The organism is Micromonospora sp. NPDC048170, assembly GCF_040652795.1.
Taxonomy (GTDB): Bacteria; Actinomycetota; Actinomycetes; order Mycobacteriales; family Micromonosporaceae; genus Micromonospora.
Map to the genome: position 1 here is coordinate 204,509 of NZ_JBEZMR010000004.1, position 57,671 is coordinate 262,179.

The window sequence follows — 57,671 nt, forward strand, 5'->3', positions numbered from 1 at the left end:
CGGAACGCCGCACTGGTGACCCGCTTCGCCCGTTGCCATCCGCCGCCCATCGCGGCTTCCTTCCCCGCACCGGCCCGCCTCACTCATTAGGATCGCCGGGCATGACCGTTCTCCGCACGGGACGCCTGGTGGTGCGGGACTGGACCGCCGACCCGTCCGACCTGGCCCGGATCTTCGACATCTACTCCCGGCCGGAGATCACCCGTTGGCTGGGCGCACCCGGCCTGCCGCTGACCGACCCGGCGCAGGCCACCGAACGGCTCGCGATGTGGCGGGACCGGCACGCGGGGCACGGCGGCCGGTACGGCACCTGGGCGATCGAGGTCCGCGACACCGGTGTGGTGGCCGGCACGGTGCTGCTCAAGCCGCTGCCCGGCCGGGACGAGGGCGTGCTGACCGGGGACATCGAGGTGGGCTGGCACCTGCACCCCGACTCCTGGGGCCACGGGTACGCCACCGAGGCGGCCCGGGCGGTGGCGGCGCGGGAACTGGCCGCCGGCACCCGGGAGGTCCTCGCGGTGGTGGGACCGGGCAACGCCGCGTCGATGGCGGTGGCCCGGCGGCTCGGCATGACCCACGTGGGCCGGCGTACGGACTGGTACGGCGGCGAGTCCCTGGAGACCTTCGTGCTGACCGGCCCCGTCGACGGGGTTGGGCGTACGACTGCCCGCTGAGCCCGTCCCTCCCACCTCGTTCGTCGTCCGGCGGGTCCCGCTGGTGTACGGGCCGGTCAGCGAGGTCGGCGGGCCTGGACAGATGACTGCCCAGGCCCGTCGCGCGCGGCGCAGGGGTCAGCCGAAGGACTTGACGCCGTTCCAGTTGTCCCCCAGGACGACCTTCACCGGCCCTCCCGTATTGGTCTTGGAGGGGTGGTAGATCCGCATCATTCCGTCCGCCCCGAAGCGCGCCCAGAGATCGGGCACCCCGTCCCCGCTCACGTCCGGGATGCTGACGACGGCGCTGATGTTCGCCTCCGTCCAACTGTTGCCGTAGGCGACATCCCCGTCACGGGAGTTGGCGGCCTGCTTGAGCGAATCCAGGTTCACACTGCCCGGGGTCGCGCCCGGCTTCCCGTGCCGGACGTACATGTTGCCGTTGTCCAGGTTGCGCCAGAGCAGGTCCGGCGTGCCGTCCAGGTCCACGTCCGTCGCGTTGAGGACCTCCCGGCGGGCCCACGCGGTGCCCTCCATCAGGGTGGCCTGCTGGAAACTCGCCCCCGTGTAGCCGCTCAGGGTCCAGAAGGCGGGCCCGGCCCTGAGGACCAGGTCGGGGAGCTTGTCGCCGGTGATGTCGCCGACCGCCTTGATCTGCGTCCAGGTCGAGGGGGCGGGCACGTTCGCCGGCAGCAGGACCCGCAGCCGCTGGTCCACGTTGAAGCTGCCGTACCCGTCGCCGGGGTAGAGCCAGAAGCCGCCGTCCGGCGTGCGGGCGAACAGGTCGGTCGTGCCGTCACCCGGGTACGCGTCGGAGTGCTTGGTGATCAGGGCGGCCTTGCCGGTGGCCGGGTCGTACCAGTGGCCCGTCGGGTTCAGCTGCTGGTTACCGCTGTACGAGGCGGAGAGCCAGCCGTACAACTCGCCGCCCACGTCGCCGGCGTAGTTGCGCAGGTTGCCGGAGGAGTCCACGAGGAGCAGGTCGGGGATTCCGTCGCCGCCGGTGTCACCAGGCCCGTCGGCTGCCTCCCTGGGGGGCACGTAGAAGGAGTAGTCGGTGCGGAGGCTCTGGTTGCCGACGGCGTCGTAGGCGTACACGTGCAGGGTCGTGGGGCCGGAGTGCCGTGGCCTCAGGTCGGGCACGGTGGCGGTGCCGGCAACGGCCGGCACGGTCACCGTGCCGACGCTCTCGAAGGAGTAGGTGAATCTGACCGCGTCGGCCGAGGTGAACGTGATGGGCCCGGTCTCGCCGAACCGTACGGTCGACCAGGTCGCACCGTCGGAGGTGGCCCGTTTGAACACGTTGCTGGTGACCTGCGGGGCGTCGGGCCGCGAGGCGTCGATCGTGATCCGGCAGGGCTCGGTGCCGGGCGGGAAGTACGACGACGAGGCGCCCGCCGAATCCTCGGCCCGTACGTCCCACGAGTAGACGGCCTGGTCCTCCAGGGTGGTCGACGGGATCGTCAGGCTGCCCCTGCCGCTGCTCAGGCTGGTGACCAGGGTGCCTGCGGGAGCGGTCGTGCCGTTCTTCCAGAAACGGAACCGCAGACCCGACAGGTTGCCGTCGGGATCGGTCGCGGTCGCCGCGAGGACGATGTTTCTCTTGGCGACCGTCGCGCCACCACCGGGGCCGGGCACGCAGGCGCCGCCGGGGTCCGTGGTGCCGTTCGTCGGCTCGTTCGGCGTCCTGTTGTAGTTCACGGTCAACTCCGCGGAGGAGACCTTGAACTTGCGCCAGGTCAGCGTGTCCGACTCGCTGGTGGCGCGCATGCCGAGCGTGATGCTCGACCAACCGCCGTTGGCGCCCTGCTGGGCCGCGTTCTTGACGTCGAAGCTCACGTAGTCGTCGCTGCAACTGCTGCCGTAGCCGTGGGCGAAGGACCGCTTCTGTTGCAGGGTCGTCCAGCTCGGCTGCTTGTTCCAGGTGGTGCCGGAGGAGATGGCGCCGGTGAGCCAGAGCTGCATTTCACGGGCCGTGCAGTTCCACGAGTGGTTGTTCAGCACCTTGAAGCTGGCCGAGCTGACGGTGGCGCCCTTGATGCTGCTGCTGTAGCCCATCCGCCAGAAGGAGCGGGTCCGCAGCGGCGTGTCCTGCTCGTAGCCCACCCGGGCGTCCGTGGTGCCGGAGTTGAAGTTGGTGCCGTTCCAGGTGTTGGTGTTGGGGTGCTGCGAGTAGACGGTCGCCCAGGCCTGCTTGCCGGTGATGAGGGTCGGGTCGAGGAAGACGGGGAAGCGCACGCCCTCGCCGGTGAGCAGGCCGGTGGCGGCGGCGTCCAGGCGCAGGCGGGCGTCGCCCGTGCCGTCGCCGTCCAGCCGGGTGGGGATCCGGGCCTGCCGGGCGCCCGGCTCGCTGCCGCTGAGCCCCGAGAGCGACAGCACGTCGGCGCTGGTGGCGACAGCGGTGCGGGTGGCGGTGTCCGGCGCCTCGGGGTCCCGGCCGGCGGAGTCCCAGGCAAACGGGGTGGGGATCGAGCTGATCTCCTCCCCGCTGACCCGGTCGAGGGCCTGGACACCGCCGGTGGTCGCGTCGTGGCGGAAGACCAGCGTCTCGGAGCGCAGGCCGTAGGTCACGGCGCTGACTGCCCTGATCGTCTCGGCCGACCGGTTCTTGACGATCAGCAGCTGGCCGAAGCCGCCCTCCTGACGGGCGACGACGAGCAGGTCCGCCCCGGGAAGAACGTCGGGGTAGAGGGCGCGCGGACCGTCGAGCACCGGCTTCGGCAGCGGACCCGGCCAGGTGTACGCGATGGTGTGGCCGTCGACATCCACCTCGGCCAGGACGGTCCCGGTGCCGTCGGCGTGCCCGCTTGCCGCTCCGCCGGAGAACCGCACGGGGTAGGGGGTGTGCACCGGGCGTACGTCGAGGTCACCGGCCGTCTCTCCGGCGCTGGTCAGCGTGTTGTCGAACCCGACCCACCGGCCCGTGGCGTCCTTTGCCCGCTGGGGTGTCGCGTGGATCGTGGTGCGCAGCTGTCCAGTGGGGAGTGCCCAGGTGAGCGAGGTGGCACTCGTGGCCGTCTCCACGAGCACGTCGTTGCCCGTGCGGCGGGCGTCGGCCACGGCAGTCACCTCGTCCCGGGGAGCGGGTGCCGGTGCGGCGACGACGGCGGCCGTCCGGGGTTCGTCGGTGCCCGGCCACCACGGCAGCAGGGTGACGACGAGTGCGGCCAGCAGGAGACCCAGGGTGAGGGTCAGCCTGGTGCGCGTACGCACGAACGGGCTGAGCAGGCGAGACGCAGTCACGGCGGGTCTACTCCCGTGGGGCCGGGCGGACAGGGGAAGGCGCGGAAGAGCAGCCCCGTCCGGCGGGCCGTGGGGCAGAACGCGGGCACACGATCGCATGACACCAGGGCGTTCCGTCTATCCCATGAACGTTATTGATCCGTGACATCCAAGCGGAGATAGCTGTGAGTGACGCCTAAATTCCATCCCGTAGACCGTTTTGGCCGCATGGAATGACTTCTATGTGGTGTTTGGCTCGGCTCATGGGAATTGCTCCTGTCGATTGCGTGGCGCCCGAATGATGCCGTGGTGTAGATCACTCAGAGTCCGTCTTCGTCACTGTTTGCAATCTTGAGCACGGATCCCCCACAGCGCACAGTGCTCACGCACGTGCCGCACCTGGGGCGTGCCTTCGCGGGCTTTCCGCGCCTTCTCTCTTTCGTCTTCGCGCCTGGTGGGGGTCGACGCGCATGCGTGGTACCGGTTTGCTGTCCCGGCGGTGGCATGGCCGACGGACCCCGACGGAGCCAGGCCGCCCCCGGTGGCGTCGCGTCCGTACGGCGATGGTGCTGTCGCTGTCCACGATCCTGGTCGGCACGATGCTGCCCGCCGAGGCGTGGGCGGTGCCCGGCCCCGGCATGAGCCGCGAGGAGACCCGGGTCGACCTGCCCGACATCCCGCAGAGCGAGCGGGTCGGGCAGGACGAGGAGGCCGAGACGGACCTGACGACCGCCGACCCGGTGCCGGCGGTCCCGTACGAGCCCCAGGCCATCACCCCGTGGCAGCAGGGCAGCGGCGCCGTGGACCTCACCGGCCTCGCGCCCGGCGCCACCAGGCCGGTCGACGACCTGCCGGTCGCCCTCGGCGTGCCGGACGGCGGCGACCCGGCGGCCCTCGCCGGCACCTGGACCGTCGACCTCGCCGCCCCCGAGGCGTCCCAGGACGCCGGCGTGTCCGGCCTGATCATGAAGATCACGCCGCCGGTCACCGCCGATCCGACCGCCGAGGTCGCCCTCAGCGTGGACTACACGCCCTTCGCGGACCTGTACGGTCCGCAGGCCGCGGACCGATTCGGCGTCATGCTGCTGCCCACCTGCGTCTACGACGCCCCCAACACCGGCGACTGTGCCACCGACGGCGGCGCGGGGACGATGTTCGCCACCCCCGGCGTCGGCCCCTCCCCGGAGGTGTCCAGCGAGGTGCGGCTGGTGCGCGCAAAGGAGGCGCCGACGCGCGCCAGGACCGCCGGTGAGGCGTCGACGCGCCGGATCGTCATCGGTAGCGTGCCCGTCGGACCGCTGCTCGGCGCCGAGAACGCCGCCGGCTCCGCCAACCGCGCCGCCCAGACCTCGACGGCTTCGAGCGTCGTCGGTGTGCTCGACACCGGGGCCTCGGCCGCCGGCGACTTCACCGCCACGCCGCTGCTTTCCTCGGGCTCCTGGGCCGCGGGCGCCTCCTCCGGCGCGTTCACCTACTCGTACCAGGTACAGGTGCCCGAGACGGCCGGCGGCCTCATGCCGAAGGTGGCCCTGTCGTACTCCTCGCAGTCGGTGGACGGTCGTACCTCCGCCACCAACAACCAGGCCTCCTGGATCGGCGACGGCTGGGACTACAACGCGGGGGCGATCACCCGCAGCTACGCCAACTGCCGGCAGGACTCGAAGAAGTCGGGCTCGAACAACGCCACCCACCGGACCGCCGACCTGTGCTGGGGTTCCAAGAACGCCACCCTGTCCCTCGCCGGCATGACCACCGAGCTGGTCTGGGACGAGGGCAAGGACGCCTGGTTCACCGCCAACGGCGACGGTTCCAAGGTCGAGCTGCTCAAGGACACCAGCCTGGCGAACGGCGACGCCGACGGCGAGTACTGGGTCGTCACGACCCGGGACGGCACCCGCTACCACTTCGGCCGCCACCGCCTGCCCGGCTGGTCCGACCACGGCACCGCCGAGGACGACCCGGTCACCAACTCCGTCCTGACCGTGCCGGTGTACGGCAACCACCCGGACGAGCCCTGCTACAAGGCCGGCAACTGGGCCGGCTCCGCCTGCACCCAGGCCTGGCGCTGGTCGCTCGACTACGTCGAGGACATCCACGGCAACGCCATGACCCTCTGGTGGGGTCGCGAGACGAACTACTACGCCCAGAACTTCAACTTCAAAGCACCCGTCTCCTACCACCGCGGCGGCTACCTCGACCGCATCGACTACGGCCTGCGCAAGGACAACCTGTTCACGGCCACCGCGCCGGCCCGGGTCAACTTCGTCCTGGCCGAGCGCTGCTTCGACGAGGGCACCCTGACCTGCACCGAGGCCAACTTCGCCAACACGAACCCCAACAACTACCGCATCTGGTACGACACCCCGGCCGACCTGCGCTGCGCCTCCGGTCAGAAGTGCTGGAACGCCTCACCGTCCTTCTTCACCCGCAAGCGCCTCGACAAAATCAGCACGTCGGCGCAGCGGCGTACGGACACCAGCGCCCGCCAGGTGGTGGACGACTACCAGCTCAAGCAGTCCTTCCCGATCCTGAGGACCGGCCCCAACACCGCCCTCTGGCTGGAGTCGATCACCCGCACCGGCTACGCCCGCAACGGCACGACCGATGCCAAGGTCACCCTGAACCCGGTGCGCTTCGAGGCCAACGCCGAGGACATGCCGAACCGCGTCAGGCGGGACAACCGCCCCGGCTTCTCCCGGCTCCGCGTCGCTCGCGTGATCAACGAGTACGGCGGCGAGACCATCGTCACCTACAAGCAGCCCGTCGGCGCCTGTGCCACCGGCACCGGCCTGCCCGACAAGACCGACACCGCCGCGCTGCGGACCAACGACCGGCTGTGCTACCCGGCCTTCTGGCACCCGGACCCGGCCGCCGAGGAGATCGACTGGTTCCACAAGTACGTCGTGGACAGCGTCGAGGAACTCCCCGCCGTGGACGGCGCGTACGGCACCATCGCCCGGTACGCGTACGAGAACCCGGGCTGGCGACTCGCCGAGCAGGAGTTCACCAAGAAGTCCACCCGCACCTACTCCCAGTTCGCCGGCTTCGCGCAGACGACCGTCCTGACCGGTTCGGACGACCCCGACATCGGCAGCAAGCGGACCAAGTCCGTCACCCGCTACTTCCGTGGCATGGGCGACACCGTGTCGATGAAGGACATCGCCGGCGTCGAGATCGCCAAGGACAGGGAACCCTTCGCGGGCCGCGTCGCCGAGGAACTCACGTATTCCAGCGCCGACGACGCCGACGGGGACTGGCTCACCCGCAGCGTCACCTTCCCCGCGGCCCAGGAACTCGCCACCCGTACGCGCGACGACGGGCTCAGCCCACTGCACTCCTACCGCGTCACCGAGCCCCGGCAGGTCTCGTACACCAGGTCCTCCGGCACCGGCGACGACGACCGTACGCTGCGGACCGTCGAGACCAGGACCACCTACGAGACGACGCACGGGCTGCCCACGCACATCGAGTCCCTCGGCGACACCGGCAAGACCGGCGACGAGTCCTGCACGTTCGTCGAGTACCTGCACCACCTCGACAAGAACGTCATCGGCCTGACGAAGCAGACCCGCAGCAGCCCCACGACCTGCGCCGCCGCCACCTTCGACGACCTGACGACCCTGAGCTCGGCGGGCCGCGTCGGCTACGACGGCCAGGCCTACGGCGCGGCACTCGGCAGCACCACCCGCGGGCTCGCCACCCAGACCTGGTCGCTGAAGGCCGACGGCTCCGGCTTCCAGGTCGACGGCACCACCGGCTTCGACGCCATCGGCCGCGTCCTCACGCGCACCGACGCCGACCAGAAGACCTCGAAGATCACCTACACCCCGGCCACCGGTCAGGCCTTCACGGTCACCGAGGAGAACTCGCTGGGGCACAAGCAGGTCCGGGACCTCGACCCGGGGCGTGCCACCACTGTCAGGACCACCGACCTCAACGGCCGCGTCAGCGAGGCCCGGTACGACCCGATGGGCCGCCTCGTCGAGGCCTGGGGTCCCGGCCGCACCCCGTCCACCACCGCCGTCCCGGACTTCCGGGCCGAGTACGCGACCCCCGCCGGAAAGCCGCCGTACATCACCACCTTCAGCCGGGGGCACGAGAACCGGATCCAGACGTCCGTCACCCTCTACGACGGTCTGGGCCGTGAGCGGCAGACCCAGGAGGAGGCCACCGGCGGCGGCCGGCTGATCACCGACACGCTGTACAACAGCTCCGGCGAGGTGTGGCAGACCAACAACGCCTACTTCGCCGAGGGGTCGCCCATCGGCCAGGTGTTCACGCCGCTGGCGGACACGGCCGTGCCCAACGCCACCCGCTACACCTACGACGGCCTCGGTCGGGTGGTCAAGGAGACGCCCGTCCTGCGCGGTGTCGACGCGCCGACGCGCGGCACCAGCTACGAGTACGGCGCCGACCACTCCACCGTCGTCAATCCGGCGGGCGCGACGTCCTACCGGCTCTACACCGACGCTCTGGGCCGCACCACCCGGGTGGACACGTTCACCAACAACGCCCGTACCACGTTCACCTCGATGCGGTACCAGTACGACGTGCGCGGCCAGATGGTGAAGGCCACCCACTCCGCCGACCCGACCCGCCCGTGGACGTGGACCTACGACCAGCGCGGCCGGATGGCGACGGCCACCGACCCGGACACCGGCACCACCAGCACCACCTACGACCACCGGGACCGGACGCTCACCGTCACCAACGCCCGCGACGTCACCGTCTGGAACGGCTACGACGAGCTGTCCCGCCCGACGCAGCAGCGGCTCGGCGGCAGCACCGGCACGCTCCTGGGCGAGTACACCTACGACTCGGTCACCGGCGGCAAGGGCCTGCCCGCCAGCGCGACCCGGTACACCGACGGCCTGCCGTACACGCAGACGATCGGCGGCTACACCGACGACTACCAGCCCACGTCAACCACCCTCACGCTGCCGCAGTCCATCGCCGACACGTGGGGCCTGCCGGCCTCCTACCGGTACGACTACACCTACACCGACACCGGTCTCCAGGAGTCGGCCACGCTGCCCGCAGTCGGCAACCTGCCCAGCGAGAAGCTCCTGGTCCGCTACACCAAGGACGGCCTGCCGCTGTCCGTCTCCGGCAACGGCTGGTACGGCTCCGAGACCGTCTACTCGCCGTACGGGCAGGTGCTGCGCTCCACGCTCGGCGCGCAGCCGTACCGGGTGTGGACCATGGCCTCGTACGACGACGCCAGCGGCGCACTCACCGACCAGCAGGTCTACCGCGAGCAGAAGGGCAACGCCGCCCAACAGAAGAGCGACGCGACCCTCGCCAACACCAACCTCGTCTCGCACCGCTCCTACTGGTACGACGACGCGGGCAACGTCCTCGCCATCCAGGAGCGTGCCGCCGCCATCGCGGAACGGCAGTGCTTCCAGTACTCGCTCGGCCGGGTGAAGACGGCCTGGACGGCCGACGACCAGGCGTCGTGCGCCCCGGGACCGGTCCGCGCGGACGGCACCCGCAACGTGGCGGCCGGCACCGACCAGTCGGGCTACTGGCAGGAGTACGAGTACGACCTGCTCGGCAACCGCACCAGGTTGGTGGAGAAGAACGTTGCCGGCGACGCCAGCAAGGACGCCACCACCACCTACGCCTACGGCAAGGCCGACGGCAGCCAGCCCCGCACCCTAACCGCCATGACCAAGCGGTACGTCGCCCCGGGGAACGCGCAGGTCATTGCCGAGGCGCAGCGGCTGTACGAGCTGACCGGCGAGACGAAGTCCGTCACGTCCGACACCGGCAGCGTGCAGGAGCTGTCCTGGACCCACGACGGCCAGGTCGATCGGATCACCGGCCAGGGCGGCGAGGGCCGGACGGCGTACGTCGGTCACGCGAACAAGTGCATCGATCTCAGCTACGGGCTCGCGGTGGCCGGTCAACCCGTCCAGTTGTACGCGTGCAACGGCACGGTCGCGCAGAAGTGGACCTTCACCCAGACGGAGGACACGGAGGACGACCCGAACCTGGGCACCCTGTCCCCGTACGACAAGTGGTGCGTCCAGCCGACGGCCAACACGGCCGGGTCGCCGCTGCAACTCCAGGCGTGTGACGGTTCGGACGCCCAGCTCCTGGAGCGCAACTCGACGAACCAGCTCAAGCACCACACCTCCGGTCTGTGTCTCGCCGCCAAGGACGCGGCCACGGCCAACGGCACCCCGATCGTGCTGGCTGCCTGTGCTGGCGCCACCCCAGCCCAGCAGTGGGACGCGCAGGACGAGACCCGCCACATCTACGGCCCCGGCGGCAGCCGCCTCCTGACGATCCAGGGGCAGCAGGCCACCCTCAATCTGGGCGAGTCGCAGGTGACCGTCCAGCGGGGCGGGGCGCTGGTCAACACCCAGCGCACGTACGCCGCCCCGGGTGGTGCGGTGCTGCGCTACGCGCACGGCACCAACGCCCCCGGCCTGGTCGCCCTCGCCGGCGACCACCAGGGCAGCCCGTACGCCGAGGTCGGCCTCTACGGCACCATGCCGACCCGGATCCGTAAGCAGGACCCGTTCGGCAACCAGCGGGGTGCGGACACCGTCGGCGCCTACATGCAGACCAACACCGGGTTCCTCGGCGCGGTCCGGGACGACGCCTCCGGCTACACCCCGCTCGGGGCACGCCTGTACGACCCGGAGGTCGGGCGTTTCCTCTCCGCCGACCCGGTCCTGGACCTGGCCGACCCGGAGCAGTCCAACGGGTACGCGTACGCGCACAACAACCCGGTGACGCACTCGGACCCCAGCGGGCTGTCGGTCGCGCTGACCGCCTCGGAGACGGCGGCGGCCCTGGCGGGCGCTGGCCTGTCGCCGGCCATGGTGGCCCAGGCACAGGCCAACATGGGACGCTCGCTGCTGTCGGTGATCCTCGACTCGGCCTGGTACGTGCTGAAGGAGTTCATCGGCATCAACGACGCCATGAACTGCTTCGGCGGCGACATGTGGGCGTGCGGCAGCCTCATCATCGGGGCGATCCCGTGGGCCAAGCTCGGCAAGATCCCGGCCGTGATCAGAGCCGTCGACCGGACGATCTCCGCGATCAAGGCGTGGCAGGCGGCGAAGAAGGCCGCCGAGGCCGTGCTGGCGGCGGCCCGCGCGGCGGAGGCAGCGGCGCTCAACGCCAAGAAGCTCGCCATCGAACGGGCGAAGAAGGCCGCGCAGGCGGCGAAGAAGAAGGCCGCCGAGAAGGTCAACACGACCAGCAACAAGGCGACCAACGCCACGAAGAAGACCGGTAACCCGGTCCAGAAACAGGCCCAGTCCAAGTCCAACCCGAAGGGCTCCTCCGCGAGTTCTGGCGGGAAGTCCGGCAGTGGCGGCAAGGGAACATCCAAGCCTGGCGGTTCCTCCGGCAGTTCCGCGCGGAGTAACGGCGGTACCAGCGGTGGCGGTGGCGCCGGCAAGGCGGACGAATCCTGCCTTACCAACAGTTTCGTCCCGGGCACCAAGGTGCTCATGGCGGACGGATCCAGCAAGCCGATCGAGGACGTCAAGCCGGGCGACAAGGTCCAGGCCACCGACCCCGAGACGGGCCGGACCGAGGTGGAGACGGTCACCGCGGCCATCAAGGGCGACGGTGTCAAGCACCTGGTGAAGGTCACCATCGACACCGACGGCGAGCGGGGCTCGGACACGGCCGCGGTAACCGCGACCGACGGCCACCCGTTCTGGGTGCCGGAGTTGGGTGAGTGGATCGACGCCACCGATCTACATTCCGGCCAGTGGTTGCGCACCAGCGCCGGCACCCACGTCCAAGTCACCGCGATCGAGCGCTGGAGCGTCCTGCGCGCCACCGTCCACAACCTCACCGTCGCCAACATCCACACGTATTATGTGATCGCCGGCAACACGCCGGTCCTCGTGCATAACTGTGGCAAGAGTTTAAATCTCGGATCCGGCGACAACCCGATGGCGGGTGCAATCAATGTCGACCTCAAGGAGGCGCCCGGCGTCGATGTGTTGGCAAGCGCCGAGGCGCTGCCGTTCGCAGGAGGAACTTTCGGCGCGGTTCACGCGATCAATCCTCGATTTAATGCGCTAACTTCGGAAGTGGCCCGGGTGATGCGCCCCGGTGCTTTGCTAACGATTTCGGCGTCGAAGTCGAACAAATTCAGGCCTCGCGGCATGTCGGCTGAGCAGTTGGCTGGCATGGGATTCGAACTGGTATCAGCTTCCGGTGATCTTGATGCGGCCCATCTATTCGGTGTGATGAAGCGAGAGGATGGGGGCGTCATCGATCCGAGTAAGCTGCTAACGTGGGTATACCGGAGGCTGTAGGCGTGAACATTGAACAGGTGATGAACTTCTTGGTGGAGCACAGGGCGGCGAACCTTCCGCCGGAGGCGCTGGCTGAAGTGTTTACGTCTTTGTCGTGGTGTCTTGACAGCGAAGCGAACGTCGTGGCGATCGCACGTAGTTGGCTCAAGGGCGACGATGAATACCGAGTAGCGGTGTCACTGTGGATGGATGACATTTTCCCGGCGGATTCGCGGCAGGATCTCGTCGCACTTGCCGCCGATATCCATACGCGGTTTCCGGCGCTCAGTGAGCGGGCATCTGCCTGGATACGTAGATGGGACAACGCCTATGGGGAGAGCCCCTGAGATTGCGTTAGGTTTTCGTCGCTCCGGTGCGGTCCTTCGCTGTGTCGCCTACCGGTGAGATGGAATCGAGCTTCCACTGGATAGGAAACGGTAGGACACAGCTGGCGCTGCGCTGGACGCTGGAACTTCGGGGATTGATTATCTTCAACGGTGCACGATCGTACGGCGCCCGGGAACGTCAGCATGCCGATTGAACGTGGTTCGGCAATTGGCCGCAGCGGCGTCATGAGTTCGGTCCTTGGTCGCGGCCAGTGTTACTGGCCGACAACGGTCGTCCGTCGAAGTCGGACTGGGTGTGCGACGGGGCGCAAAGAGGGCTGCGGCGGTTAGGCTGTTGTGAGCAGAATGTCCCGCTGAGGGGGTGAGCCCGGATGGCCCAGGCAGCTTTCGCGCCCGAGCCGCTGCCGCAGCAACCCGACCCTGCGTCGCAACCCACCGAGCCGTCGTTCGACGTGCTGCGGTGGCACGACGAGCCGTGGACCGCCCAGCTCGCCCTCGACCTGTTGCCGGAGACCAACGGCCCCAAGGTTGAGGTCCTGAGCGGAAGCGTGATCGTGACCCCACCCGCCGGATACGACCACCAGGACGCGGAGTTGGATCTCGCGTACCTGCTCAAGCAGGCGGCCCGCCGCGCCAAGCAGTGGCTCTACCTCGAAGCGAACGTCGTCTCGGGCGACGACCTCTTCATTCCGGACATCGTCATTCTCGACGTGCCGGGTGGCGGGCGCACGACGATGGACATCGGGCACGCCGTGCTGCTCGGTGAGATCGTTTCGCCGGGCAACCGGCGTAAGGACATCATCGACCGGCCCCGGGAGTACGCCGCCGTCGGCGTGCCGTTCTTCCTCCGCGTCGACCTGCGTAACCGGGTGCCCACCATCGCGCTGTTCGAGCTTGTCGAGGGGGAGTACCGGCCGGCGGCAGCCGCTGCCGCCGGCACCCGCTTCGTCATGAGAGAGCCGTTCGAGTTCTCCATCGACCCGGCCGACCTGCTCGGCGAGGAGGCACCGGAGGAAGACGAGGAGGCACCCGAGGAAAGCGCGGAGGCACCGGAGACGCAGGTCGACGCGGAGGGCTGAGGCTCCCAGCGGGCGCTCAGCGGCGCTGGGGAAGAATGGCTCGGTGACGTCCCCACGTGATCTTGTTCTGCTCGGTTCCACCGGCTCTGTCGGCACACAGGCCATCGACATCGTGCGGCGCAACCCGGACCGGTTCCGGGTGGTCGCGCTCGGTGCCGGTGGTGGCAACGTCGAGCTGCTCGCCGCCCAGGCCCTCGAACTGCGCGTCGAGGCGGTCGGTGTGGCGAAGGCGTCCGCCGCCCAGGACCTCCAACTCGCCTTCTATGCCGAGGCGAGCCGGCGCGGCTGGGCCACCGGCGACTTCAAGCTTCCCAAGATCGTGGCCGGGCCGGACGCGATGACGGAGCTGGCGCAGTGGCCCTGCGACGTCGTACTGAACGGCGTGGTCGGTTCGCTCGGGCTCGCGCCGACGCTGGCCGCACTGCGCGCCGGGCGTACGCTCGCGCTCGCCAACAAGGAGTCGCTCGTGGCCGGCGGCTCGCTGGTGAAGGCCGCGGTGACGCGGCCGGAGCAGATCGTCCCCGTCGACTCGGAGCATTCGGCGCTGGCCCAGTGCCTGCGCGGCGGCACCCGGGGCGAGGTGCGGCGGCTGGTCGTCACCGCCAGCGGCGGCCCGTTCCGGGGCAAGCGGCGCGACGAGTTGACGCAGGTCACGCCGGAGCAGGCGCTGGCACACCCGACCTGGAACATGGGGCCGGTCGTCACGATCAACTCCGCCACGATGGTCAACAAGGCGCTGGAGGTGATCGAGGCGCACGAGCTGTTCGACGTGCCGTACGCCGACATCGCCGTGATGGTGCACCCGCAGTCGGTGATCCACTCGATGGTCGAGTTCGTGGACGGCTCCACCCTCGCCCAGGCCAGCCCGCCGGACATGCGGCTGCCGATCGCGCTGGGTCTCGGCTGGCCCGACCGGGTCGGTGGCGCCGCCGCCGCCGTGGACTGGACGAAAGCCCACACCTGGGAGTTCGCGCCGCTGGACGACGAGGCGTTCCCGGCGGTCGCCCTGGCCAAGGCCGCCGGCGGGGCCGGGCGCTGCCGGCCGGCGATCTACAACGCGGCGAACGAGGAGTGCGTGGCCGCGTTCGTGGCCGGCCGGCTGCCCTTCCTCGGCATCGTCGACACCCTCCGGCGCGTGTTGGAGGACGCTCCCGACTTCGACGAACCAGGTACCGTCGAGGACGTGCTCGCGGCGGAGTCGTGGGCGCGCGCGCACGCGCAGGAGATCATCATCGCGGGTTCGGTGGAAGGAGCTTGATGGCGTACCTGCTCGGGGTGGTGCTCTTCGCCCTCGCGATCCTCATCTCGGTGAGCCTGCACGAGGCGGGGCACATGCTCACCGCCAAGGCCTTCGGCATGAAGGTCACCCGCTACTTCGTCGGCTTCGGCCCCACGCTCTGGTCCTTCAAGCGGGGCGAGACCGAGTACGGCATCAAGGGTATCCCGCTCGGCGGCTTCTGCAAGATCGTCGGGATGACCCCCCAGGACGACGACGTCGACCCGGCCGACGAGCCGCGCGCGATGTGGCGGTTCCCGGTGTGGAAGCGGACGATCGTGATGTCCGCCGGCTCGATCACCCACTTCGCCCTCGCCCTGATCGCCCTCTGGATCATCGCGGTCAGCGCCGGCCTGCCCAACCCGAAGTTCCCGAGCACCGAGGCCGAGATCCGCAAGGAGCCGGCGGTCATCGCGCTGTCGAAGTGCGTGGTCCCGGAGAACACGCTGCGCGAGTGCACCACCGCCGACCCGGCCAGCCCCGCCGCCCAGGCACAGCTGCGCGACGGCGACCGGATCACCGCCATCAACGGCACGCCGATCCCCGACTACGGCCAGCTGCTCACCACGCTGCGCACCCTCAAGCCGGGCGACACGGCGCAGATCGCGTACGTCCGCGACGGCCAGCCGGCCACGACCAGCACGGTGCTCGCGCAGACCCAGCGGCCCCCGCTCGATGACCCGAAGGGCCAGGTCGCGGCAGTCGCCGCGCTCGGCGTCGGCCTCGTCCCGAGCACCCCGACCCGGGTCACGTACGGGCCGGTCGGCGCGTTCGGCGCGACCGCCGACTTCACCGGCGACATGGCGGTCAACACCTTCGAGGCGATGAAGCGCATCCCGCAGAAGGTGCCGGCCCTGTGGGCGGCGATCACCGGCGGCGAGCGGGACATCGACACCCCGATCAGCGTGGTCGGCGCCAGCCGGCTCGGCGGCGAGGCGGTGGAGAACGACGCCTGGCTGCTGTTCTTCATGCTCTTCGTCTCGCTGAACTTCTTCATCGGCGTGTTCAACCTGCTGCCGCTGTTGCCGCTCGACGGCGGGCACATCGCGATCGCCTGGTTCGAGCGGGCCCGCTCCTGGCTCTACGCCCGGATCGGCCGCACCGACCCCGGGCGCGTCGACTACCTCAAACTCATGCCCCTCACGTACGCGGTGATCCTCATCGGTGGCGTGTTCACGCTGCTGACCATCACCGCGGACGTCGTCAACCCGATCACGCTCTTCTCAAGGTGAGTGCCTGAAGTGACCGCTGTCAGTCTCGGTATCCCCGTCGTGCCGCCCCCGCCGCTCGCCCCGCGCCGGGCCAGCCGCCAGATCATGGTCGGCTCGGTGCCGGTGGGTGGGGGCGCGCCGGTGTCGGTGCAGTCGATGACGACCACCCTCACCTCCGACGTCAACGCCACCCTCCAGCAGATCGCCGAGCTGACCGCGTCCGGCTGCCAGATCGTCCGGGTGGCCGTGCCCAGCCAGGACGACGTGGAGGCGCTGCCGGCCATCGCGAAGAAGTCGCAGATCCCGGTGATCGCCGACATCCACTTCCAGCCCAGGTACGTCTTCGCCGCGATCGACGCCGGCTGCGCGGCCGTCCGGGTGAACCCGGGCAACATCCGCCAGTTCGACGACAAGGTCAAGGAGATCGCCAAGGCGGCCGGCGACGCGGGTGTGCCGATCCGGATCGGCGTCAACGCCGGCTCACTGGACAAGCGGCTGCTCGCCAAGTACGGCAAGGCCACCGCCGAGGCGCTGGTCGAGTCGGCGCTGTGGGAGTGCTCGCTGTTCGAGGAGCACGGCTTCCGCGACATCAAGATCTCGGTCAAGCACAACGACCCGGTGGTGATGATCCGGGCGTACCGCCAGCTCGCCGAGAAGTGCGACTACCCGCTGCACCTGGGCGTCACCGAGGCGGGCCCGGCCTTCCAGGGCACCATCAAGTCGGCGGTCGCCTTCGGCGCGCTGCTGGCCGAGGGGATCGGCGACACGATCCGGGTCTCGCTGTCGGCCCCTCCGGTGGAGGAGATCAAGGTCGGCAACCAGATCCTGGAGTCGCTCGGGCTGCGCGAGCGGGGCCTGGAGATCGTCTCCTGCCCGTCCTGTGGCCGGGCCCAGGTCGACGTCTACAAGCTCGCCGAGGAGGTCACCGCCGGCCTGGAAGGGCTGCCCGTGCCGCTGCGGGTCGCCGTGATGGGCTGCGTCGTGAACGGCCCGGGCGAGGCCCGCGAGGCGGACCTCGGGGTGGCCTCCGGCAACGGCAAGGGCCAGATCTTCGTCAAGGGCAAGGTCGTCAAGACCGTCCCGGAGGCGCAGATCGTCGAGACGCTCATCGAGGAGGCGCTGCGCATCGCCGACGAGATGGGTGCCGAACTGCCCGAGGAGCTGCGCGGCCTGCTCCCGGGGGCCACGGTCAGCGTGCACTGACCCACCGCGCCGTCGTGCGCCGGCCCCGACCGTCTCCGTGGCGGTCGGGGCCGGTTGCGCTCCGAGTCGCCACTCGGCCCGCGCGACGGGGGGCGGATCTGGCAGGCTTGTATCCGTGCTGACGGTGCCGGTACGGCAACTCGGGGAGTCGGAGCGCCGCGCGGTCGAGCGGCTGCTCGACCTCGACCCGTTCGCGGGCGCGCAGGTCGCCGAGCGGATCGCCGCGCGGGGCCTGGCCTGGTGGCGGGCCGAGGGCCGGGTGCTGGGCTACGGCAGCCGGCGCAGCCTGGAGTCGATCTGCTGGCTCGGCGGCAACCTCACCCCGGTACTGGCCACCGAACCGGCCGTCGCCGCCTACGCCGACCTCCTCGCGGGCGAGGAACGACTCTGCTCGTCGATCGTGGGCCGGGCCGACGCCGTGCTCGGCCTCTGGGACCGGCTCTCCGCCGTCTGGGGGCCGGCCCGGGACGTACGCCCCAACCAGCCGTTGCTGGCCACCGAGGCGCTGCCGGCGTTGCGGGCGGACCCGGAGGTGCGGCTGGTCCGCGGCAGCGAGGTCGACCGGCTCTTCCCGGCGGCGGTGGCGATGTACACCGAGGAGGTGGGCGTCTCGCCGCTCGCCGACGACGGCGGGCGCGGCTACCGGCGGCGGGTCACCGACCTGGTCCGGGCCGGCCGGGCGTACGCCCGGTTCGTCGACGGCCAGGTGGTGTTCAAGGCCGAACTGGCGGTGGTGACCCGCCGGACCGCCCAGGTGCAGGGCGTCTGGGTGGCCCCCGACTGGCGGGGTCGGGGCATCGCGTCGGCGGCGATGGCGGCGGTGGTGCGCGACGCGTTGCTGCGGGTCGCCCCGAGCGTCAGCCTCTACGTCAACGACTTCAACCAGCCGGCCCGCCGGGTCTACGAGCGCTGCGGCTTCCGCCCGGTCGGCACGCTCGCCACCGTGCTGTTCTGACCCGCCCCGGTCCCGGCCTGTCCGGCCCCGGCCTCGGTCCCGCCTGTCCGACCCGCCCGGTAAATACGTTGAGCCGGCCGGCTCCACCTAGCAGGCTGGACGCTTCCGCCCCAGGTCACCCCCGAAGGGATTCTTCATGCGCCTGCTCCGGGACCTGTGGGCCACCTCGCCCCGCCGAATGGCGATCGTCACCTTCCTGATCCTGCTCGGTGCCGGCGGTCAGGCCGCCGCCGCCGCGCTGGCCGGTCCCGTCCTGGTGCACCGCGCCGCCGGCTTCTTCGCGCTGCTCGCCGTGGCGCTGGTCGCCGCTGTCCTCACCGACCTCGCGGTGAGCCTGCTGATGGCGGGGCTGACCGCCGACTGGTCCGCCGACGTGCGCCGCCGGCTGTGTCGGGTCGCGCTCGGGCAGGACCTGCCGACCCTGGAGACCACCCCGGTCGGCGAGCTGCTCGACCGCATCGACGGCGATGTCTATCAGGTTGCCGCCGCGTTGCGCAACCAGGGCGTACGGATCGCGCAGGGGCTGGCGGTCGGCGTGCTGTCGACCGCTGTCGCCCTCGCCGTGTGGTGGCCCGCCGGTGTCGGGATGCTGCTGCTCACCGTGCTGCTGGCGGCCGGCCTGCGTAAGCCCACCGCGCGGATCGGGCCGGCCCGGATGGCCGAGGAGGAGGCCTGGTCCGACCTCGCCGCGGTGATGGAGGAGTCCATCCACGGCCAGGACGACGTACGCACCAGCCTGGCCCGGCCGTACGTGCTGCGCCTCTACGCCCGCCGCGCCGCGGAGGTGATCCGCCGGGGGGTGCGGGTGTGGCGGATGTCCGCCCAGGTCACGACGGTCGCCGCCGGCGTCATCCGGGCCGGCATCGCGGCCGTGGTGCTCGGCGGCGCGTGGGCGCTGGTCACCGGCCGGGTCGACGGCGCCCGGCTCACCGCGATCTGGCTGCTCGTCATCGGGTTCGGCATGACCGTCGAGCACGTCAGCCGGATGGTCCCCGAGCTCCAGTACGCCCTCGGCGCGTGGGGCCGGGTGCAGTTGCTGGCGAACTCCCCGCAGGAGCCCGTGGGCGGTGCCGCCCCGACCGAGGGGGACCTGGCGGTGCGGAGCCTCACCTTCCGCTACGCGGGTGCCGACGACGACCGCGGCCCCGCGTTGCGCGACGTCGACCTGACCTTCACCCGGGGCCGCTCGTACGCCCTGGTCGGGCGGACCGGCTCCGGCAAGTCCACCCTGGCGAAGGTGCTCACCCGGGCCGTCGACGTGCCGCCCGGCACGGTCTTCCTGGCCGGCGTCGACCTGTGCGACCTCGACGTCGAGCAGTTGCGCCGGTGGATCGCCGTGGTGCCCCAGCGCACCGAGATCCTTGCCGGCACCCTCGCCGAGAACGTCGCGTTGTTCGACCCGGGCCTGCTCGACGCCGCTGCCCGTGCGCTGCGCGAGCTGGGGCTGGACGCCTGGATCACCGAGCTGCCCGACGGCCTCGACACCCGGCTGGGCGAGGGCGGGCACGTGCTCTCGGCCGGCCAGGAGCAACTGGTCGCCTTCGCCCGGATCCTGGTGCGCGACCCGCACGTGGTGATCCTCGACGAGGCCACCGCCCGTCTCGACCCGGTGACCGAGGCGCGCGTGCAGCAGGCCACCGAGCGGCTGCTGCGCGACCGGATCGGCATCGTCATCGCGCACCGTCTCTCCTCCGTACGCCAGTGCGACGAGGTGGTGGTGATGGCCGACGGCACGGTGGTCGAGGCGGGGCCGCTGCACTCCTCGGAACGCTTCGCCGAACTGCTCGCCACCAGCCACGCCACGGCGTACGCCCACGCGGCGCCGGGTGGCCGGTCCGGCGGGGTGGACCTGCTGACCGGCCCGTCGGACCCGTGGCCGCCGACCGACCCGGACGAGACCGCCCCGCCGGCCGGGGCCCTGGCGGTCGGGTCGGCCGGGTCGGCCGTCGACCGGGCGGGCGGATCCGAGGAGCCCGGAGAGCCGGCGTCCGAGCGTGGGCTGCGTGGGCTGCGGGAGATCCTGCGGCTGTGCGTCAACGACGCGCGGTACGGGCTGGCCTCGCTCTCGTTGTTCCTGCTGCTCGTGCTCGTCGGGCTGGAGGGGCCGCTGCTGCCCTGGCTCTGGGCCGACCTGGTCGACGGCACCGGCGACCCGTGGAAACCGGCGCTCGGCATCGTCGCCGGCCTGCTGGTGACCCTGCCGGTGCCGTACTACACCGGGCTGAGGTTCCCACAGTGGTGGGTACGGCAGATGCTGCGGATCAGCCTGCGCCTGGTGCACGGCCAGACCGGGCCCCGACGGGTCAGCAAGCACACGCCCGCCGAGGTGGTGGCCCAGGGCGGCGACACCGAGCGGGTGGTGCAGCTCGCCGACAACCTGATGGACCAGGGAGTCTCCCTCGTGCTCCTGGTCACGATGACCGCCGTCACCGGCAGCCTGGTGCCGGGGTTCTTCTTCGCGGGCACGATGCTGGTCTCCGGACTGGCCGCGACACTGTTCGGCCCCAAACTGGAACGTTCCGCACGGGCCACCGTCGCGGCCCGGGCCGCGTTCGCCACCGCGCTGGTCTCCTCGCTGTCGGCAGCCCGTACGGTCAAACTCGCCGGCGCCACCCGCCCGGTGCTGGCCCACCTGGCCGACCTCGACGTGGTCCGCAGCGACCGGCAACGCCGGGAGATCGCGGTGCAGGTCTGGTCCCGGTCGACCCCGTCGCTGGTCAGCGGCCTGCTGCCGATCGGCGCGTGGGCGATGTTCCTGGCCGGGCAGCTGTCGGCCGGCGCCACCCTGGTCGCGGTCGCCACCCTGGCCGCCGCCCGCTGGTTCGCCTGGACGACGGCGTCGCTGATCTCGCAGATCCCGTCGGCGCGGGTGTGGACGGGGCGGACGGTGGCGATGACCGGGGTGGAGGCGTACTCGGCGGCGGTGCCGGAGGTGGATCTCGGCGCGGGGACCGCCCCGGCGCCCGTCGTACCGCCCCGGCACCCGCTGCGCCGGCTGGAACTGACCGGCTTCGGTGTCCGGCACACCGACGGGACGGTGGCCGTACGCGACGTCGACCTGACGGTGGAACGCGGCCAGTTGGTGCTGGTCGTCGGCCCGGTCGGCTCGGGCAAGTCGTCGCTGCTGCGGGCGCTGGCCGGCATCGCGCCGCACACCGGCCGGCTGACCTGGAACGGCGATCCCGTCACCGAGCCGGAGCTGTTCCTGCGCCCCCACCAGGTGGGCTACGTCGGCCAGCTGCCCCGGGTGCTCTCCGGCACGGTGGCGGACAACATCACCCTCGGCCACCAGGTGGACGCCGCGGCGGCGGTGTCGACCGCCCAGCTCGACCACGACCTGGCGGCGGCCGGGGGCGGGCTGGGGCTGCTGATCGGGCACAAGGGCACCCGGCTCTCGGGCGGGCAGTTGCAGCGCCTCGCGCTGGCCCGGGCGCTCGCCCCGCGTACCGAACTGCTGGTCGCCGACGATGTGTCCTCCGCGCTGGACGTCACCACGGAGCTGGCGCTGTGGCAGGCGCTGCGCGAGCACGGGGTGACCGTGGTGGGCTCGACCTCGAAGCGCGCGGCCCTGGTCCGGGCCGACCACGTCGTGGTCCTCCGGTCCGGCACGGTCGCCGCCCAGGGCCCCTGGCGCGACCTGGAGCCCCACTGGTCCCACCTGGCCGGCTGACGCCCGGCCGCCCGTGCGGGCGGGCCGGGCGGATCAGGTGGCGCGGGCGTACTGGGCGGGCCAGGAGGGGGTGGCGCCGAGCTTGGCGGCGGCCCGGTGCGGCCAGTACGGGTCCCGCAGGAGTTCCCGCCCGAGCAGGACCAGGTCGGCGTCGCCGGACGCCACGATCTCCTCGGCCTGCCCCGGCTCGACGATCAGGCCGACCGCGCCGGTGGCCACCCCCGCCTCCCGGCGCACCCGGGCGGCCAGCGGCACCTGGTAGCCCGGGGCGACCGGGATCGTGGCGGTGGCCGATGCGCCGCCCGACGAGCAGTCGACCAGGTCCACCCCGGCGGCGGCCAGCTCGCCGGCGAGCACGATGCTGTCCTCGACCGTCCAGCCCGCCGGCTCCCAGTCGGTGGCCGAGATCCGGGCCAGCACGGGTACGTCCCCGCCGACCGCCGCGCGAACCGCCCGGGCCACCTCCAGGGTCAGCCGCATCCGGCCGGGCCGGTCCCCGCCCCAGCCGTCGTCGCGGTGGTTCGTCAGCGGGGAGAGGAACTCGTGCAGCAGGTAGCCGTGCGCGGCGTGGATCTCCACGGCCGCGAACCCGGCGTCGACCGCCCGGCCGGCCGCGGCCGCGAACGCCTCGACGACCCCGACGATGCCCGCCTCGTCCAGCGCGGTCGGCACCCGGTAGTCGGGCACGAACGGCGTGGAGCCGGGGCCGACCGGCGTCCAGCCGCCCTCGGCGTCGGGCACCCCGCCACGCAGGGGCGCCCACGGCCGGTACGTCGACGCCTTGAACCCGGCGTGCGCGAGCTGCACGACCGGCACCGCGCCGTGCGCGGCGACGAACGCGGTCACCGGCCGCCAGGCGTCGACGTGCGCCCCGGACCAGAGCCCGGTGTCCTGCGGGCTGATCCGCCCCTCGGGCAGCACGGCGGTGGCCTCGGTCATCACCAGGGCGGCGCCGCCGACCGCCCGGGCGCCCAGGTGCACCAGGTGCCAGTCGGTGGGCAGGCCGTCCGGGCCGGCGGCGTACTGGCACATCGGTGCCAGGGCGATCCGGTTGGGCAGGGTCACCGTGCGCAGGGTCAGCGGGGTGAACAGGACACTCATGGGGTCATCCTCTCCGGACGCGGGGAGGACCCCGTGGAGGGGCCCTCCCCGCCTCGTCGGGTCGTGCCGGGTACGCGGGTGCGGCGGGCGGCTCAGGCCGGTACGGGGCTCAGGTCCTCGGAGCGGCGCGGCCCGGCGTCGCCCTCCGCGTCCGCCGGGGCGAGCGGCGACCGGCGGCCGGCCGAGTCGTACGCGGCGCGGTCCAGGGTGCCCTCGCGGGCGGCCACGATCGTCGGCACCAGCGCCTGGCCGGCGACGTTGGTGGCGGTGCGGATCATGTCGACGATCGGGTCGATCGCCAGCAGCAGGCCGGCGCCGGCCAGCGGCAGGCCCAGCGTGCTCAGCGTCAGGGTGAGCATCACGATCGCGCCGGTCAGACCGGCGGTGGCGGCCGAACCGACCACCGACACGAAGGCGATCAGCAGGTAGTCGGTGAACCCGAGGTCCACCCCGAAGACCTGGGCGACGAAGATCGCCGCCAACGCCGGGTAGACCGCCGCGCAGCCGTCCATCTTCGTGGTGGCGCCGAACGGGACCGCGAACGAGGCGTACTCGCGGGGGACACCGAGGCGCTCCACCGAGCGCTGGGTCACCGGCATGGTGCCCACCGAGGAACGGGAGACGAAGCCCAGCTCGATCGCCGGCCAGGCGCCGGCGAAGAAGCGCAGCGGGTTGAGCCGGCCGGCGGTCACCAGCAGCAGCGGGTAGACCACGAACAGCACGATGGCGCAGCCGACGTAGACGGCGGTGGTGAACTTCGCGAGCGGGGCCACCAGGTTCCAGCCGTACGAGGCGACGGCGTTGCCGATCAGGCCGAGGGTGCCGATCGGGGCGAGCCGGATCACCCACCACAGCGCCTTCTGGACGATCTCCAGCAGCGCGCGGTTGATCGCCACGAACGGCTCCGCGGCCTCGCCGACCAGCAGCGCCGCCGCGCCGACGACGAGCGCCAGGAAGACGATCTGGAGCACGTTGCCGTCGACGAACGCCCCGACCGGGTTGGTCGGCACGATGCCGGTGAGGAAGTCGGTCCAGGAGCCGGTCCGGGTGGGCGCGGTGGCGCCGGCGGTGTCGAGGGTGACGCCGCGGCCCGGGTCGGTCAGCAGGCCGAGCCCGATGCCCACGCCCACCGCGATCAGCGCGGTGACGCCGAACCAGAGCAGCGTCTTCAGCGCCAGCCGGGCGGCGTTGGTGACGCCGCGCAGGCTGACCACGCTGACCACGATGGCGGTGAAGACCAGCGGCGGTACGGCCAGCTTGAGCAACTGGACGAAGAGGCCGCCGACGGTGTCGAGGGTGCTGGTGAGCCAGCTCAGGTCGTTGGCGCGGGCGAGGAAGCCGAGCGCCACGCCGAGGACGAGGCCGAGCAGGATCTGCACGGAGAAGGGGATCTTGCGCAGGGCGGAAGCCATGAGGATGTGTCCCAGGGTCTGGAGGTCGGAACGGGCAGCGTCAGGAGAGCGGCTGCGCCGGACAGACGCCGCTGGCCTGCAGTCGGAGGTCGACATACAGGCGCACGGTGAGGTGCCAGACGTTGGTCATCGCCCGCCGAGGCTAGCGCCGCCCGTCGATGCTGCGGAAGGATCCGACCCCGTGACGCTCCTTACACCAGAGGTAAGGAAGGGGCCCTTCCCATACCGCAGGCGCGTCAACAGGGGCCCTTCCTTACCGGCGGAGGGCGATGGTGGTGGCGGTGGCGGCGCCCCAGAGGACGGCCACCAGCAGCAGCAGCCGCTCCAGGACCGCGATCAGGCTGCCGCGCCCGACGGTGACCAGGGCCACGGCGGTCGCGCCCGCCAGCGGCAGGGCCACCACCACGGCAACCGCGGCCAGCCGGCGCAGCGCCGACGGGGCGGCCAGGGTGAACGTGGTCGCCAGCATCGCCAGGACCACCGCGGCCACCGCGAGGATGCTCGCCCCGCCGTGGACCAGGTCCGCCGTGGTGGCCCGCTCGAACGGCGGCAGGGGGCAGCCCGCACTGCACGCCACCGCCCCGGAGACCAGCGCGAAGACGCTGCCGGCCCCGAGCAGTGCCGCCGCCGCCCGCAGCACCGGGGGCAGCGCCGCGGCGAGCAGCAGCACCCCGACCGCCAGGGCGAAGACCCCGATCCGGTACGCCGGGGCGTACGCGCTGTCGGTGACGCCCGCCTCGCTGACGTACCCCGTCAGACCCGGGCCGGGACCGGCGACCACGGCGACGGTCACCATGACCGCGCCCGCGACGACGCAGGCGGTGGAGGCCGACGCGGCGGCGGCCCGGGGCGCGGTGGTGGTCGGGCCGGCCCGGCGTCGCTCAGCCACGCCCGTGCGGCGTCGTCCAGCCGGAGGTGTCGGGGCCGAGCGGGACGATCCCCGTCGGGTTGATCTCCCGGTGGGTGGCGTAGTAGTGCCGCTTGATGTGGTCGAAGTCGACCGTCTCGCCGAAGCCCGGGGTCTGGAACAGGTCCCGCGCGTACGCCCAGAGCACCGGCAACTCGGTGAGCTTCTGCCGGTTGCACTTGAAGTGCCCGTGGTACGCCACGTCGAAGCGGACCAGGGTGGTGAACAGCCGCACGTCGGCCTCGGTGATCGCGTCTCCCATCAGGTAGCGCCGGCCCGCCAGCCGCTCCGACAGCGCGTCGAGCCGGGCGAAGAGCGCCGTGAACGCCTCGTCGTACGCGGCCTGGGAGGTGGCGAAGCCGCACCGGTAGACGCCGTTGTTCACGTCCCGGTGGATCTCCGCCATCAGGGCGTCCAGCTCCGGGCGCAGCTCGACCGGGTAGAGGTCCGGTGCGTCCGGCTTGTGCAGCCTGCGCCACTCGGTGGAGAGGTCGAGGGTGAGCTGCGGATAGTCGTTGGTGACCACCCGGCCGGTGCGCGTGTCGACCAGCGCCGGCACGGTGACCCGCCCGGTGTAGTCGGGGTCGGTGGCCAGGTACGCCTCGGAGAGGAAGCCGATGCCGAGCACCGGGTCGAACCCGTCGGGGTCGAGGCTGAACCGCCAGCCCTGCTCGTCGCGGATCGGGTCGACCGTGCCGAGGGAGATCGCGTCCTCCAGGCCCAGCAGCCCGCGTACGATCCGGGCCCGGTGCGCCCACGGGCAGGCCCGGCACCAGATCAGCCGGTAGCGGCCCGGCTCCAGCGGCCAGCGGCCCTGCTCGTCCGGCCCGCCGCCCGGTGGGGATGTCGAGTGCGGGGTGACCCGACCGGTGAACCGGTTGGGCTGGCGGACGAACGCGCCGCCGTCGCTGGTCTCTGCGCTGAACTGGGCCCGGGCCATGCCGCCAACCTATCCGCCGGAGGCGTGGATATCCTGGCGCCCGGGCGTCTCCGGGACCCGGGGCCGTCCGTTCCCGCCCCTTCCCACCCCCGAAGGATCGCGCCGATGACCGTGGCATACCTGGTGGCCGGTGTCCGCACCCCGATCGGCCGGTACGCCGGCGCTCTCGCCGGCGTCCGCCCCGACAACCTGGCCGCCCACGTGATCCGCGAGCTGGTCGCCCGGCACCCGTCCGTGGACTGGGCGCGGGTGGACGACGTGATCCTGGGCTGCGCCAACCAGGCCGGCGAGGACAACCGCAACGTGGCCCGGATGGCGGCCCTGCTCGGCGGGCTGCCCGAGGAGGTGCCCGGCAGCACGGTCAACCGGCTCTGCGGCTCCGGCCTGGACGCCCTCGCCATCGCCGCCCGGTCCGTCGTCGCGGGCGAGGCCGACCTCGTGGTGGCCGGCGGGGTGGAGAGCATGAGCCGCGCCCCGTTCGTGCTGCCGAAGGCGACGACCCCGTTCTCCCGCAACGCCGAGGTCTACGACACCACCATCGGCTGGCGGCTGGTCAACCCGCTGATGAAGAAGCACTGGGGCATCGACTCGATGCCGGAGACGGCGGAGAACGTCGCCGCCGAGTACGGTGTCGGCCGCGCCGAGCAGGACGAGTTCGCGTACCGGTCGCAGCAGCGGGCCGCGAAGGCGCAGGCCGACGGGCGGTTCGCCGAGGAGATCGTGGGAGTGACCGTGCCGGCGGGGCGGCGCGAGACGAAGCTGGTCGAGGTCGACGAGCACCCGCGGGAGACCTCGCTGGAGAAGCTCGCCGCGCTGCCCACCCCGTTCCGTGAGGGCGGCACCGTGACCGCCGGCAACTCCTCGGGCGTCAACGACGGCGCGGTGGCGCTGCTGGTCGCCTCCGAGGCGGCCGTCGCCCGCCACCACCTGACCCCGCTGGCCCGGATCGCCGGTGCCGCCGCGGCCGGCGTACCACCGCGGGTGATGGGCGTCGGGCCGGTGCCGGCCACCCGCAAGCTGCTCGACCGCCTCGGCCTCGGCCTGGACGCGGTCGACGTGATCGAGCTGAACGAGGCGTTCGCCGCGCAGTCCGTCGCGGTGCTGCGCGAGCTGGGCCTGCCCACCGACGCCGAGCACGTCAACCCGAACGGCGGGGCGATCGCGCTCGGGCACCCGCTCGGGGCCAGCGGCGCCCGGCTGGCGCTGACGGCCGCGCTGGAGCTGCGCCGCAGGGGCGGCCGGCGGGCCCTCGCCACCATGTGTGTCGGCGTCGGTCAGGGCATCTCACTGCTGCTCGAAGCCGCCTGACCCGGAGCCGTGGCCCCGGCGGTGGGCCGGGGCCACGAAGCCGCCCGTGTTCGGTGTCAGGTCCGCGACAGGCGCCGGAAGGGCCGACGAAGTGGGTCATGGGATCTCCCGGAGCGGGGAGTTCGCAGCCTAGAGTGGTGGGCACCACACGACCCGCGGGTCGGCCGGTGCGTCGAGTGCCCCGAGCGCCCCGACACCGGTTCCCTCCCGCACCGCGGCGAAGACTTGGGGTGCAGCAGTGCAGATGCCGGACGGACTTCCCGCCGAGATCGACCTCTCCCGGCCGAGCGCGGCCCGCGTGTACGACTACTTCCTCGGCGGGGCGCACAACTTCGAGATCGACCGGCAGCTCGCCGAGCAGATCGCCAGCATGACTCCAAACCTGGCGGCGACGATGCGCGCCGGCCGCGAGTTCCTCCGCCGGGCCGTGCGGACGCTGCTCGACGCCGGCATCGACCAGTTCCTCGACATCGGCTCCGGTATCCCGACCGTCGGCAACGTGCACGAGGTCGCCCAGACGGCCAACCCCAAGGCCCGCGTGGTCTACGTCGACATCGACCCGGTCGCGGTGGCGCACAGCCGGGAACTGCTGGCCGACAACGAGCTGACCGGGGTGATCCACGCCGACCTGCGCGAGCCGGAGCGGATCCTGGCCGAGGCGCGTGACCTGGCCCTGCTCGACTTCAGCCGGCCGATGGGCATCCTGCTCGCCGGGGTGGTGCACTTCGTCCCGGCCGCCGACCGTCCCGGTGACATCCTCGCCACCCTGCGGGCCGCCGCCGCCCCCGGCAGCTACCTGGTCATCTCGCACTCGACGTTCGAGGACCAGCCGCAGGAGATGCTCGACGCCCAGCGCCTCTCGGCGCGCACCGACACCGAGATCACACTGCGCTCCCGGGCCGAGGTGACGAGCTTCTTCGGCGACTGGACGATCCTGGAGCCGGGCGTGGTGCACATGCCGCTGTGGCGTCCCGACTCGCCCTCGGACGTGGACGAGCACCCGGAGCGGTTCGGCGCCTTCGGCGGCGTCGCCCGGTACGACCAGCCCGCCGCCTGATCCGATGGCCGCCGTCCCGGAGCCCGGCGGCGACGACCTCAGCCGGTCGGGCGCCCAGCGGTACGCGGCCGAGTGGGCCCGGGCGGTGCGCCGGCTCGGGTTCGTGCCGCTCAGCGCGGTCGAGACCGAGCGCCTGCTGCACCTGCACGCCGTCCGGCTGGCCCAGGCCCTGCTCGCCGAGCCGTTCTCGCCCCTGCCGGCCGAGGAGGTCGGGCGCGCGCTGGTCGAGGAGCACCTGACCGAGCCCCGGGTGCTCGACTGGTCGGTGCACGCCCTCGGCGACCGGCTCGCCGCCCGGGTACTCCCGCATCTGGCCCACTCCGACGAGACGGCCGGACGGGTCGCGGCGTTGCAGGGCGCGCTCGCCGCCGGCTTCGCCCGGGCGCTGCGGGACCGCACCTTCGCCCAGCAGGAGCGGATCGCCCGCTCGGCCTGGCAGGCCCGCGACGAGGTGGAACAGGCCCTGCGGGACAGTGAGGCCCGGTTCCGGGCGGTCTTCGTGGGTGCGGCCACCGGGATCGGCATCGCCGGCGTCGACGGTCAGATCATCGACGTCAACCAGGCGTTCGCGGGCATGCTCGGCTACTCCATCGAGGAGTTGCGGCAGACCAACGTGGCCTCGCTGTTCCACGCCGACGACGCGGCCGGGATGTGGGAGCTCTACCAGGAAATGATCGAGGGCAAGCAGGACCGGGCCCGGGTGGAGAAGCGCTACTACCGCAAGGACGGCAGCGTCGTCTGGACGGACCTGTCCGTCTCGCTCATCCGCCACGACGACGGCCGGCCCCGGTTCACCGTCGCGATGATCGAGGACATCACGGAGCGGTACGAACTCCAGCAGCGGCTGCGTTTCCAGGCCCTGCACGACCCGCTCACCGGCCTGCCCAACCGGACCCTGTTCTTCGAGACGCTGGGCCGGGTCTTCGACGTCGCCGACGCGGCCCACCGGGTCGGGGTCTGCTTCCTCGACCTGGACGGCTTCAAGGCGGTCAACGACAGCCTCGGCCACGACCTCGGCGACCGGCTGCTCGTGGTGATCGCCCGGCGGCTGGCCGAGAGCGTCGCCGGCCGGGGCCACCTCGTCGCCCGGATGGGCGGGGACGAGTTCGTCATCCTGGTTGACGACGGGGCCGGCATCGACGATCTGGTGGAGGTCGCCGAGTCGACCCTGGCCGCGGTCTCCGCCCCGGTCCGCATCGGCGAGCACCAGCTCGCGGTGTCGGCGAGTGTCGGCATCGTCGAGTGCCCGGTCGGCGGGACGAGCGCCTCGGAGCTGATGAAGGCCGCCGACACCACGCTCTACTGGGCGAAGGCGGAGGGCCGGGGCCGGTGGGCGGTCTACGACCCGGAGCGCGGCGCCCGGGACATTGCCCGCTCCGCCCTGGCCGCCGGGCTGCCGGCAGCGCTGGACCGGGGCGAGTTCGTGGTGCACTACCAGCCGATCGTGTCCCTGCTGGAGGGCACGATGCTGGCCGTTGAGGCGCTGGTCCGGTGGCAGCATCCGGAGCTGGGGCTGATCGGGCCGGACCGGTTCATCGGCCTGGCCGAGGAGACCGGCCTGATCGTCCGGCTCGGCGAGTGGGTGCTGCGGCAGGCCTGCCGGGACGCGGAGGCCTGGCGGCGCGAGTTCCCCCGGGCCCGGCTGGTGGTCAGTGTCAACCTGGCCGCCCGGCAGGCCGACGACCCGGGAATCGTGGACACCGTCGCCGACGCGCTGGCCACCACCGGGCTGCCGGCGGAACTGCTGCAACTGGAGCTGACCGAGAGCGCGGTGATGGGCACCGCCGGGGAGCCGCTGCGGTCGCTGCACCGGCTGGCGGCCCTCGGCGTACGGCTGGCGATCGACGACTTCGGCACCGGCTACTCCAACCTGGCGTACCTGCGGCGGCTGCCGATCCACTGCCTGAAGCTGGCCGGGCCGTTCGTCGAGGGCATCCGGGGCGAGGACGTCGAGGCGGCGGCCGACCACCGGGACGAGCGGATCGTGGACGCGCTGGTCCGGTTGGCGCACGCGCTGGAACTGTGGGTGACGGCCGAGGCGGTGGAGACCGGGGTGCAGGCCGAGCGGCTGCGCGCGCTGCGCTGCGACACCGGGCAGGGGCGGTTCTTCGGCCCACCCGCGCCCGCGGCGGAGATCACCGCCCGGCTGCGCGGCGATGTTCGGGGACCGACGACGTGAGCCTGACGGACACCGAGGCGGTGGTGGCCGTACTCGCCGGGTTGGCGATCCTCGCCGGGCTCGCCGGCGTGGTGGTGCCCGGCCTGCCGGCGCTGCCGCTGTGCTGGGGCGGGGTGCTGGTCTGGGCGGTCTTCGGCGGCGCCGGGCCCGGCCGCTGGGTCGTGCTCGCCGCCGCCACCGTGGTCGCCGCCGGCGGCACCGTCGTCAAGTACGCCTGGCCGGGACGGAACCTGAAACGCACCGGAGTGCCCACCTCGTCGCTGCTCGCCGGTGGCCTGCTGGGGCTGGTCGGCTTCTTCGTGATCCCGGTGATCGGGCTGGTGCTCGGCTTCGTCGGCGGGGTGTGGGCGGCCGAGCGGTTGCGGCTCGGTGACTCCCGGCTGGCCTGGCCGGCGACGAGGCAGGCGGTGGCGGCGGCCGGCCTGGCCATGTTGGTCGAGTTCCTCGCCGGCCTGCTCGTGGCGGCGCTCTGGGTCGCCGGTCTGCTGCTGGCCTGAGGCGCGGTGGTGAGTGCGGCGACGCGGGGCGGGCGTCGGGTACGGCGCAGCGCCGTACTGGTGAGAGAGAGGTGACGTGCCCCGCGCCGCCGCGGTGCCGGTGCGGTCCGAGCGCCCCGGCGGTGGCCCGTCGCGATCGGGCCTGGTCACGGGCTCAAGCATGCGGCGTACGCGTCGGCACGGCAATGCAATTTGCCCGGTCGCCCGACCGGTAGACCCTGCGCTCCAGGCGGACCGGGAGCGGGGTTGTGCGCCCTCCGTCGGCCCGTCGAGCTGCCCCACGTGGCGGGGCGCTCCGCGCCGCCTGTCGAGTTGCCCCGCGGGGCGGTGCGCTCCGCGCTGCCCAGGGCGCTCCGCCCGGGCGGGCCAGTCTCACAGATGGGGCAGCTCGACAGGGCACGTCCGGCAACACCGGCGGCCCGGGTGGTTGTCGGGATGCCGGGCAGGGCATTGACGGTCATCCGGTTAGCCAGTAGACCTTGGTGATGGAGGCCCGCTGATGAGGAAAGCTCCGCTCACGTTGGAACAGCTGCGGGTCGCCGTCGCCGAGGGCGAGATCGACACCGTGGTGCTGGCCCTGGCCGACATGCAGGGCCGGTTGCAGGGCAAGCGCTTCCACGCTCCCTACTTCCTCGACCAGGTGGTCGCGCACGGCAGCGAGGGGTGCAGCTACCTGCTGGCCGTCGACGTGGACATGAACACCGTCGACGGGTACGCGATGTCGAGCTGGGAACGCGGCTACGGCGACTTCGCCATGGTGCCGGACCTCGACACGCTGCGCCGGGTGCCCTGGCAGCCGGGGAGCGCGCTGCTCCTGGCCGACCTGGCGTGGCTGGACGGGTCCGGCCCGGTGGTCGCCTCACCCCGGCAGATCCTGCGCCGGCAACTCGACCGGCTGGCCGCGCACGGGCTGACCGCGTACGCCGGCACGGAACTGGAGTTCGTGCTGTTCCGCGACTCGTACGAGGACGCCTGGCGGCGCGGCTACCGCGACCTCACCCCGGCCAACCAGTACAACGTCGACTACTCGCTGCTCGGCACCGCCCGGGTGGAGCCGCTGCTGCGCCGCATCCGCCGGGAGATGGCCGGGGCGGGGCTCGCCCCGGAGAGCGCGAAGGGGGAGTGCAACCTCGGCCAGCACGAGATCACCTTCCGCTACGACGAGGCGGTGGCCTGCGCGGACCACCACGTCATCTACAAGAACGGGGCGAAGGAGATCGCCGCCCAGGAGGGCATGTCGATCACCTTCATGGCCAAGCCGAACGCGCGGGAGGGCAACTCCTGCCACATCCACTTCTCGCTGCGCGACGCCGACGGCCGGTCGGCGCTGCTCGGCGACGGGCCGGCGCAACTGTCGGTGACGGGGCGGCGGGTGCTCGCCGGGCTGCTGGCCACCATGCGCGAGTTCAGCCTCCTGTTCGCGCCGAACATCAACTCGTACAAGCGCTACCAGCCCGGATCGTTCGCGCCCACCGCGCTGCGCTGGGGCACGGACAACCGCACCTGCGCGCTGCGGCTGGTCGGGCACGGGCAGGGCATGCGGGTGGAGAACCGGGTGCCGGGGGCGGACGTGAACCCGTACCTGGCCATCGCCGCACTGGTGGCCGGTGCGGTGCACGGCATCGAGCGGGAGCTTGAGCTGGGCGGGGAGTGCACCGGCAACGCGTACGACGACCCGAGCGCCGACCGGGTCCCCGGCACGCTGCGCGACGCCCTGGGGCTCTGGGCGGGCTCGACGGTGGCCGCCGAGGCATTCGGCGACGAGGTGGTGGCCCACTACGCCAACCAGGCGCAGACCGAACTGACGTCCTACGACGCGGCCGTGACGGACTGGGAGCTGATCCGTGGCTTCGAACGCCTCTGACCACCCCGCCCTCCCGCGATCTTGCACTTTGCGCCCCTCACCCCCGCGATCTTGCACTTTGTGCCCCTCGCCCCCCGCGATCTTGCACTTTGCGCCCTCGAAACGTGGAGTATGTCGCCTTTGTGGGGGCGATAACTGCAAGATCGCGGGAACGGGGGCGCGCGTGGGGTGAGGGCGGGAGCGGGGTGAGGGGGCAGGGGAGGGGTGGCGGCCGGCCGGGTCCGGCTCGTGTCCGACCAGCCACGGGCGGAGGGTCAGGGAGAGGGGTGGATGTGGTGCAGGTCGTTGATCCGGCTACCGGGGCGGTGCTGGGGGAGGTGGCCTCGACCTCGGTTGGCGGGACGGATGCCGCGATCGGGCGGGCCCACACGGCGTTCGAGCGGTGGCGGAGGGTGGCACCGGGGGAGCGGGCGCGGGTGCTGCGGCGGTTCGCGGCGGTGGTCGACGCGCACCTGGCGGAGCTGGCGCACCTGGAGGTACGCAACTGCGGGCACACGATCGGCAACGCGCGGTGGGAGGCGGGCAACGTCCGGGACGTCCTCGACTACTACGCGGGAGCGCCGGAGCGGCTGACCGGGCACCAGATTCCGGTGCCGGGCGGGCTGGACGTGACGTTCCACGAGCCGCTCGGCGTGGTCGGGGTGATCGTGCCGTGGAACTTCCCGATGCCGATCGCCGCCTGGGGCTTCGCGCCGGCGCTCGCGGCCGGCAACACCGTCGTGCTGAAGCCCGCCGAGCTGACCCCGCTCACCGCGTTGCGCCTGGCCGAGTTGGCGCGCGAGGCGGGCGTACCCGACGACGTGTTCACCGTGCTGCCGGGCCGAGGGTCCGTGGTGGGGGAACGGTTCGTCACCCATCCCGCGGTACGCAAGGTCTGCTTCACCGGCTCCACCGAGGTCGGCACCCGGATCATGGCCGGCTGTGCCGTCGGAGTGAAGCGGCTGACCCTGGAGCTGGGTGGCAAGAGCGCCAACCTCGTCTTCGCCGACGCCGACCTGGAGCGGGCGGCGGCCACCGCCCCGTACGCCGTCTTCGACAACGCCGGGCAGGACTGCTGCGCCCGGTCCCGGATCCTGGTCCAGCGGCCGGCGTACGACCGGTTTCTGGAGTTGCTCGAACCGGCGGTGCGCGCGCTGCGGGTGGAGGACCCGGCCCGGGAGACCGCCGAGATGGGCCCGTTGATCTCCGCCGCCCAGCGGGACCGGGTGGCCGGGTACGTCGACGGCGCGAGGGTGGCGTTCTCCGGCTCCTGCCCCGACGGCCCCGGCTTCTGGTACGCCCCGACGGTGCTGCTCACCGACTCGCCCGCGGACCGGCACTGGCGCGAGGAGATCTTCGGCCCGGTCGTCTCGGTGCTCCCGTTCGACGACGAGGCCGACGCGATCCGGCTCGCCAACGACACCGAGTACGGGCTGTCCGGCTCGATCTGGACCCGGGACGTGGGCCGGGCGGTGCGGGTGGCGCGGGCCGTGGAGGCGGGCAACCTGAGCGTCAACTCGCACTCCTCGGTGCGGTACTGGACGCCGTTCGGCGGGATGAAGCGCTCCGGGCTGGGCCGCGAGCTGGGCCCGGACGCGCTGCACGCCTTCACCGACGTCAAGAACGTGTTCATCGCAACGGAGGAGTGATCAGGTGCGGGGTCGTCTTGAGGACCGGGTGGCCGTGGTCACCGGAGCGGGCAGCGGGATCGGGCTGGCCACCGTGCGGCGGTTCGCCGCCGAGGGGGCCCGGGTGGTCTGTGTGGACGTCGACGCGGAGGCCGGGGGGCGGGCCGCCGACGAGGTCGGGGGTGAGTTCGTCGCCACGGACGTCGCCGACGAGGCGGCCGTGCGGGAGCTCTTCGACGGGGTGGCCGAGCGGCACGGCCGGATCGACGTGGCGTTCAACAACGCCGGCATCTCCCCGCCGGAGGACGACTCCATCCTGGAGACGGGGCTGGACGCCTGGGAGCGGGTGCTGCGGGTCAACACCACGAGCGTCTACCTCTGCTGCAAGCACGTCATTCCGCACATGCGCCGGCAGGGCCGGGGCTCGATCATCAACACCGCCTCGTTCGTGGCGCTGATGGGGGCGGCCACCTCGCAGATCGCGTACACGGCGAGCAAGGGCGGGGTGCTGGCGATGACCAGGGAGCTGGGCGTGCAGTTCGCCCGGGAGGGCATCCGGGTCAACGCGCTCTGTCCCGGCCCGGTCGCCACCCCGCTGCTGCTGGAGCTGTTCGCCGCCGATCCGGAGCGGGCCGCCCGCCGGCTGGTGCACGTGCCGATGGGGCGGTTCGGCGAGCCGGAGGAGATCGCCGCCGCGGTGGCGTTCCTGGCCAGCGACGACTCGTCCTTCATGACCGCCGCGCAGTTCGTCGTGGACGGCGGCATCACCGGCGCGTACGTCACCCCGCTGTGAGCCGGCCACTGATCGGGATCACCGCGTACGTCGAACCCGTCGCCTGGGCGGTGTGGCGGGACGTGCCGGCGGTGCTGGTGCCCGAGGCGTACGTCCGGGCGGTCACCACGGCCGGCGGCCGGGCGGTGGTGCTGCCCCCCGACGACCGCGACGCGGACGTGCTGCGGGTGCTCGACGGGCTGCTCCTGGCCGGCGGCGCGGACGTCGACGCGGCCCGGTACGGCCAGCCGGCCGGGCCCCGCACCGAGAGCCGGCCCGGGCGCGACGCGGGCGAGCTGACCCTGCTGAGCGCCGCGCTCGACACCGACCTGCCGGTGCTCGGCGTCTGCCGGGGGATGCAGCTGCTCGCGGTCGCCGCCGGTGGGGCGCTGCACCAGCACCTGCCGGACCTGGTGGGGCACGACCTGCACCGCCCCGCCCCCGGCGTCTACGGCGGGCACGGCGTGCGCTTCGCCCCGGGCAGCCTGGCCGCGCGGGTGATGGCGGGCGTGGGGCGGGTCAACTCCTACCACCACCAGGCGGTGGCCGACGCGGGCCGGCTGACGGTGACCGGCTGGTCCGACGACGGGGTGGTCGAGGCGGTCGAGGATCCGCGCCGACCCTTTCTGCTCGGGGTGCAGTGGCACCCGGAGAACGAGCCCGATCCCCGGCCGATCGCCGCGCTGGTCCGCGCCGCCCGGGGAGAGCTGGGAGAGCTGGGAGAGCGGGGAGAGCTGGGAGGCCGGGCTGCCCGGCACGGTCGCGGAACGCCGCTGTCGGGAAGGTGACGACCGGGTGCGGCGGACGTAACCAGCGCACCCCGGCTGGCATGCGTTACGTTGCTCGTCCGTCGGGGTACCAAGCGGGGCACGGCCGGTTGGACCCACCCGGTTCGAGGCGGTGACGGCCGGAGCGGGGAGGAACTATGAGCTCGGCCCAGGGGGGCGTGGACGAGGGTTGCTCTGCCGGCCCTTTCCGCGCGGGAGAGTTCCCCCCGTTGCTGGCCGCGGCCTTCGCCAGCGGCGGCGCGATGGGCGAACGGATGGGCCGCGTCGACTGGTCCACCACCGCGCTGGGCACCCCCGACCGCTGGCCGTCGGCGCTCTGCTCGGCGATCAGCACGATGCTCGCCTCCAGCGCGCAGATCGTCATGTTCTGGGGCGAGGACGAGCTGGCCTTCTACAACGACGCCTACCGCCCCACCATCGGCGGCAAGCACCCGGACGTGCTGGGCCGACCGGCCCGGGAGCACTGGGCGGAGACCTGGAGCGTGCTCGGGCCGCTGCTGGCGGGCGTGCGCCGCGACGGCCGGTCGTACCGGGCGGAGAACCACCCCTTCCTGCTCGACCGCCACGGGTTCCTGGAGGACACGTACTTCGACGTCTCCTACGACCCGATCCTGGGCGCCGACGGCACCGTCGACGGCGTCTTCTGCATCGTCAACGAGACCACGGGACGGGTGGTCGGGGAACGCCGGCTGCGGCTGCTGGCGGAGCTGGGTACCGAACTCGCCGAGGTGGACAGCAGGGCCGAACTCGGCCGGGTCGCCGCGGCGGTGCTCGACCGGCACCGCCCGGACGTGCCGTTCGCGCTGGTGCACCTGCTCGACGGGGCCGGCAACCTCGCGTTGGCCGGGTGCAGCGGGGTCGAGGCCCGGACGACCACCGCGCCCTCGCCGACGCCGCTCGCCGAGGTCGCCGCCGCCGGCACCGCCGCCACCGTCGCCGTGACGGACCTGCTCGCCGGGGCGCCGGCCGACGCGACCGGGCAGGCGCTGGTGCTGCCGATCACCGCCGGGAACGAGATCGTCGGCACGCTGGCGGTCGGCGTCGCCCGCCGGCAGCCGCTCACCGACGAGTACCGGGACTTCTTCGACCTGGTCGCCGCACAGATCTCCCGGGCCGTCGGCCGGCAGCAGGCGTACGAGCAGGAACGCACCCGCGCCGCCGAACTGGCCGCCCTCGACCGGGCCAAGACCAACTTCTTCGCCAACGTCAGCCACGAGTTCCGCACGCCGCTGACCCTGGTGCTCGGCCCGCTGGAGGACCTGCTGGCCGACCCGGCGCTGCCCGAGGCGTACACGGACCGGCTCACCACCATGCACCGCAACGCGCTGCGGCTGCTCAAGCTGGTGAACACGGTGCTCGACTTCTCCCGGCTGGAGTCCGGGCGGCTGGCCGCCCGCTACCAGCCCACCGACCTCGCCGACTACACCTCCCGCCTGGCGAGCACGTTCCGGTCGGCCACCCAGCGGGCCGGGCTGCGTCTGGTCGTGGACTGCCCGCCGCTGCCGGCGCCGGTCTTCGTGGACCGGGACATGTGGGAGAAGGTCCTGCTCAACCTGCTCTCGAACGCGGTGAAGTACACCTTCGACGGCGAGATCCGGGTGCGGATCCGCGCGGTCGGCGGGGCAGCCAGGCTGGAGGTCACCGACACCGGCGTCGGCATCGTGCCGGAGGAGCTGCCGCAGGTCTTCGAGCGCTTCCACCGGGTGCCGGGGGCGCGGTCGCGCAGCCACGAGGGCACGGGGATCGGCCTGGCGCTGGTCCGCGAGCTGGTCGGGATGCACGGCGGTGAGGTGGCCGTACGCAGTCGCGTCGACGAGGGCAGCACGTTCACGGTGACGGTCCCGTTCGGCGCCGGGCACCTGCCGGCCGAACGGGTCGCCGACGCCGGCCCCCCGGTGCGGGGCGAGCTGGCGCAGGCCGACCTCTACGTCGCGGAGACGGCGCTCTGGACCGGCGCCGCCGGATCGGCCGACGACGTCGACGCGGGCCGGAGGGCCGGTGCCGCCGGCCGGATCCTGGTCGCCGACGACAACGCCGACCTGCGCGAGCACGTCAGCCGGCTGCTCTCCCCGTCGTGGGAGGTGGTCGCGGTCACTGACGGCGTGGAAGCGCTGCGGCACGCCGTCGACGGGGCGTTCGACCTGGTGCTGACCGACGTGATGATGCCCCGGCTGGACGGGTTCGGGCTGGTCGCGGCGTTGCGCGCGGATCCGCGTACCCGGCACGTGCCGATCGTGCTGCTCTCCGCCCGGGCCGGCTCCGCCGAGGAGGTCGCCGGGCTCGCGGTCGGCGCCGACGACTACCTCACCAAGCCCTTCTCGGGCCAGGAGCTGATCGCCCGGGTACGGGCCAACGTCGAGCTGGGCCAGCTCCGCGGCCAGATCATCCGTGGGCTGCGGGCCCTGGCCGACGCGGCGGTCGCGGTCAACACGGCCCGCTCCACGGCCGACGTCCTCCAGGTCGCCGCGCGGCACGCCCTGAGCCTCGCCGAGGCCGCCCGGGTGGTGGTCTCGGCCACCGGGATGCGCTTCGAGGCCGACGGCGGCGGGCTGACCTCGATCGAGCCGTCCTTCGTGCTGCCGCTGACCGGCACCGCCGGCGAACCGCTCGGCGAACTGCGGGTCTGGCGCCCGGACGGCGACGGGACCCCCACCGACGAGGCCGCGCTCACCCAGCTCGCCCGGCTGGTCGGCGTGCGGCTGGAGAACGCCCAGCTCTACGAGGCCGAGCACCGCATCGCCACCACGCTCCAACACAGCCTGCTGCCCCGGTCGCTGCCGCAGCTGCCGGGCGCCGTGGTGGCCAGCCGCTACCTGCCGGGCAGCGCCGACGTGGAGGTCGGCGGGGACTGGTACGACGTCATCGCCCGCTGCGACGACGAGCTCGTGCTGGCGATCGGCGACGTGGTCGGCAAGGGCGTCCCCGCAGCCGCGGCGATGGGCCAGCTCCGCAACGCGCTGCGGGCGTACGTCCTGGAGGGCTTCGATCCCGGTGAGTCGCTGACCCGGCTCAACCGGCTCGTCGGCTCGACCGAGGGCCGCTCCTTCGCGACCGTGTTCTGCCTGTGGTTCAGTCCCCGCACCGGCCGGTTGCGGTACGCCAGCGCCGGTCACCCGTCCCCCCTTCTGATCCGAGGAGACGACGTGGCGTTTCTGCACGACCGGGCGCTCGGGCCGCCGGTCGGGGCGATCCCCGACACGACCTACCGGACGGTCGAGGGGGAGCTGACCGCCGGAAGTCGGCTGCTGCTCTACACCGACGGGCTGATCGAGGACCGGCAGCTCGGCATCGACGCCGCGCTGACCCGCCTCCGCGAGGACGCGGCCACGCCCGGCGAGCACGTGGCCGACCTGATCGACGCCGTGGTGGAACGGGTCGCCGGGCGGCCCCTGCGCGACGACGTCGCGGTGCTCGCGCTGGAGGCGGCGGAACTCAACCGGTTCACGCTGCGGCTGCCGGCCGACCCCACCCGGCTCAGCCTGCTGCGCAAGCGGCTGGAGGACTTCCTCGTCGCGCACCGGGTCACCGAGACGGACCTGTTCGACCTGACCGTCGCCGTCTCCGAGGCCGCCGCCAACGCCATCGAGCACCCGGTCGAGCCGGCCGAGCCGACGATCAGCGTCGAGGTGACCATCTCCGACCGCACGGTGGTCGCCACCGTACGCGACAGCGGCCGGTGGCGGGAGTCGACGGGCTCGGGCTTCCGGGGCCGGGGGCTGGCCCTGATCGAGGCGCTGGGGGAGCTGTCGGTGATCCGTACCGCCGAGGGGACCGAGGTGACGCTGCGCCGGCGGCTGGCGGACTGAGTGACCGTGCGACGCGGGCCGTCCCGACGGGCCGCGGGTCGGCCTGACGGCCCGGGGCCCGGGCTCAGGCCGGGCGGAGCCAGGCCTGGTCACCCAGGCCGGAGATGTCCAGCACCCGGTGGACCTGCCGCGACGGCAGCACGGTGAGCGCGTCGGGGAAATGCTGGGCCAGCCGGACCACGGCGTGGATCGCCGCCGAGTCGAAGAAGGTGACCGCCCGGAGGTCGAGCGTCAACCGCTCGGCGGGCTCCCGCAGCGCGGTGGAGAACATGACGTCGGCGGTGGCCATGTCGACCTCGCCGGTCACCAGGACACGGAGGTGGCCGCCGTCGATCTCCGCGCTGGCGGAGAAGACGGGAGAAGTACCACCCCCGTGATCCACGGAGCCACAATGGCACAGCGGGCCAGGCACGGCAACAACAGCTCCCGGTGGGCGGTGGCGGGGGCGACGACGCTCGCGGCGATAAACTCGCGTCATGACCGTCCGTGCGCCGCTGACCCCAGGCACGCTCTCCCCGTTGCGGCCCGTGCCCGCCCACATCGTCCGCCCGGAGTACGTGGGCAAGAAGCGTCCCCTCCAGTGGCAGGGCTCGCACGTGCAGACCCCGGAGACCATCGAGAAGATGCGGGTCGCCGGCCGGCTCGCCGCGCAGGCCACCCAGCTCGCGGGCGAGCACTGCAAGCCCGGTGTGACCACCGACGAGATCGACCGGGTCGTGCACGAGTTCCTCTGCGACCACGGCGCCTACCCGTCGACGCTGGGCTACAAGGGCTTCCCCAAGTCCTGCTGCACCAGCCTCAACGAGGTGATCTGCCACGGCATCCCGGACTCCACCGTGCTCGCCGACGGCGACATCATCAACGTCGACGTCACCGCGTACCTCGACGGGGTGCACGGCGACACGGACGCCACCTTCTGCGTGGGTGAGGTCGGCGAGGAGGCCCGGCTGCTGGTCGAGCGCACCCACGAGGCGATGATGCGCGGCATCCGCGCGGTCGCCCCGGGCCGCCAGATCAACGTGATCGGTCGGGTCATCGAGTCGTACGCGAAGCGCTTCGGCTACGGCGTCGTGCGCGACTTCACCGGCCACGGCATCGGCGAGGCCTTCCACAGCGGGCTCTACGTGCCGCACTACGACAGCCCCCGCCCCACGGACGTGATGGAGCCGGGGATGACGTTCACCATCGAGCCGATGATCACCCTCGGCACCTACCAGTACGACATGTGGGACGACGGCTGGACCGTGGTGACGAAGGACCGCCGGTGGACGGCCCAGTTCGAACACACCATCGTGGTGACCGAGGACGGTCACGAGATCCTCACACTGCCGTGACGGACACCCCCGCGGCGCTGCGGGAGGCGCACCACGCGGACGTCTCCGGAGGCTGGCTGCGCCCCGCCGTCTTCGGGGCGATGGACGGCCTGGTCACCAACATCGCACTGATCGCCGGGGTGGCCGGTGGCGGGGTGTCGCCCCGCAGCGTCGTGCTCACCGGCGTGGCCGGCCTGGTCGCCGGCGCCATCTCGATGGGGCTGGGGGAGTACACCAGCGTCCGCTCGGCCAACGAGCAGGTCGCGGCCGAGGTCGCCAAGGAACGCCGCGAGCTGGAGCGGCACCCCGAGGCCGAGGCGCGCGAGCTGGCCGAGGCGTGGATCGCCCGGGGGCTGCCGCGCGACCTCGCCGTGGAGGTCGCGCAGGCCGTCCGGCGCAACCCGGAGGAGGCGCTGCGGGTGCACGTCCGGGAGGAGCTCGGCGTCGACCCGGACGAGCAGCCGAGCCCGTGGGCGGCGGCGATCTCGTCGTTCCTGTTCTTCTCGGTCGGGGCGCTGGTGCCGCTGCTGACCTACCTGTTCGGCGCGACGAGCCTGTGGCTGGCGCTCGCGGTCGGCGGGCTGGGGCTCTTCGTGGCCGGGGCGGTGGTCGCCCGGTTCACCGCCCGGGCCTGGTGGTCCGGCGGCCTGCGCCAACTCCTGCTCGGCGCGGCGGCGGCCGGTGCCACGTATCTCGTCGGCACCCTCATCGGCGTGCAGGGCGGCCTCGGCTGAGAGCGGGCCCGGTCAGCCGCCGAGGGTGCCCACCCTAGTCGCGGGTGGTCGGCCCGCCCGGCCCGCCGCGCCCGGTGGGCTCCAGCCGGAAGACGAAGATCTCGCGGCCGCCGGCGCGCTGGGCGTACGCCAGGTAGGCGGGCCACTCGGCGACCAGCAGCCTCCAGAGCCGGTCCCGTTCGGCGCCGGTGGCGACCTGGGCGCGTACCGGCACGCGGCGGCCCTTGACGGCCACCTCGGCGGCGGGATCGGCGCGCAGGTTCATCGCCCAACCGGGCTGTTGGGCCTGGCCGAAGTTGGAACCGACCACCACGTACGCGTCGCCGTCGGGCACGTAGAGCAGCGGATTGCTGCGTGGCCTGCCGGAGCGGCGACCGGTGGTCGTGATGACCAGCGACGGGATGAGCCCGAGCGCGACCACCCGCCCCCGGGTGAGCCGCCCGACCATCCGGTCGGCGGGGACGAGCAGGCGGACGGCGGCGCCGAACCAGCGGTGGTGACCGACACGGCGGGTGAGGGTTCCCAGTACGGGCACGGCAACCAGTGTGCCCGCTGCCGGCCTGTCAGTCGAGACGTCGCTCGACCCGCAGCCGGGACCGGGTGAAGAGCCCCGCGCCGAGCATCGCGACCAGTGGCACCACCACCAGGACGCCGAGTGTGGCCCACGGGACCACCACCGGGTACGGCTCCGAGACCGGCCACAGGTCGGCGTACCGGCGGTTGAGGGCGGTCAGGATGATCAGCGCGGAGCCGAGGCCGGCGACGATGCCGAGCACGCAGCCCAGCACGGCGATCACCCCGGACTGGCAGAGCGAGAGCAGCCGGCGCAGCCCCGGGCCGGCGCCGACCGCCGCGAGGGTGGACAGGTCCGCCCGCCCCTCGGCCGCGGCCAGGCCGGTGGCGATGCCGGCGGCGCCCACGGTGATCACCCCGGCCGCGGCGGCCAGCAGGAGCAGCAGCGGGCGTCCCGCCTCCGTCGGGTCGCCCCGCTCGACCTCCACCTGTACGCCGAGCGGGCGCAGGGCGGCGAGGAACCGGTCCTGCCGGTCCTCGTCGGAAACGCCGTCCGCGGTGAACGCCCAGCCGAGCGGGCGGATGGTGAGCCCGAGTCGCTCGGCGGCCGGCCGGGACATCAGCAGCCGGTCCACGCCGAGCCCGGTGGACAGCGGGTACCCGGCGACGGTGGTGGTCGTCGGGGCGCCCGGCCGGTCCTGCCCGGAGTGGGTCACCGCGATGTCGACGCGCCCGTCCACCACGTAGCGCGGGTCGGTCACCACCACGCCGCCGGCCCGCAGCACGGCGGTGGCGGCCGCGACGTCGGCGGGGGCGGCGCCGGTGAGCACCGGCAGCGTCGTCCCGTCGTCCACCACGACGTGGAAGTACGCGCCGAAGTGGTCCTCCGGTCCCGTGCGGCAGCGGGCGTCCGCGCGGGCCTGCCGCTGCTGCGCCGCGCTCAGCTGGTCGGTCGGCACCCACGGGCAGGCGCGGTCGACCGGCAGCACCGGCGAGACCGCGCACAGACCGGCGTCCGGGCCGCAGCCGGCCTCCGTGAGGGGTACCACCGCCCGGGCCCCCAGGTGGGTGCGGGCCGCCTCGGCGACCGGGGGCAGGGCCGGTGGGCCGTCCGTGTACTGGCTGGTCACCAGGACGGTGCCGGACGGCAGGGCCGGCTCGTACATCGCGGCCGACCGGGCCTCGTCGCTGGCCAGGTACACGCCGATGGCGACGCTGCCGGCGACCGCCGCCATCACCGCCGAGATCGCCGGGGCGGTCGACGACCGGTTGCGGCTGGCGTCGCGCAGCGCGATCCGGGGAGCCAGCGGCAGCGACCGCCCGAGCCGGGCGAGCAGGCCGACCAGCGTCGGAGTGGCGAAGACCAGCCCCAACTCGCCGAGGACGATGCCGGCGAGGATCACCGCCGGCGCCGTGCGGGCCGCCCCGAACGCGGCGACCGCGGCCCCGCCGACGGCCAGGGCCACCCCCGCGGCCAGCCAGCGACGCCGGTGCGTCGGCGGGGTGCGTCGGCCGGCCAGCCCCGCCACCACGTTCTGCCGGGCAGCCGTCCAGGCCGGGGCCAGCGCGGCCAGCACCCCGGCCAGCACCGCGACGGCCGCGATCACCGCGAGGGCCTCCGGCCAGCAGCGGTACCCGCCGAAGCGCGCGCCGTAGACGTACTGCTCCACCAGCGAGCGGCCGGCGAACGCGGCGGCGACGCCGAGCGTGACCCCGACCGTGGCGCCGAGGGCGCCCAGCACCACGCCGTCGGCCAGCACGATCCGGCGCAGGTGCGCGTCGTCCCCGCCGGCCACCGCGACCAGCGCGAGGTCCCGGCGTCGCCGTCGTACGCCGACCGCGAACGCCGGCCCGACGAGCAGCACCACCTCCAGCAGCCCCAGCCCGCCGACGAGCACCGAGATGCTCATCCCCTCCACGTCTACCGGGGGGAGGCCGCCGGACGGAAACGTGACGTCGTCCGAGAACGGTGCGGGGGTACGGGCGTGCATCACGATGCCGTGCGCGTTGAGCCGGCGGAACAGCCCCTCGTCGGCCGCCCCGGGCAGGTCGACCAGCCAGCTCGTGTCCGGCTCGGTCTCCATCCGCCCCGCCGTCGGGTGCAGCGTCACCACCGAGCCCAGGTCGTCGGGGTACTCGACCACCCCGACCACCCGCCAGGACCGGGTGCCGTCGGCGGAGGTGACGGTGTCACCGAGGCGTACGTCGAGGCGGCGCAGCGCGGCCGGGCTGGCCGCGATCTCGTCCGGCCCGGCGGGAGCCCGCCCCGAGTGGAACCGGACCAGCCCCCGCCCGAGCGGGTCCGTGAGGTCCACGGCGCGTCCCGCGATCGTGTCCTCGACCCGCCCGCCGACCCGGGCGTCGAACGACACCCACCGGCGCAGCGGCAGCACCCGGCTTCCGGCCGGCAGCAGGGCGGTCACCTGTTCGGCGGTGACGGCCCCGGCCGGGAGCGCGTCCTCCCGGTCGGCGTGCCAGCCGTCGCCCCAGGGGCTCTGCACGATCGGGTTCCGCTGCACCCAGCGCAGCTCCGCGTCGGCGGCTCCGAGTTGCCGCTCGGTCTGCTCGGCCGGAGTCAGCTCGGACATCCGCCAGCTCACCGCGGTGAAGGTCAGCACCAGCACCGGAAGCGTGATCATCGCCAGCACCAGCGCCGTACGCCCCCGTGCCCGCCGCGCCTCCCGCCGGGCGATCCGCAGCGCGGCCCACCAGGATCCGGCCGCCTGGGCGAGCCGGCCGCCCCGGCCCGCGCTCACCGACCGCTGCCGCTCAGCAGTTGCTCCACACTGCCCAGCGGGGCCGTCGAGTCGACCAGCACCCCGTCGCGGAGGAAGACCACCCGGTCGGCCCAGGCGGCGTGCCGCGCCTCGTGGGTGACCAGCACGGCGGCGGCCCCGGCGTCGACCCGTCGGCGCAGCAGGTGCAGCACGGCCTCGCCGGTCTGCGAGTCCAGTGCCCCGGTCGGTTCGTCGGCGAGCACCAGCCGGCGCTCCCCGACGAGCGCGCGGGCGATCGCCACCCGCTGCTGCTGCCCGCCGGAGAGCTGGTCGGGGAAGCGGTCGCCCAGCTCGGACAGGCCCACCTCGGTCAGCGCGTCCAGCGCCAGGCGGCGGGCCCGCCGGACGCCCGTCCCGTCGAGTTCGAGGGGGAGGGCGACGTTCTCCACCGCGCTGAGGCTGCCGAGCAGGTTGAGATCCTGGAAGACGTAGCCGATCCGGCGGCGGCGCACCTGGGCCAGCCGGCGCCGGTCCAGGGCGCCGAGCGACTCCCCCTCCACGAACACCTCGCCCGCGGTCGGGCCGTCCAGCCCGCCGGCCAGGGCGAGCAGGGTCGACTTCCCCGAGCCGGACGGTCCCATCACGGCGACGAGTTCCCCGGGCCGGACGGCGAGGCTCACCCCGCGCAGCGCGTGCACCGCCGCCGGGCCGGTGCCGTGGGTGCGGTGCACGTCGCGGACGTCGAGCACCGGCGTGGTCGGGCCCCCGCCCGCCGGCCCGTTCCCCGTGCTCACCGTCGCGCCTCCTCGTCGGCCCGGTCCACCGCCTCGGCAGGCGTCGTCGGGGCGTGGCCGGTCCCTGCCGGACGGTAGCGCACCAGGCTGGTCTCGCAGTGGTCCAGCCAGCGCACCTCGGCCTCGGCCTGGAAGACCATGGCGTCCAGCACCAGCCGCCACGGCAGGTCCTCCGGGCGGTCGCTGGCGTACTTCAGCCGGGTCAACTCCTGCAACGTCCGCATGGTCGCGCTGCGCTGGGTCTGCACCACGGACCGCACGTCGACCCCCGGGGTGGTCAGCGCGAGGGCCAGCTTGATCGCCAGTTCGTCGCGGGGCCGGTCGGCGCGGCTGATCGGGGTGGCGAACCACAGGGCCAGGTCCGCCCGCCCGGCGTCGGTGATCTCGTACGGGCGCTGCCCGGCCTCGCTCTCGGGCAGCGACCGGACCAGCCCGTCCCGTTCCAGGCGGGACAGGGTGGTGTAGACCTGCCCGATGTTCAGCGGCCAGGTCGAGCCGGTCGACTCCTCGAACGCGGCGCGGAGCTGGTAGCCGTACATCTGGCCGCGTTCGAGCAGGGCGAGCAGCCCGTGACGGATGGACATGGGAACGGAGTATGCATACCTGGTATGCGACCCGCAACCGGAGCGGGGGTGACGCGGGCCGACAGGTCAGGCGGGGCGGCCCGGGAACGGCACCGTCAGCGGGGTGATCCCGGCCGTCCGCCGCCAGCGGGTGGCCCGCAGGGCGTACTCGACCAGGGCGGCGAGGGCCCTGTCCCGGTCGGCGCCGGTGGTGGCCGGCACCGCCGCCCGCCAGAACGCGGCCGTGCGCTCCTCTACCTCGACGGCCAGCCGCAGCGCGCTCGCCCGGTCGGTGACCGGGAACGGCAGGGCGTAGCCGGCCCGGTCCGCCGGTACGCTCCCGCCGCCGGCGCTCAACTGCATGATCAGGTCGTCGCGGCGACGCCGGTGTGCGGCCTCCGCCTCCTTCGCGGCGCTCCGGGCCGCGCCGGTGAGGCGCACCCCGATGGGTCCGTACGCCCAGATCGCGGCGTACTCGGCGGCCAGTGCCGCGCCGAGCGCCCCGGCCGGCCCGGACGGTGTCGGTGTGGTCACTTCAGTGCCTCCACGTGCGTGGCCCGGGCGGCGACGATCGAGGCGAGCAGCGCGGCCCGCTCCGCCGGTGCCGCCGCGCAGGCCTTGGTCGCGGCCTCCCGGCCGGCGCGTTCCTCCTCGCGCAGCGCGGCCCGCGCCGCCGCCGGGTCGCCCGCCGTCGCGGGGGTGGTCGTGGCGGACGCCGAGGGCAGCGGTACGCCGATCACCCGGGCCAGCTCGGCGGCGTGCGCGTGGTGCGCCTCGGCGATCGGGGTGAGCAGGCCGGCGAGCGTGGGGTGCGCGGCGGCGGCGTCCCGGTGCCCGGCGGCGAGCCGGAGCGACTCGTCGAGCAGCGGTGTGAGCGGGTCGGGGCCTGGCGCGGGATCGTCGTCGCGGTCGAGGATGCCGCAGCCGGTCAGGGGTGCCGTCGCGGCGCCGAACGCCAGGAACGCGCCGGCGCGCAGCACCTTTCGCCGGGAATGCCCGGTTGCTTCTCCGTGTTGTGTCGTTCTGCCCGTCGCCACCGGACAAGTCAACACCATCGCCGGCCGTACGTGGGCCACCGGCGTCGGTGCGCCGCCCGGCCCGGTGCCGGGCAGGCGCGTTACGCTCTGCACAGCCACCGGCGCGTCAGCTCCGGTGGCGTGCCGGCATGGCGGTCGACCGGTGCCGTGGATCAGCAGGAGGGGTGCGGAGATGACGCAGCGTGGCCGTGCCACGAGGCCGACGGGTCCGGCGGGGAGGCCCCGCCGCGCCGACGCCCCACGAGGTGGGGAGCGTGCCGGCGGCCCGCGCGGCGACCTCGCCGCCCGGCGGGCCCGGCTACGCGAGGTGATCGAGCCGGTGGTCGCCGACGCCGGTTACGACCTGGAGGACCTCTCCGTCTCCCGGGCCGGACGGCGGCACGTGGTGCGGGTGATCGTGGACGCCGACGGCGGGATCAACCTGGATGCCGTCGCCGTGGTCTCCCGGGCCGTCTCCGCAGCTCTCGACGCGGCAGAGGAGGCCGGGGGCGACATCGTCGCCGGCGAGTACCAGCTGGAGGTCAGCTCCCCCGGCGTGGACCGGCCGCTCACCCTGCCCCGGCACTGGCGGCGCAACGTCGGGCGGCTGGTGAAGGTGACCGCCCGCGGCGCCGGCGCCCTGCCCGGCCAGCGCGCCGAGCAGCCCACCGGCGACCGGCAGGTCACCGGCCGCGTGGTCGAGGCCGACGACGAGCGCGTGGTGCTGGAGACCGACGCCGGCCGCGCCGCATGGACGTACGCGGAGCTCGGCCCCGGCCGGGTGCAGGTCGAGTTCAACCGCCTCGACGAGATCGAGGAGACGGACGAACCCGACGACATGGACGACACCGACGACACCGACGACTTCGACGACGAAGATGATGTGGAGGACGAGGAGAGGTGAACATCGACCTCGCGGCGCTGCGCGCACTCGAGCGCGAGCGGGAGATCCCGTTCGACACGATCCTCGCGGCGATCGAGACCGCGTTGCTGACCGCCTACCGGCACACCGAGGGGGCGGAACCGCACGCCCGGGTGGAGATCGACCGTAAGTCCGGCGCGGCCCTGGTCTACGCGCAGGAGCTGGACGACGACGGCACCGTGGTACGGGAGTGGGACGACACCCCGCACGACTTCGGCCGGATCGCCGCCATGACCGCCAAGCAGGTGATCCTCCAGCGGCTGCGGGAGGCCACCGACGAGGTGCACTTCGGCGAGTACGTCGGCCGCGACGGTGACCTGGTCACCGGCGTGGTGCAGGCGCACGAGGCGCGCAGTGAGAAGGGCATCGTCAGCGTCGACCTCGGCAAGCTGGAGGGCGTCCTGCCCCAGTCCGAGCAGGTGCCCGGCGAGCGCCCCCAGCACGGCGAGCGGATCCGCTGCGTGGTGGTGCACGTGGCCAAGGGGATGCGTGGGCCGCAGATCACCCTCTCCCGGACCCACCCGGCGCTGGTCAAGAAGCTCTTCGCGCTCGAGGTGCCCGAGATCGCCGACGGCACGGTCGAGATCGGCGCGATCGCACGTGAGGCGGGTCACCGTACGAAGATCGCGGTCCGCTCCACCGCCCCGGGCGTCAACGCCAAGGGCGCCTGCATCGGGCCGATGGGCCAGCGGGTCCGCGCCGTGATGAGCGAGCTGCACGGCGAGAAGATCGACATCATCGACTGGTCGGACGACCCGGCGACCTTCGTCGGCAACGCCCTGTCGCCGGCCAAGGCCCTGCGGGTCGAGGTGGTCGACCTGGCCAGCCGCACCGCCAGGGTCACCGTCCCGGACTTCCAGCTCTCCCTCGCCATCGGCCGGGAGGGGCAGAACGCCCGACTTGCTGCCCGGCTGACCGGTTGGCGGATCGACATCCGGTCCGACGCCGAGCAGGCTGGTGCCGCCGGCCGGGGCGGAGCTGATCACGTCCCGGAGCCGGGCGGCGCGATCTCGGGCGCCTAGGGGTAGACTTTCTCCAGTGGTACGACGCGCGCTGCCGGAGCGCACCTGTGTGGGTTGCCGGCGACGTGCGCCGGCCAGCGAATTGCTGCGGATCGTCGCGGTCGGCGACGAGGCTGGTCACAGCCTCCGACCCGATCCGACCCGCAGACTGCCGGGTCGGGGAGCGAACATGCACCCAGATCCGGCCTGCTTCGCGCAAGCGGTTCGGCGGCGCGCCTTCGGGCGGGCGCTGCGCATCACCGGGGTCCCCGACCACGGTGAGCTCGCGGAGCACGTCGATGCGCCAACCACTACGTCCGGTCAGCCCGACCGGGCGAGGGTCGCTAGCAAGGTAGGACGACCGACATGAGCACACGATGAAGTCCCTGAAATGACCAGGCTTCAAGTGCACGAGTGAGGTTGCTGCGGGTGCTGCCCGCACGACCTCGGAGTGAGGAGTGCAGTGGCAGGTAAGGCCCGCGTACACGAGCTTGCAAAAGAGCTCGGGGTCGAAAGCAAGACCGTTCTCGCCAAGCTCAAGGAGATGGGCGAGTTCGTGAAGTCCGCGTCCAGCACCGTCGAGGCGCCCGTCGCCCGACGGCTGCGCAGCGCATTCGTCGCCTCCGCCGGATCTTCGGCACCGGCCGCCCCTCCGGCGGCCGCCCCGGCGCCGACCCCGACCCCGACGCCCTCCCCGGCCCCCGGTGGGCCCCGGGTCTCGGCCAAGCCGATGCCGCCCCGGCGGCCGGCCGCGCCGACGCCCGGCCCGAAGCCCAAGGGCCCGGTGCCCGGTCCGCCGCAGCCAGCGGCCCCGGTCGCCAAGCCGGCGAGTGCCCACGACATCGAGGTGGCGGCCGCCGAGGCGCGTGCCGCCGCGCTGAAGGCCGAGCAGGAGGCGGCGGTCAAGGCCGCCCAGGCCGCCCGGCAGCAGCAGCGTGAGAACGTCCGCCGGGAGCCCCCGGCGGACGGTGGCAACCGCCCCGGTCCCCGACCGGGTCCGGGTGCCATGCCGCCCCGTCCGGGTTCCCCGGCCGCCGGTCGTCCCGGCGCGCCCGCGCCCGGTCCGGGTGGTCGTCCGGGCGGGCGTCCGCCGGCGCGCGGCGCCGGTAACAACCCGTTCGGCATCCAGGGCAGTCAGCAACAGCAGCAGCGGCCCCCGGCCGCCGGTCCGGGTGGCCCCCGGCCCAGCCCGGCCGGCATGCCTCCGCGCCCGAGCCCGGCTTCCATGCCGCCCCGCCCGAGCCCGGCCTCCATGCCGAGCCAGCGTCCCGCTACCGGTCGCCCCGGCCCCGGTGGCGCGGGTCGTCCCGGCGGCGGCGCGGGTCGTCCCGGTGGCGGCGGTGGCTTCCGTGGCGGTCCCGGCGGCGGTGCCGGTGGCGGCGGCGGTTACCGCGGTGGTCCCGGCGGCGGTGCCGGTGGCGGCGGCGGTTACCGCGGTGGTCCCGGTGGCGGCGGCGGTGCACCCGGTGGCGGTTTCCGTCCGGGCGCGCCGGCCGGTGGCGGCGGTCGTCCCGGTGGCGGCGGTCGTGGCCGTGGCGGCGGCGCCGCGGGTGCCTTCGGGCGTCCGGGTGGCAGGCCGACCCGCGGTCGCAAGTCCAAGAAGCAGCGCAGACAGGAGTTCGACAACCTGTCGGCTCCGACCATGAGCTCGGGTGCCCCCCGGGGTCAGGGTCAGGTCGTCCGGCTCTCCCGTGGCGCCTCGCTGTCGGACTTCGCCGACAAGATCAACGCCAACCCGGGTTCGCTGGTCCAGGAGATGTTCAACCTGGGCGAGATGGTCACGGCGACCCAGTCGTGCTCCGACGACACCCTGCTGCTGCTGGGTGAGCACCTCGGCTTCAACGTGCAGATCGTCAGCCCGGAGGACGAGGACCGCGAGCTGCTCGCGCAGTTCAACATCGACCTCGACGCCGAGGTCGCGGAGGAGCGCCTGGTCAGCCGTGCGCCGGTGGTGACCGTCATGGGTCACGTCGACCACGGTAAGACCAAGCTGCTCGACGCGATCCGCAAGGCGAACGTCGTGGCCGGCGAGGCGGGTGGCATCACCCAGCACATCGGTGCCTACCAGGTCCACGTGCCGCACGAGGGCGAGGACCGCGCGGTGACCTTCATCGACACCCCGGGTCACGAGGCGTTCACCGCCATGCGTGCCCGTGGTGCCCAGGTCACCGACATCGTGGTGCTGGTCGTCGCGGCCGACGACGGTGTCATGCCGCAGACGATCGAGGCGTTGAACCACGCCAAGGCGGCCGAGGTGCCGATCGTGGTGGCGGTCAACAAGGTCGACAAGCCGGAGGCGAACCCGGACAAGGTCCGCCAGCAGCTGACCGAGTACGGCCTGGTCGCCGAGGAGTACGGCGGCGAGACCATGTTCGTCAACGTGGCGGCGAAGCCGGGCATCGGCATCGACGAGCTGCTCGAGGCGGTCCTGCTGACCGCCGACGCGTCGCTGGAGCTGACCGCTCCGATCGACGGGCCGGCGCAGGGTGTGGCCATCGAGGCGCACCTGGACAAGGGCCGCGGTGCGGTGGCGACGGTGCTGGTGCAGAAGGGCACCCTGCGGGCGGGCGACTCCATCGTCGCCGGTGGGGCGCACGGCCGGGTCCGGGCGATGCTCGACGAGAACGGCAACCAGGTCGCCGAGGCAGGTCCGGCCCGTCCGGTCCTGGTGCTCGGTCTGACCGCGGTGCCCGGTGCCGGCGACACGTTCCTGGCGGCCGAGGACGACCGCACGGTGCGTCAGATCGCCGAGCAGCGGCAGGCACGGCGGCGGGCGGCGTCCTTCGCCAACTCCCGCGGCCGGGCCACCCTCGAGACGCTCATGGAGCAGCTCAAGGAGGGCGAGAAGACCTCGCTCAACCTGGTGCTCAAGGGCGACGTCTCCGGTTCCGTGGAGGCCCTCGAGGACGCGCTGTTCAACCTCGACATCCCGGAGGAGGTCCAGCTCAGGATCATCCACCGGGGCGTGGGTGCGATCACCGAGAGCGACGTCATGCTCGCGAGCGCGTCGTCCGAGCCGGTCACGATCATCGGTTTCAACGTGCGGGCCGCGAACAAGGTCCGCGAGATGGCCGACCGCGAGGCTGTGGAGATCCGGTACTACACCGTGATCTACCAGGCCATCGAGGAGATCGAGGCGGCGCTCAAGGGCCTGCTCAAGCCGGAGTACGAGGAGGTCGAGCTGGGCACCGCGGAGATCCGCGACGTCTTCCGCTCGTCCAAGATCGGCAACATCTCCGGTTGCATCGTCCGGTCGGGCATCATGCGGCGCAACGCCAAGGCGCGCCTGCTGCGGGACGGGTCGGTGGTGGCGGACAACCTCACCATCAGCTCGCTCAAGCGGTTCAAGGACGACGCCACGGAGGTGCGCGAGGGCTTCGAGTGTGGTCTGACCCTGGGTGGTTACAACAACGTCCAGGTCGGCGACGTCATCGAGACCTTCGAGATGCGGGAGAAGGTTCGCGCCTGATCCGCTGAACCACTGATCAAGGGGTTTACGTCGAAAGGCGTAAACCCCTTGATCATGTGGGGGGCCGTACGGGTATCGTCCGGGGCGATGTTCACCGGAACCGCGGTCTTCGACCTGCTGCTGCCGGGCGACTCCCGGTCGCTCAAGGCCAAGAGATCATACGTACGGCCGATCGTGGCGGCGCTGCGCCGCTTCGAGGTCTCGGCCGCCGAAGTGGGAGCGCTCGACCTGCACGGTCGGGCCGAGATAGCCGTGGCCGTGGTGGCCGCCGAGGCGTCGCACGTCCGCGAGGTGCTGGACTCCTGCGAGCGCCTGGTGGCCGGCCGGCCGGAGACCGAGCTGCTCTCGGTGCGCCGGCGGCTGCACGGCGAAGAGGACTGACCCGGCGGCACCGGTCCGCCGGGAGCCGTGACGGAGCCGGCGCCGCGCGGCGCGGGTGGTCGCGCGGGTAGTGTTCGAGTTGTTGGGCCGGTCGGCTCCGGGGCGCTCCGCGCCGGCGGGAGACGGCCGGGAGCGGGACGCCGTGGAGGTGGCGAGAATGTCGGATCCGGCCAAGGTACGCCGGCATGCGGAGCGGGTGCGCGAACTGGTCGCGTCGGTGGTGCGCAGCCAGATCAAGGACCCCCGGCTCGGGATGATCACCATCACCGACGCCCGGATCACCGCCGACCTGCGCGACGCGACCGTCTTCTACACGGTGCTCGGCGACGCGGCGGCCCAGGCGGGCACGGCGGCGGCGCTGGAGAGCGCCAAGGGCATGCTGCGCAGCACCGTCGGCAAGGCGCTCGGGCTGCGGCACTCGCCGACGCTGACCTTCGTCCTGGACGATGTGCAGGATCAGGTCAAGCACATCGACGACCTGCTCGCCCAGGCCCGTACCGCCGACGCCGAGGTGCAGCGGATCGCCGCCCGGGCCGAGTACGCGGGCGAGGCCCAGCCGTACCGGCTCGACGAGGACGAGGACGGCGACGAGACGCGCGACGAGGACGAGGACGAGACCCCGCCCCGGGGCGGGGAACCGCGGTGATCGAACCCTCCGGCGGCCCGGCCGGTGGCGCCCTCGCCGAGGCGACGCCACCGGTCGACTCCGGCCCGACGGAGGCGGACTGGGCCGCCGGCGTCGCGGCCGTGCGGGCCCTGCCGCCGGACGGGCGGGTGCTGCTGATCTGCCACGTCAACCCGGACGGGGACGCGCTGGGCAGCATGCTGGGCTTCGGGCTCGGGCTGCGTCGGCTGGGCGTACGGCGGATGCAGGCGACCTTCCCCGGCCCGCCGGAGGTGCCGGAGCCGTTCCGGGCGCTGCCCGGGCTGGAGCTGCTGGTGCCGTCGACCGAGGCGTACCCGGATCCCGACCTGGTCATCTGTTTCGACGCGGCCAGCGAGTCGCGGCTCGGTGAGCTGGCCGACCGGCTGGAGACCGCCGGTGCGGCGCTGGTGCTCGACCACCACGCGTCGAACACCCGCTTCGGCCGGATCAACCTGGTGGACCCGCACGCGGCGGCCACCTCGGTGGTCGCCGAGGGGCTGCTCGCCCGGCTCGGCGTCGGGCTGGACGCCGCGATCGCGGAATGCCTCTACGTCGCCCTCAGCACCGACACGGGTTCGTTCCGGTTCGAGGCGACCACCCCGGCGGTGCACCAGTTGGCGGCCCGCCTGCTGGCCACCGGCATCCGGCCCGGCGACATCTCGCGCCGGATCTTCGACACCCGGCCGTTCGGCGCCGTCCGCCTCTTCGGCGAGGTGCTGGGCAGGGCTTGCCTGGAACCCGCAGCGGCCGCCGGGCACGGTCTGGTGTGGACGTACGCGACCCAGGACGACCTGGCCAGGCACGACCAGCGGCCGTACGTGCTGGAGGCGCTGATCGACTCGGTCCGGTGCACCGCCGAGGCCGACGTGAGCTGCGTGGTCAAGCAGACCGCGACCGGTGACTGGGCGGTGTCGATGCGCAGCAAGGGCGCGGTGGACGTCAGCCGGGTGGCGGTCGCGCTCGGTGGCGGCGGGCACCGCTTCGCCGCCGGCTTCACCGGTTCGGGGACTGTCGACGAGGTCGTCGACCGGATCCGCGCGGAGCTCGACGGCGCGCTGACCGGCCCCGGCCGGCACTGATAGCAGGAGCGGGCACGGGAAGATCAGGGTGAGCTCGGGGAGTGTCCGTCTTCCCGGTTCCGACTAGTACGGGGAGAATCGCGGGATGGAGCAGCCCCACGACCTTACCGTCGAGGCGCCCCGCGCCTGGGACCGTCCCGCCGTCACCGTGCCGGTGCTCGTCTTCCTCTCGTTGGTCGGCGGCCGGTTTCCGTCCTTCTCGACCGAGGCCAACCTCTGGACCCTGGGCACCGGCGGGGTGCTGATCTGGCTGGGCCTGAGCAACCGGGTGCCCCGGCGGCCGGCGCCGCGCCGGTTGGGCGCCCCGGCAGCCTGGTGGGCACTGCCGGTGGTGGTCTTCGGGGTCTTCGAGGGGACCACGTTCGTGCTGGCGGTGGGGGACGACTTCCCCACCTTCTCCCGACTGGCCGATCCGCTGCTGGAGGACCAGTTGGTCCGCTCGGCGGCCTGGCTCGGCTGGCTTGCGGCGTTCTGGGGGCTGGTGCGGCGATGATGCGGATGCTGGCCATCGGTGGCTTCCTGGCCTCGCTGGTGCTCTTCGCCGCCGTCGAGTGGGCGGCCCGCCGCGAGGGGTCCCGGATCCCGACGCTCGGCGAGGTCTGCGCCTACGTGATGCGCTACGAGGTGGGCTCGGTGCCGGTCGGCCGGATCGGCCTGTTCGGCTTCTGGTGGTGGCTGGGCTGGCACTTCCTGGCCCGCTGACCGCCGTTCCCGCGTTCCGCTTGACGGCGTCCCCTGCGACCGCCGCCTCGCCGCCTCGCCGCCTCGACGTCCCGGCCCCGACTCCCGGCGTCCGCTCGACGGGTGCCCCTGCATCCGCTGGGCGGCGTTCGCCCCTGGGCGGAACGTGAGTCCAGATCGCGGGAACCGTGGGCAGTATGTGGAACTGAACGATAGCTTGGGAATCGGTCGGCGTCGTGTGGCGGCGTTGGCCGTTGGGCGGTGAGGCCGCACCCGGCAGCACCTCCCTCCAGGGTCGACCGACCCGGGCTCACGCTGCCCACCAGCCGCTCCGGTGACCCCGGGCCGCTGTCGGGCGCTCAGCACGACCGCCCGATGAGGGCTGCCGTCCGTCGGCGGCCCACGCCCTGGAAGGGGAACCACCATGCCGAGCAAGCCCAAGCCCCAGACCACCGACGAGGCCCGCGAGCAGCTGCGCCGCGCCCTGCAAACCTCCATGGACACCCGCCAGTGACCAAGGCCCCTCGGCGCTGAGGCCGCCGGCATCACACGCCGGCGCCCTCCCCGCCCGAGCCTCCGCCCCTCCCCGCCCCTCGCGGCCACGCCGTCGCCATCGCACCCACCCCACCCCCAGCCCTCCGCGATCTTGCAGTTCGTGTCCCGACAATTGCCTCAATCGCCCCAACTCGGGGGCCGAAAGTGCAAGATCGCGTGATGTCGGGAGGACGGGGGCGGAGCGGGGCCGGGGCTCGGGGGCGGCCTGGGGCGGGGTTGGGCCGTCGGCGTTATCCGGGCCCGCCGGGGCATGCCGCATGGCGGCGCTGGCGCAGGTCCGGGGCGGCGGGTTCCGTTATGGGTGGTGGCGTGCGAAGAGCACGCCGGCGGGGGTGCCCTCCGAAGGGCCGACGGTCAGTGCTGCCTCGACCGTGAAGCCGGCCTCCGCCAGCCAGGCTGTCACGCGGGCCGGCTGGCGGCGGTGGACGTGAACCCTCATCGGGTGGCCGCCGTAGCCCGTGGTCTTCAGCCGGGAGCCTTCGCCGACGTGGAAGGCCAGCAGCAGCGGGCCGCCGGGTCGCAGCACCCGTCGGAACTGCGCGAAGACCGTGCCGATGTCGTCGTCCGGCACGTGGATCACCGAGTACCAGGCGACCAGGCCAGCCACCGACGCGTCGGCGAGGCCGAGGCCGGTCATGGAGCCCACCGCGAACCGTAGGCCCGGGTGGTCGCGCCTGGCCACGTCGATCATCGCGGGGGAGAGGTCGACGCCGAACGCCTCGACGCCGTGCCGGTGCAGGTGGGCGGTGATGTGTCCCGGCCCGCACCCCACGTCGGCGACTGGTCCTCCGCCGGCGGCCCGTGTCAGGTCGGCGAACAGCGCGAGGGCCGCGCGCTCGTACGGCGCGTCGTCCAGGAAGTCGCGCACCTGGGCCGCGTAGCTCTCGGCGACGGTGTCGTAGGAGACGCGGGTGTCCGCCAACCACTGCTCGGTGCCCACGGCGGAGACGGTAGCCCAGCCGGCATCCCTCACCGGTCAGTCGCAGAGCTGTGCGCGCAGCGTGTCGTAGGCCCACTGCTGCCAGCGGTCCGGTGTCCACCCCCGGTCGCGGACGAAGAGGAGATACAGCTCGGGGCTCAGCAGCCCGAAGAGCACGTCGGCGGCGTGTTCGACGGAGAGCTGCGCCCGGGCGTCGGGCTTGGCCAGAAGGCTGCGGGCC

44 protein-coding genes (2 of these 44 running past the window's edge) are annotated in these 57,671 nt (G+C 73.0%); 29 read left to right on the plus strand and 15 right to left on the minus strand.

Annotated elements, in window-relative coordinates; all coding sequences use genetic code 11:
* On the minus strand, positions 1–50 hold the 5' end (the start) of the coding sequence (locus AB0D32_RS09535) for a YhjD/YihY/BrkB family envelope integrity protein (RefSeq protein ID WP_357086949.1). The gene continues 826 nt to the left of window position 1, outside the view; only the first 50 of its 876 coding nucleotides appear in the window; the start codon lies at positions 48–50; its stop codon lies beyond the left edge, outside the window.
* Between the two features lie 51 nt (positions 51–101).
* Here AB0D32_RS09535 and AB0D32_RS09540 point away from each other — a divergent pair, with 51 nt between their 5' ends.
* Positions 102–674 (plus strand): GNAT family N-acetyltransferase, encoded by a 573-nt coding sequence (locus AB0D32_RS09540; protein WP_357086952.1) that lies wholly within the window; start codon positions 102–104, stop codon positions 672–674.
* 117 nt (positions 675–791) lie between these two features.
* Here the strand turns inward: AB0D32_RS09540 and AB0D32_RS09545 are convergent, their stop codons facing one another.
* On the minus strand, positions 792–3,896 hold the full coding sequence (locus AB0D32_RS09545; RefSeq protein WP_357086955.1) for a DNRLRE domain-containing protein: 3,105 nt from the start codon (positions 3,894–3,896) through the stop codon (positions 792–794).
* A 449-nt stretch (positions 3,897–4,345) separates the two neighbouring features.
* Here AB0D32_RS09545 and AB0D32_RS09550 point away from each other — a divergent pair, with 449 nt between their 5' ends.
* The 8 genes from AB0D32_RS09550 to AB0D32_RS09585 all read left to right on the plus strand — a co-directional run bounded on the left by AB0D32_RS09550 (position 4,346) and on the right by AB0D32_RS09585 (position 21,889).
* A complete protein-coding gene (locus tag AB0D32_RS09550) occupies positions 4,346–12,169 on the plus strand; it encodes a ricin-type beta-trefoil lectin domain protein (RefSeq protein ID WP_357086958.1) in 7,824 nt (2,607 codons plus the stop codon).
* Positions 12,170–12,171: 2 nt separating this feature from the next.
* Complete coding sequence (locus AB0D32_RS09555; protein WP_357086960.1) at positions 12,172–12,495, plus strand: hypothetical protein; 324 nt, start codon at positions 12,172–12,174, stop codon at positions 12,493–12,495.
* A 371-nt stretch (positions 12,496–12,866) separates the two neighbouring features.
* On the plus strand, positions 12,867–13,574 hold the full coding sequence (locus AB0D32_RS09560) for a Uma2 family endonuclease (protein WP_357086963.1): 708 nt from the start codon (positions 12,867–12,869) through the stop codon (positions 13,572–13,574).
* A gap of 43 nt (positions 13,575–13,617) precedes the next feature.
* Positions 13,618–14,832 carry a 1-deoxy-D-xylulose-5-phosphate reductoisomerase gene (gene dxr, locus AB0D32_RS09565; protein WP_357086965.1) on the plus strand — a complete coding sequence of 405 codons (1,215 nt, stop codon included), beginning with the start codon at positions 13,618–13,620 and terminating at the stop codon, positions 14,830–14,832.
* Positions 14,832–16,082, plus strand: coding sequence for a site-2 protease family protein (locus AB0D32_RS09570; RefSeq protein ID WP_357086969.1), 1,251 nt, complete (start codon positions 14,832–14,834; stop codon positions 16,080–16,082). Before dxr ends, AB0D32_RS09570 begins: the two co-directional genes overlap by 1 nt.
* A 9-nt stretch (positions 16,083–16,091) precedes the next feature.
* The gene (gene ispG / locus AB0D32_RS09575) at positions 16,092–17,264 is read left to right on the plus strand and encodes a flavodoxin-dependent (E)-4-hydroxy-3-methylbut-2-enyl-diphosphate synthase (RefSeq protein WP_357086971.1); all 1,173 of its coding nucleotides are present in this window, start codon (positions 16,092–16,094) and stop codon (positions 17,262–17,264) included.
* 115 nt (positions 17,265–17,379) lie between these two features.
* Entirely contained in the window at positions 17,380–18,219 is an 840-nt protein-coding gene (locus AB0D32_RS09580; RefSeq protein ID WP_357086974.1) for a GNAT family N-acetyltransferase, read from the plus strand.
* Positions 18,220–18,355: 136 nt separating this feature from the next.
* A complete protein-coding gene (locus tag AB0D32_RS09585) occupies positions 18,356–21,889 on the plus strand; it encodes an ABC transporter ATP-binding protein/permease (protein ID WP_357086977.1) in 3,534 nt (1,177 codons plus the stop codon).
* 33 nt (positions 21,890–21,922) lie between these two features.
* Here the strand turns inward: AB0D32_RS09585 and AB0D32_RS09590 are convergent, their stop codons facing one another.
* The 4 genes from AB0D32_RS09590 to AB0D32_RS09605 all read right to left on the minus strand — a co-directional run bounded on the left by AB0D32_RS09590 (position 21,923) and on the right by AB0D32_RS09605 (position 26,249).
* Positions 21,923–22,990, minus strand: coding sequence for an NADH:flavin oxidoreductase/NADH oxidase (locus AB0D32_RS09590; RefSeq protein WP_357086980.1), 1,068 nt, complete (start codon positions 22,988–22,990; stop codon positions 21,923–21,925).
* A 92-nt stretch (positions 22,991–23,082) separates the two neighbouring features.
* A complete protein-coding gene (locus tag AB0D32_RS09595; RefSeq protein ID WP_357087430.1) occupies positions 23,083–24,390 on the minus strand; it encodes a dicarboxylate/amino acid:cation symporter in 1,308 nt (435 codons plus the stop codon).
* Positions 24,391–24,655: 265 nt separating this feature from the next.
* Entirely contained in the window at positions 24,656–25,291 is a 636-nt protein-coding gene (locus tag AB0D32_RS09600) for a DUF998 domain-containing protein (RefSeq protein WP_357086982.1), read from the minus strand.
* Positions 25,284–26,249: a glutathione S-transferase C-terminal domain-containing protein gene (locus AB0D32_RS09605; RefSeq protein WP_357086985.1), complete on the minus strand. Its 966-nt coding sequence runs from the start codon at positions 26,247–26,249 to the stop codon at positions 25,284–25,286. The genes AB0D32_RS09600 and AB0D32_RS09605 overlap by 8 nt, the downstream gene beginning before the upstream one ends.
* A gap of 105 nt (positions 26,250–26,354) precedes the next feature.
* Here AB0D32_RS09605 and pcaF point away from each other — a divergent pair, with 105 nt between their 5' ends.
* From pcaF to AB0D32_RS09650, 9 genes are all read left to right on the plus strand, one after another.
* On the plus strand, positions 26,355–27,557 hold the full coding sequence (gene pcaF, locus AB0D32_RS09610; RefSeq protein ID WP_357086988.1) for a 3-oxoadipyl-CoA thiolase: 1,203 nt from the start codon (positions 26,355–26,357) through the stop codon (positions 27,555–27,557).
* A gap of 238 nt (positions 27,558–27,795) precedes the next feature.
* Positions 27,796–28,614, plus strand: coding sequence for an SAM-dependent methyltransferase (locus AB0D32_RS09615; RefSeq protein ID WP_357086992.1), 819 nt, complete (start codon positions 27,796–27,798; stop codon positions 28,612–28,614).
* A gap of 4 nt (positions 28,615–28,618) precedes the next feature.
* The gene (locus tag AB0D32_RS09620) at positions 28,619–30,793 is read left to right on the plus strand and encodes an EAL domain-containing protein (protein WP_357086994.1); all 2,175 of its coding nucleotides are present in this window, start codon (positions 28,619–28,621) and stop codon (positions 30,791–30,793) included.
* Positions 30,790–31,290: a DUF456 domain-containing protein gene (locus AB0D32_RS09625; RefSeq protein WP_357086997.1), complete on the plus strand. Its 501-nt coding sequence runs from the start codon at positions 30,790–30,792 to the stop codon at positions 31,288–31,290. The genes AB0D32_RS09620 and AB0D32_RS09625 overlap by 4 nt, the downstream gene beginning before the upstream one ends.
* Before the next feature lie 499 nt (positions 31,291–31,789).
* On the plus strand, positions 31,790–33,154 hold the full coding sequence (locus AB0D32_RS09630) for a glutamine synthetase family protein (protein WP_357087001.1): 1,365 nt from the start codon (positions 31,790–31,792) through the stop codon (positions 33,152–33,154).
* A 272-nt stretch (positions 33,155–33,426) separates the two neighbouring features.
* Complete coding sequence (locus AB0D32_RS09635) at positions 33,427–34,782, plus strand: aldehyde dehydrogenase family protein (RefSeq protein ID WP_357087433.1); 1,356 nt, start codon at positions 33,427–33,429, stop codon at positions 34,780–34,782.
* A gap of 4 nt (positions 34,783–34,786) precedes the next feature.
* Positions 34,787–35,554 (plus strand): 3-oxoacyl-ACP reductase, encoded by a 768-nt coding sequence (locus AB0D32_RS09640; protein ID WP_357087003.1) that lies wholly within the window; start codon positions 34,787–34,789, stop codon positions 35,552–35,554.
* A complete protein-coding gene (locus AB0D32_RS09645; protein ID WP_357087005.1) occupies positions 35,551–36,321 on the plus strand; it encodes a gamma-glutamyl-gamma-aminobutyrate hydrolase family protein in 771 nt (256 codons plus the stop codon). Before AB0D32_RS09640 ends, AB0D32_RS09645 begins: the two co-directional genes overlap by 4 nt.
* 137 nt (positions 36,322–36,458) lie before the next feature.
* Complete coding sequence (locus AB0D32_RS09650) at positions 36,459–40,127, plus strand: SpoIIE family protein phosphatase (RefSeq protein WP_357087007.1); 3,669 nt, start codon at positions 36,459–36,461, stop codon at positions 40,125–40,127.
* A gap of 64 nt (positions 40,128–40,191) precedes the next feature.
* Here AB0D32_RS09650 and AB0D32_RS09655 read toward each other — a convergent pair whose 3' ends face one another.
* Positions 40,192–40,509 carry an STAS domain-containing protein gene (locus tag AB0D32_RS09655; RefSeq protein WP_357087010.1) on the minus strand — a complete coding sequence of 106 codons (318 nt, stop codon included), beginning with the start codon at positions 40,507–40,509 and terminating at the stop codon, positions 40,192–40,194.
* A 94-nt stretch (positions 40,510–40,603) separates the two neighbouring features.
* On the opposite strand from AB0D32_RS09655, the gene map reads away from it, so the two are divergent.
* Together map and AB0D32_RS09665 are read left to right on the plus strand one after the other, a co-directional pair.
* Positions 40,604–41,461 carry a type I methionyl aminopeptidase gene (gene map, locus AB0D32_RS09660; RefSeq protein WP_357087012.1) on the plus strand — a complete coding sequence of 286 codons (858 nt, stop codon included), beginning with the start codon at positions 40,604–40,606 and terminating at the stop codon, positions 41,459–41,461.
* A complete protein-coding gene (locus tag AB0D32_RS09665; protein WP_357087015.1) occupies positions 41,458–42,174 on the plus strand; it encodes a VIT1/CCC1 transporter family protein in 717 nt (238 codons plus the stop codon). The genes map and AB0D32_RS09665 overlap by 4 nt, the downstream gene beginning before the upstream one ends.
* A 34-nt stretch (positions 42,175–42,208) precedes the next feature.
* Here the strand turns inward: AB0D32_RS09665 and AB0D32_RS09670 are convergent, their stop codons facing one another.
* From AB0D32_RS09670 to AB0D32_RS09695, 6 genes are all read right to left on the minus strand, one after another.
* Positions 42,209–42,709: a nitroreductase/quinone reductase family protein gene (locus AB0D32_RS09670; protein WP_357087018.1), complete on the minus strand. Its 501-nt coding sequence runs from the start codon at positions 42,707–42,709 to the stop codon at positions 42,209–42,211.
* 28 nt (positions 42,710–42,737) lie between these two features.
* Positions 42,738–45,443: an FtsX-like permease family protein gene (locus tag AB0D32_RS09675; protein WP_357087021.1), complete on the minus strand. Its 2,706-nt coding sequence runs from the start codon at positions 45,441–45,443 to the stop codon at positions 42,738–42,740.
* On the minus strand, positions 45,440–46,198 hold the full coding sequence (locus AB0D32_RS09680; protein WP_357087023.1) for an ABC transporter ATP-binding protein: 759 nt from the start codon (positions 46,196–46,198) through the stop codon (positions 45,440–45,442). The genes AB0D32_RS09675 and AB0D32_RS09680 overlap by 4 nt, the downstream gene beginning before the upstream one ends.
* Positions 46,195–46,782, minus strand: coding sequence for a PadR family transcriptional regulator (locus AB0D32_RS09685; protein WP_357087026.1), 588 nt, complete (start codon positions 46,780–46,782; stop codon positions 46,195–46,197). Before AB0D32_RS09685 ends, AB0D32_RS09680 begins: the two co-directional genes overlap by 4 nt.
* Positions 46,783–46,848: 66 nt before the next feature.
* On the minus strand, positions 46,849–47,295 hold the full coding sequence (locus AB0D32_RS09690; RefSeq protein ID WP_357087028.1) for a ferritin-like domain-containing protein: 447 nt from the start codon (positions 47,293–47,295) through the stop codon (positions 46,849–46,851).
* Positions 47,292–47,741, minus strand: a complete 450-nt coding sequence (locus AB0D32_RS09695) for a hypothetical protein (RefSeq protein ID WP_357087436.1) — start codon at positions 47,739–47,741, stop codon at positions 47,292–47,294. The genes AB0D32_RS09690 and AB0D32_RS09695 overlap by 4 nt, the downstream gene beginning before the upstream one ends.
* 229 nt (positions 47,742–47,970) lie before the next feature.
* Here AB0D32_RS09695 and rimP point away from each other — a divergent pair, with 229 nt between their 5' ends.
* From rimP to AB0D32_RS09740, 9 genes are all read left to right on the plus strand, one after another.
* Positions 47,971–48,681, plus strand: a complete 711-nt coding sequence (gene rimP, locus AB0D32_RS09700; RefSeq protein WP_357087031.1) for a ribosome maturation factor RimP — start codon at positions 47,971–47,973, stop codon at positions 48,679–48,681.
* A complete protein-coding gene (gene nusA / locus AB0D32_RS09705; RefSeq protein ID WP_357087034.1) occupies positions 48,678–49,721 on the plus strand; it encodes a transcription termination factor NusA in 1,044 nt (347 codons plus the stop codon). Before rimP ends, nusA begins: the two co-directional genes overlap by 4 nt.
* A gap of 16 nt (positions 49,722–49,737) precedes the next feature.
* The gene (locus tag AB0D32_RS09710; protein ID WP_357087036.1) at positions 49,738–50,070 is read left to right on the plus strand and encodes a YlxR family protein; all 333 of its coding nucleotides are present in this window, start codon (positions 49,738–49,740) and stop codon (positions 50,068–50,070) included.
* A 93-nt stretch (positions 50,071–50,163) separates the two neighbouring features.
* On the plus strand, positions 50,164–53,169 hold the full coding sequence (gene infB / locus AB0D32_RS09715) for a translation initiation factor IF-2 (protein ID WP_357087038.1): 3,006 nt from the start codon (positions 50,164–50,166) through the stop codon (positions 53,167–53,169).
* A gap of 87 nt (positions 53,170–53,256) precedes the next feature.
* Positions 53,257–53,550 (plus strand): DUF503 domain-containing protein, encoded by a 294-nt coding sequence (locus AB0D32_RS09720; protein ID WP_091620728.1) that lies wholly within the window; start codon positions 53,257–53,259, stop codon positions 53,548–53,550.
* 157 nt (positions 53,551–53,707) lie between these two features.
* On the plus strand, positions 53,708–54,196 hold the full coding sequence (gene rbfA / locus AB0D32_RS09725; protein ID WP_357087041.1) for a 30S ribosome-binding factor RbfA: 489 nt from the start codon (positions 53,708–53,710) through the stop codon (positions 54,194–54,196).
* 101 nt (positions 54,197–54,297) lie between these two features.
* A complete protein-coding gene (locus AB0D32_RS09730) occupies positions 54,298–55,275 on the plus strand; it encodes a bifunctional oligoribonuclease/PAP phosphatase NrnA (RefSeq protein ID WP_357087438.1) in 978 nt (325 codons plus the stop codon).
* Positions 55,276–55,360: 85 nt separating this feature from the next.
* Positions 55,361–55,768: a hypothetical protein gene (locus AB0D32_RS09735; protein ID WP_357087044.1), complete on the plus strand. Its 408-nt coding sequence runs from the start codon at positions 55,361–55,363 to the stop codon at positions 55,766–55,768.
* Entirely contained in the window at positions 55,768–55,977 is a 210-nt protein-coding gene (locus tag AB0D32_RS09740) for a DUF6186 family protein (protein ID WP_357087441.1), read from the plus strand. Before AB0D32_RS09735 ends, AB0D32_RS09740 begins: the two co-directional genes overlap by 1 nt.
* An 829-nt stretch (positions 55,978–56,806) precedes the next feature.
* Here AB0D32_RS09740 and AB0D32_RS09745 read toward each other — a convergent pair.
* Positions 56,807–57,451, minus strand: coding sequence for a class I SAM-dependent methyltransferase (locus tag AB0D32_RS09745; protein ID WP_357087047.1), 645 nt, complete (start codon positions 57,449–57,451; stop codon positions 56,807–56,809).
* Positions 57,452–57,487: 36 nt separating this feature from the next.
* Positions 57,488–57,671, minus strand: partial view of a helix-turn-helix domain-containing protein gene (locus AB0D32_RS09750; RefSeq protein WP_357087050.1) — the final stretch only. The gene runs 446 nt beyond the window's last position; 184 of the gene's 630 nt are visible here — the last part of the coding sequence; its start codon lies beyond the right edge, outside the window; its stop codon occupies positions 57,488–57,490.

Excerpts from the sequence above, each read along its gene's own strand:
- AB0D32_RS09540 (WP_357086952.1), top strand. The coding sequence starts at position 102 with ATGACCGTTCTCCGCACGGGACGCCTGGTGGTGCGGGACTGGACCGCC.
- AB0D32_RS09550 (WP_357086958.1), top strand. The coding sequence starts at position 4,346 with ATGCGTGGTACCGGTTTGCTGTCCCGGCGGTGGCATGGCCGACGGACC.
- AB0D32_RS09560 (WP_357086963.1), top strand. The coding sequence starts at position 12,867 with ATGGCCCAGGCAGCTTTCGCGCCCGAGCCGCTGCCGCAGCAACCCGAC.
- AB0D32_RS09570 (WP_357086969.1), top strand. The coding sequence starts at position 14,832 with ATGGCGTACCTGCTCGGGGTGGTGCTCTTCGCCCTCGCGATCCTCATC.
- AB0D32_RS09585 (WP_357086977.1), top strand. The coding sequence starts at position 18,356 with ATGCGCCTGCTCCGGGACCTGTGGGCCACCTCGCCCCGCCGAATGGCG.
- AB0D32_RS09590 (WP_357086980.1), bottom strand. The coding sequence starts at position 22,990 with ATGAGTGTCCTGTTCACCCCGCTGACCCTGCGCACGGTGACCCTGCCC.
- AB0D32_RS09605 (WP_357086985.1), bottom strand. The coding sequence starts at position 26,249 with ATGGCCCGGGCCCAGTTCAGCGCAGAGACCAGCGACGGCGGCGCGTTC.
- pcaF (WP_357086988.1), top strand. The coding sequence starts at position 26,355 with ATGACCGTGGCATACCTGGTGGCCGGTGTCCGCACCCCGATCGGCCGG.
- AB0D32_RS09620 (WP_357086994.1), top strand. The coding sequence starts at position 28,619 with ATGGCCGCCGTCCCGGAGCCCGGCGGCGACGACCTCAGCCGGTCGGGC.
- AB0D32_RS09630 (WP_357087001.1), top strand. The coding sequence starts at position 31,790 with ATGAGGAAAGCTCCGCTCACGTTGGAACAGCTGCGGGTCGCCGTCGCC.
- AB0D32_RS09650 (WP_357087007.1), top strand. The coding sequence starts at position 36,459 with ATGAGCTCGGCCCAGGGGGGCGTGGACGAGGGTTGCTCTGCCGGCCCT.
- map (WP_357087012.1), top strand. The coding sequence starts at position 40,604 with ATGACCGTCCGTGCGCCGCTGACCCCAGGCACGCTCTCCCCGTTGCGG.
- AB0D32_RS09685 (WP_357087026.1), bottom strand. The coding sequence starts at position 46,782 with ATGTCCATCCGTCACGGGCTGCTCGCCCTGCTCGAACGCGGCCAGATG.
- rimP (WP_357087031.1), top strand. The coding sequence starts at position 47,971 with ATGACGCAGCGTGGCCGTGCCACGAGGCCGACGGGTCCGGCGGGGAGG.
- AB0D32_RS09720 (WP_091620728.1), top strand. The coding sequence starts at position 53,257 with ATGTTCACCGGAACCGCGGTCTTCGACCTGCTGCTGCCGGGCGACTCC.
- rbfA (WP_357087041.1), top strand. The coding sequence starts at position 53,708 with ATGTCGGATCCGGCCAAGGTACGCCGGCATGCGGAGCGGGTGCGCGAA.
- AB0D32_RS09735 (WP_357087044.1), top strand. The coding sequence starts at position 55,361 with ATGGAGCAGCCCCACGACCTTACCGTCGAGGCGCCCCGCGCCTGGGAC.
- AB0D32_RS09740 (WP_357087441.1), top strand. The coding sequence starts at position 55,768 with ATGCGGATGCTGGCCATCGGTGGCTTCCTGGCCTCGCTGGTGCTCTTC.